Origin of the sequence: Roseburia faecis, assembly GCF_001406815.1 — a bacterium.
GTDB classification, from domain to species: Bacteria; Bacillota; Clostridia; order Lachnospirales; family Lachnospiraceae; genus Roseburia; species Roseburia faecis.
The window spans coordinates 115,344-173,014 of the sequence record NZ_CVRR01000033.1; the positions used below are offsets into that span (position 1 = coordinate 115,344).

Here is a 57,671-nt window from a genome sequence, read left to right on the forward strand (position 1 = left end):
AAATCTGATGCAGGGAAAGGAAAATCCGGTGATCTGCGAGGAACTGACCATCAGCACCAATACGCTCAAAAAACATATTTTAAACATATACCGGAAACTGGGAATACGCAATCGTGTACAACTGTTTAAAATGATCCGGGAGCATGATGAAGCCGGATAGAAGTTATAGGAATTGAGACTTGTTCAGGGCAGAGTACAATGCTATAATGAGGAATGGATTTTACGCAACAATTCAAGAATTGGAGAAATGGCATGTACCGAAAAACTGTAGAGGAATTGCAAAAGGACCAGAGAGAAAAGCTGGTCATCGATATAAGAAGTGAGCAGGATTATATAAAGGAAACTTATCCCGGCGCAAAACATATTTTCTGGGAAGAATTTATGGAGCACATTGGGGAGATCCCGAAGGAGCTGCCAGTGTATCTGTTTTGCTATACCGGGCAAAGAAGCGATGAAATTGCGGAAGATTTGTCAGAACAAGGGTATGAGATTTACAGCATTGAGGGAGGATATCGTTCCTATCTGCGCAAGAAACTGGCCGATTTTATGAAGGAAGATGACGGGACTGCAGAACGATTAGCAGACAAGGCTGCTGATGCGGAACGAAGCATTATTAAAAAATTTAAAAAGACCGTATGGAGACCTTTTACAAAAGCGATCAATGCGTATGAAATGATACAGGATGGAGATAAGATTGCAGTGTGCATATCCGGAGGAAAGGATTCCATGCTCATGGCAAAGTTATTTCAGGAGCTGGAACGGCACGGAAAGAAAAATTTTGAAGTTGTTTTTCTGGTTATGAATCCGGGATATAATGAGGTGAATTACCAGACAATTTTAAATAATGCGAAAATGCTCAATATTCCGATTACGGTGTTCCGGACAGAAATTTTTGATACGGTTGTGGATATTACGGATTCCCCGTGTTATCTTTGCGCACGGATGCGCAGAGGGTATCTGTACAGTAAAGCACGGGAATTAGGATGCAATAAGATCGCGCTTGGACACCACTTTGACGATGTCATCGAGACCATTGTGATGGGAATGTTGTACGGTGCGCAGATTCAGACGATGATGCCGAAGCTGCACAGTACAAATTTTGAGGGAATGGAACTGATCCGCCCACTGTATCTTGTGAGGGAAGCAGATATTATCCACTGGGCACAGTACAATGACCTGCATTTCATTCAGTGTGCCTGCCGTTTTACCGAAGGGTGTGCATCCTGTGGAGGAACAGAAAAAGGGTCAAAGAGAGCAGATGTGAAGCGTCTGATCCATAGTCTTGAACAGGAGAATCCTTATGTAGCTAAAAATATTTTCCGCAGTGTGGAGAATGTAAATTTAAATACCGTGATTGGATATAAAAAAGATGGGATAAGACATCATTTTCTGGATACCTATGACGATGCTGCAAACCCAAACAAAGAATAAAAAACCGGATACCGTAATTTGCGATAAACAAAAAGCGGTATCCGGTTCTATTTATGTATTCGTATATTCCGGCAGGAAAGATTATTCTGCGTCTTTTGGCAGATGAAGATGTTTCTTGATAGCCGCAAAACTTTCGGCACTGATCACATGCTCAATACGGCATGCATCTTCTGTAGCTACTTTCGGATCGACACCCAATGCGACCAGTCCTTTGGAAAGCAGCTCATGCCGCTCGTAGATCATTTCTGCGATGGCACGTCCTTCGTCTGTCAGATATATAAATCCGGCGTCTGTGACCGTGATCTGATTTTTTTCACGGAGATTTTTCATGGCGATACTGACACTTGATTTTTTAAAGCCAAGTTCGTTGGCAATGTCAACGGAACGCACCACCGGAAGTTTTTTACTTAATATTAAAATAGTCTCTAAATAATTCTCGGATGATTCCGTACTATGCATGATTGATTCCTCCCAATGTTACCTTTTGTTTCATTAAGTAGGATTATAACATAATCTGCGTAAATGGTCTAGCAAAAAAATTAACAAAAGTTGTTGACAACTAATGGGAGTTAGGATATACTAACATTGAATCAGAAAAAACGTATGGATCGTCCTCTTTGTTTGATGGAAGGAGTGGTAGTAATGGGTACCGCAATCGTATTAATCATCTTGTTAGTAGTGGTTTCTCTTGTGATTAGAAGTATCATCAAAGACAAAAAAAATGGAAAATCCATAACCTGTGGTGGTGACTGCAAGAACTGTCATGGGTGCCATTAATTAAATGTTCAACATACTTTATTGCAAAGAGACTGGCTCGTGCCGGTCTTTTTGTCGTTGCCTGGTTCCGGGAGAGGACGGGTAAAGCTGTTGAATCCCCTGGGTGTGAGTGTTATAATGATTCAGGCAAATAAATATAAAGGAAAAGGGATTATGAGAAAATTACTGATTTATCTGAACGAATACCGCAAAGAATGTATTCTGGCGCCGCTGTTTAAGCTGTTAGAAGCATCTTTTGAACTGATTGTTCCGCTTGTTGTGGCAGCGATTATCGATCATGGAATTGCGGCATCAAACAAGTCTTATATTTTTAAGATGGGAGGCGTTATGGTGCTGCTTGCACTGATTGGACTGGCATGTTCGATTACGGCACAGTACTTTGCGGCGAAAGCGGCGGTAGGGTTTTCTACCAAAGTCCGCTATGCACTGTTTTCCCATATTCAGAAACTGTCTTTTTCGGAAATGGATACCATTGGGACTTCTACGCTGATCACACGTATGACCAGCGATATCAACCAGACGCAGTCGGGCGTCAATATGGTACTCCGGCTGTTTTTAAGGTCTCCGTTTATTGTATTTGGTGCCATGATCATGGCATTTACCGTGGATGTAAAGGCAGCGCTGATTTTCGTCGTTACAATTCCACTTTTGTCGGTTGTTGTTTTTTCCGTGATGCTTGTCAGTATCCCGCTGTTTAAGAAAGTACAGCGCGGGCTTGATGAAGTTCTCGGACACACGCGGGAAAATTTAGACGGTGCCCGTGTCATCCGTGCCTTTAACAAGCAGGAAGAGGAAACGAAGGATTTTAATGAGAGCAACGCTTATCTGACAAAGATTCAGATGCTGGTAGGAAGAATTTCCACATTGATGAACCCTCTGACTTATGTGATTATTAATTTCGCAATTATTGCGGTGATCTGGGTCGGAGGCCGGCAGGTTGACATCGGACGGATCAGTCAGGGTGAGGTGATTGCACTGGTAAACTATATGTCACAGATACTGGTGGAGCTGGTAAAACTTGCAAATCTGATCATTACCATCAATAAGGCGATTGCCTGTGGAAACCGTATTCAGGAGGTACTTGAGACAGTACCGACGATTACGGATTCTGTCACAGAGACAAAGAAAAGCGCATCCGGTGAACTGGAGGTGGAATTTTCCCATGTTTCTATGAAATATGCGGGAAATGCGCAGGATTCTCTTACAGATATTAATCTGAAAGTGAAAAAAGGACAGACAATCGGAATTATCGGTGGAACCGGTTCCGGTAAAAGTTCGGTGGTCAACCTGATCCCGCGTTTTTACGATGTATCCCAGGGAAGTATAAAAGTTGCGGGAACCGATGTGCGTGAGTATCCGCTTGCGGATCTGCGGCAGCGCATTGGTGTTGTCATGCAGAAAGCCGTATTGTTTCAGGGAACGATTGCACAGAATCTGCGCTGGGGAAATCCGGATGCGACAGAGGAACAGTTGTGGCATGCGATTGAAGTGGCTCAGGCAGCGGATGTGGTAAAGGGAAAAGAAGGCGGTCTGGATTATGTGATTGAACAGGGCGGACGAAATCTCTCCGGCGGACAAAAGCAGCGTCTGACGATTGCCCGTGCCGTTGTAAAAGATCCGGAGATCCTGATTCTCGATGATAGTGCGTCGGCACTGGATTTTGCCACCGATGCGCGCCTGAGGGCCGCACTGCGTAATCTGCAGGGAAATAAAACCATATTTATTGTTTCCCAGAGAACTTCCTCCATCCAGTTTGCAGACCAGATACTGGTGATGGATGACGGACAGGCAGTGGGACTGGGAACGCATGAGGAGTTGCTTGAAAACTGTGAAATTTATCGTGAGATTTATGAATCTCAGTTTAAGAAAGAAGATCTGAGAAAGAACGGAGGTGCAGGAAATGTCTAAGCAGAAGAACATGACCGGACAGATTGCAACACTAAAAAAAGTGATGCATTATCTGAAACACTATATTCCCATACTGATTCTGTCTGTTGTGCTGGCAACGGTGACAGTGGCACTGACTCTGTATTTCCCGATTCTGACCGGACGGGCGATTGACCTGATTCTGGACAAAGGAAATGTGGATTTTCCGGGGATTCTTGCAATTGCAAAAGAAGGCGTAATTGTAATTGGCATCACGGCTGCGGCACAGTGGATTATGAATATGTGCAATAACCGTATGACATACAATATTGTCCGTGATATCCGAAGGGATGCGTTTGAGAGGATCGAGCATCTGCCGTTGTCTTATATTGACAGTCATTCCCATGGGGACATGGTCAGCCGTATCATTGCGGATGTGGACACGTTTGCGGATGGTCTGCTGATGGGATTCACACAGCTGTTTACCGGTCTGGCAACGATCATCGGTACTTTGCTGTTTATGCTCTTTGTCAATGTTAAGATTACTGTAGTGGTTGTGCTTCTGACACCGATTTCTTTGTTTGTGGCTGGCTTTATTGCAAAAAAGACGTATTCCATGTTTCAGCTGCAGACGCAGACGAGAGGAGAACAGACAGCGCTGATTGAAGAGATGGTCGGAAATCAGAAGGTCGTACAGGCATTTTGCCATGAAAAGGAAGCACTCGGACAGTTTGCGGATGTAAATGACCGTCTGCAGAAATATTCGCTGCGGGCAACCTTTTTTTCGAGTCTGGTGAACCCGAGTACACGTTTTGTTAACAGTCTGGTATATGCAGCTGTGGGAATTACGGGAGCACTTGCCGTTATTCTGACAGGCGGAGCATTTTCTGTCGGAAATCTTTCCTGTTTTTTGTCTTATGCAAATCAGTATACCAAGCCGTTTAATGAGATTTCGGGGGTTGTGACAGAATTGCAGAATGCCCTGGCATGTGCGGCGCGTTTCTTTGAACTGATTGAGGCAAAAGAAGAAGAGCCGGATGCAGCAGATGCGTATCAGTTAGAACAGGCAGACGGAACGGTAGACATTGACCATGTGTATTTTTCCTATGTGCCGGAGCAGAAGCTGATCGAGGATTTTAATCTGCATGTACAGCCGGGACAGAGGATTGCCATTGTCGGCCCAACCGGATGTGGAAAAACGACACTGATTAATCTTTTGATGCGTTTTTATGATGCTGATTCCGGGCATATCCAGGTGAGCGGACATGATGTGATGCACATGACCAGACACAGCCTGCGGAAAAATTATGGAATGGTATTACAGGAAACGTGGCTGAAAAAGGGAACCATCCGGGAGAATATCTGTATGGGAAAACCGGATGCAACCGAGGAAGAAATGATTGCAGCGGCAAAAGCAAGCCATGCACACAGCTTTATCCGCAGACTGTCGAAAGGGTATGATACTGAGATTACAGAAGATGGGGGCAATCTGTCACAGGGACAAAAGCAGCTTCTTTGTATTACCCGTGTCATGTTATGCCTTCCGCCGATGCTGATTCTTGACGAGGCTACTTCCTCTATTGATACAAGAACGGAAATCCGTATACAGAAGGCATTTCTGACGATGATGAAGGGACGTACAAGTTTCATTGTGGCGCATCGTCTTTCCACGATCCGGGAGGCAGACAGTATTCTGGTCATGAAAGACGGAAAGATTATCGAACAGGGAAATCATGATACCCTGCTGGCACAGAACGGCTTTTATGCAACGCTGTATAACAGTCAGTTTGATCAGGGTTAAAGCCCGGTTTCGGCTTTATAAGAGTATGCATTGGAGATGCGTGTGTTTTCTGCCGTCAGCGTAACCGGTTCCCGGTAATAGGCAATTACCGGAGTGCCGACCTGTAGAGTCTGAAACAGTTTTTTTGCCTTTTTCGGAGGCACATTGATACAGCCGTGAGAACCGGAAGTTTTGTAGATCTCTTTGCCAAATGTGCTGCGCCAGCTTGCATCGTGGATGCCGACATTGTAGGCAAACGGCATGAAATATCTGACATCGGACGCATAATTTTCGCCGACAAGTGTGGCATCTTTCTGTTTGTATGCAATCTTAAAGATGCCATCCGGTGAGCCGTTTCCGCGGCTGATGTTTCCCGAAACAATGCCGGTGTCTGTGACAAGTGATCCGTCCTTGTAATACCAGAGATGCTGGCTGGTATAGTCAATTTCCACATAAGTATTGCCGATATCATCCAGTCCGCTCTGCATGGCGCGCTGCTCATAGACAGGTTCCCGTTTTACAGGTTTTCCACCTTTTAAGTCTTTTAAGAGCTCTTTTTTTTCTTTGGATTTGTCAATTACCCAGCCGTAATCGCCACCGCCGATTTTTACGGTGTCCCCTTTGCTTGTCTTGAATTTCCGTACATCCCCATAGGTGTTGTAAGTACTTGCCAGATGCTGGACATAGGAAGTCAGCCGGGTATCATTGATGGAAACCGAACCGTCTTTTTTGAGGTCAAGTAAAGACAGGATACCGGCTTTATCCAGCCCTTCATCAGCTCCTTTGATTTCGTAGGTGACGGTTGCGGCCATATACCGGTCAAGCTGTGAAACCGTATCTGCAATCTGCTGGTCATCTGCCGTTACGGACGGTTTTTCGTAGCAGGCATCGGAAAGCGTGAGTGTAGTTTCCTGATCGTCTATGGCTTTTTGGATTTCCTTTATGATCTCATCGCGGATGGGGGTATTTCCTGGTGTCTCATTTACGATGGTATAATCATCATCCGTAATACGCAGATGTGCATTCTCCGGTGCTTCGATATAGGAAGGATCAAAGATAGCCAGCGCATCGGTCAGCTGGTTTAATGCAGTTTCATCGTAGTGAAAAGAACGGTTCAGATCTATTTGGTGTTTTTGAAACAGGGCAACCGGCCACAACAGGATTTTCTGCTGTTTTACAAGCGATTGTTCTTCACCGGAACGTTTGTAAGTATAGGAAAAGTCACTTCCGGAAAGTGTGTATTTGTTCCCTTTGCGATCCGTTATGTGCAGCTGGTAATTTTGCGCGGAAGCAATGTTTTTTGCTTCCAGATCATCCGCAGTCTGGTTGCCACAGGAAATCCCACCGATGGTTGTATGGGGGAAATAATGCCCGTGGTAATAAACACAAAAACCTGCATAGACGCCGATGACAGCTGCACCTGTACCGCAGAGAATGCCGCGGAGTACCCTCAAAGAGGTTGTTCGTTTTGCCATAAAACTCTCCTTTTTATGAGACGTGATCTGGTTTTAAATGAGGAACCGGCATATACACCGGTACACCGTTTTGATAGGTGAGAGAAACCTCTCCCTGGATTAATGGGTAAAGATAGTTGTAAAGCTCCTGACGGATATCGTTTCCGTGTGCATTGATCCATTCACGCGGGATGGATTTTGCCTCATTGGCAATGCCGCGGATCGGGGCATGGTCATAGGCTACCGCATATGGGGTATTCGAGGTGCGCGTCAGGGTTACCATGGAGGCGGTTACACCTTCCTCAGCGAGCAAAACAGCATGTTCTCCGAGTGCAAATGCCTCTGACTGATCGGTAGCAGATGCCAGATGGGAGGCACAGCGCTGCAATACATTGATTTCTATGGAACGGACTTTGACGCCGATGTTTTCCTTGACCAGAAATTCAAGTGCTTTTCCGGCTCCGGAGAGCTGCTGGTGTCCGAACTGGTCAGCCACTGCTTTGGAAGCTGTGATGTAGTCTCCGTTTTTGTCACGGATTCCCTCGGATACGGCAACAATCACATTGTTTAATGTTTTTAATTTGTTCCGGATATCGGTCAGAAACTGCTCTTTGTCAAATGCAACTTCCGGGAGATAAATAAAATGCGGGGCGGTGTTGTAGTCATTTCGCGCCAGGGCACTGGCAGCAGTGAGCCATCCGGCATCGCGCCCCATAATTTCTACGATAGTGACGCTTTTTACCGCGTAAATAAACGTATCGTGTGCAATTTCCAGCATTGTGGATGCAATGTATTTGGCGGCAGAACCGAATCCGGGTGTGTGGTCGATCATGCATAGATCGTTGTCAATGGTCTTTGGAACTCCGATAATCCGGATGTCGCTCTTGATTTTGGCGGCATAATCGGATAATTTAAGTACAGTATCCATGGAGTCATTGCCACCGATATAGAAAAAGGCTTTGATGTTTAACTTTGCAAACTGGTTGAAGATGAATACATAAGCAGAGTCGTCATCTTTGTAGTCCGGAAGTTTGTGCCGGCAGGAACCTAAATACATGGCCGGTGTAACTTTTAACCGGTTAAGGTTTTTTTCATCCGGGATCATCTGGGAAAGATTCAGATAACGCTCATTTAAAATACCGAGGATTCCATTGATTGCCCCGTAGCAGGTGTCGTACTTGCCGGACTTTTTTATTCCGGAGATGACTCCGGCGAGACTGGCGTTGATTGCTGCGGTTGGGCCGCCTGACTGTGCGACCATACAGTTTGACTGATTCATATGTAGCTCCTTAAAATGATATAATGTATGTGTACTTCATTGTAGAGGTTTTGGAAAGGAATCGCAAGTGAAACAAATGAAAAATCATAATTTCTATGACAATTGCATGCTGTGTCCGCGCACATGCGGGGCGCAGCGCAGTAAGGGAAAAACTGGAATCTGTGGGGTGACAGAGACATTAAAGGTAGCACGGGCGGCTCTGCATTTCTGGGAAGAACCGTGTATCAGCGGAACAAAAGGTTCGGGAGCCGTCTTTTTTTCCGGCTGTGCCCTGCACTGTGTGTTTTGTCAGAATGAGCCGATTGCACAGGGGACTGCGGGAAAAGAAATCACACCGGAACGGCTGGTGGAGATTTTTCTGGAACTGCAGGAACAGGGGGCGAACAATATCAATCTGGTTACACCGGGGCAGTATGTGCCGCATATCATCCGGGCGGTAGAACAGGCGAGACGGCAGGGACTTGCGGTTCCTATTGTATACAATACGGGAAGCTATGAGAATGTGGATACCATCAAGGCACTGGAAGGAATCGTGGATATTTATCTTCCGGATTTTAAGTATATGGACCCGTTTCTTGCGGCAAAATATTCCCATGCACCAGATTATCCGCAGACAGCAAAGGCTGCAATTGCAGAGATGGTGCGTCAGCAGCCCCGGCCGGTGTTTGCGTGGGAAGAAAAAAGAGGCGAAGACGTGCCAGAGGAAGCCTGCGAGAAAGCTGTGATGAAGAGGGGTGTGATTGTGCGCCAGCTGCTTTTGCCCGGATGTCTGAAAGATGCCAGAAACATTGTCCGGTATTTATATGAAACATACCAGAATAAAATCTATGTGAGTCTGATGAGTCAGTATACGCCGCTAGAACATGTCAGAGATTATCCGGAACTTGCGCACCGGGTGAGCCGGCGCACATATGACCGCTATGTGGACGCTGCGATTGCGCTTGGAATTACCCAGGCTTTCATTCAGGAGCCGGGGGTGGCAAAAGAAAGTTTTATTCCGGATTTTTCAAATGCAGAAGGCGTGTGAAATAATTGGAAAAATGTGTAAAATTGACTGGTTTTTTGACAGATATTGTAGTACCATAGATACATATAAGAGGAGTAATCAGGGAGGTATATGATATGGCAGAAAAGCCGGCAGGACATATTCTGATCGAATGCCCGAATACCATTTTTCATCTGTATGCCCGTGATGAGGGAGAGTTATCAAAAATTGAGACCTTTCTGCGCAATATCCGCGGAATCAAGCGGCTTGGGCTGAATGATATTTATATATGGTGCAATCGTCAGGGAATTTTATATGTTACAAAATTTCATTATCGCAAGGATTTTTCCCTGTGGTTTAATATGAAATCCTACTATCTGTATTTTTTACAGAAATTCCGTTATCAGTTTGCGCAGTATGCGGGATAAATATTTGTTGTTACTGTGTATGAGAGACCGTCAGTGGATTGCACTGCGGTCTTTTTTCTTATATAATGAGGAAACAGGAAAAGCCTGAAACGAAAAAGGAGAGTGAATATGAGATTTCCGGAATTTTTAAAAGAACATGGAACGATCGGATTTGTTGCGCCGTCATTCGGCTGTGCGACAGAACCTTATTATACAGCATTTGCACATGCAAGAGAACGGTTTGGGCAGATGGGATATCATACACAGATGGGGCCGAATTGTCTGGTGGATAAGGGAATCGGGATCAGCAACGACCCGGCATTATGTGGCAAAGAACTGAATGAAAGCTATTGCGGAACCGAAAATGACGTCATTATTTCCTGCGGTGGCGGGGAGCTGATGTGTGAAGTTGTTCCGTATATTGATTTCGCAGGGATTGCGCAGGCGAAGCCAAAGTGGTATATGGGGTTTTCCGATAATACCAATTTTACGTTCTTATCTGCAACGATTGCAGATACGGCCGCCATTTACGGACCGTGCGCAGCCGCGTTTGGAATGGAACCGTGGCATCCGGCCGTGCAGGACGCACTGGATCTGCTCTGCGGAAAGATTACCCGTGTGCATAATTATGATCTGTGGGAGAAAGAATCTGTCAAAGATGAAGAACATCCGCTGGCGCCGTATCATGTGACGGAGCCGGTGGAACTGAAAGTATTTCCACAGGGAGCCGAAAATGTTACAATGGAGGGAAGACTGATCGGCGGATGTATGGATTGTCTGGTAAACCTTCTCGGTACGCGCTTTGATCACGTAAAAGAATTTCAGGAGCGGTATAAAGAGGATGGATTTCTCTGGTTTCTGGAAGCCTGTGATCTGCATGTGATGTCCATCCGCCGTGCCATCTGGCAGATGAAAGAGGCCGGATGGTTTTCGCATGTGAAGGGATTTCTGATCGGACGGCCGGTGTGTTTCGGAGAAGAAGCATTCGGGATTGATCATTACCGGGCAGTAACCGATCTGCTGGCAGAGTATCAGGTTCCGGTGATCATGGATCTGGACATCGGACACATGGCTCCTATGATGCCGGTTGTTACCGGGGCCATGGCAAAAGCACATGTGCAGGGAAATACATTTGTTCTGGATTATGAATGGAGGTAAAAATGAAAGGTTTGAAAAAATATATGGCAGGTATTCTTGTGGCAGGCATGGTTCTTGGAAGTGCAGCAGTTCCGGCACCGGTGTATGCGACAGAGGCAGAGGATGCACAGGAAGATAACGGGGATGATGTGGAAATTACACTGGACGACAAGCCATATCTGGCGCTCGGAGCGGATCTGACTGCAGACCAGCAGCATACCGTGTTATCTTATATGGGGATCGAAGCGGCGGATTTTGATAAATATGATGTGGTTTATGTGAGCAATGCAGAAGAACATCAGTATCTGGATTCTTATGTTCCGAAAAAACAGATCGGAACGAAAGCGCTTTCTTCCGTGCTGGTTTCCCTGGCAGATTCCGGTAACGGGCTGAAGGTATCCACATACAACATTAACTACTGTACGGCGGGCATGTACAAGAACGCACTTGCCACTGCAGGGGTGGAAGATGCCAATGTGATTGTTGCGGGACCGTTTCCGCTTTCCGGGACGGCAGCACTGGTCGGAACGTTTGAGGCATATGAAAAACTGACCGGAAAGGAACTGGATGAATCGGTTGTGGATGTTGCAATGGATGAACTTGTCACAACCGGAGATCTTGAGCAGAGCATTGACGGCGATTCCAATGATGTGGAGGCGATGATTGCAGATCTGAAAGGGCAGATTGCCAGTGGAAAGATCAAAACGCCGGAGGAGATGGAACAGGCGATTGAAAAACTTGCGGATAAATATGATCTGAAATTATCGGACGATGACAAGCAGAAACTTCTTGGTCTGATGAAAAAACTGCAGGGACTGGACCTGAACTGGGATTCCATTAAAAATCAGGCATCTGCATGGGCTTCCCAGCTGCAGAATCAGCTTGCGGACAAGAATATCGGACAGAAGATAGCAGCCTTTTTTGAAAAGCTGTTTGATATGATCCGGAGTCTGTTTCAAAAATAAAAACATAAAATTTGAGTAAAGTGATTGTAAAAACCATGAGAAGTGTTTTATAATAAATCGAAGCATGTAAAAAAAGAAGAACAAGAAAAGGAAACAGATATGAATGGCATAATGATTGTCCTGACACTTCTGAGTGGTGTTGCACTATTTCTTTATGGAATGTCTCTGATGGGAGACGGACTCAAACGTGTGGCAGGAAACCAACTGGAGCTTGTATTGTATAAGCTCACAAATACACCGATTAAAGGTGTACTTCTTGGAACGATAGTTACAGCGATTATTCAGTCATCTTCCGCAACGACCGTCATGGTTGTCGGATTCGTAAATTCGGGAATGATGAAAGTCGCACAGGCGATTGGAATTATCATGGGAGCAAATATCGGTACGAGTGTTACCGGATGGATTCTTTGTCTTTCCTATATTGATGGGTCCAGCGGTATCGCACAGTTGTTGTCCACGGCAACCATTTCTGCCGTTGTTGCGATTATCGGTATTATTTTTAAGATGTTTGTCAAAAAGGCAAACTACAAAAATGTGGGAGATATCATGCTTGGTTTTGCAATCCTCATGGTAGGAATGCAGACGATGAGCGGGGCAGTTTCCCCATTGAAAGATAACCCGCATTTCGTCAATCTTCTCACAAAGTTTGAAAATCCATTTATGGGAATTATTGTGGGAATTGCGTTTACTGCAGTTTTACAGAGTGCTTCCGCATCCGTTGGTATTCTGCAGGCATTGTCCGTGACCGGAAGTATCAGTTTTGCGGCAGCACTTCCGATTACGATGGGAATTGGAGTAGGAGCGGCCTGCCCGGTACTGCTTTCTTCCATCGGTACAAATAAAAACGGAAAACGTACAGCCCTGATTTATCTGCTGAACGATCTGTTCGGTATGATTTTCTGGTCGATTGTCTTTTACAGTGTCAATGCTTTTGTACACTTTAAGTTTTTGAATATGACGATGAGCCCGATCAAGATCGCCATGATGAACTCTATTTTCCGTCTGGCAACAATCATGATTCTGCTTCCGTGCATTAATCTGATTGAGAAACTGGTATTCCGTCTGATCAAAGACGATCCGGAGGATCTGGAAGAGCAGGCAGATTTCGATCTTCTCGAAGAACGATTTCTGGCGTATCCGGCACTTGCCATCGGACAGAGCCATACGGCGGTCAACGGCATGGCAAAGAAGGCACGTAAGAATATCAACCGTGCACTTTCACTGTTGGGCGATTATTCCCAGGATAAGTACAATAAAGTACAGGAAAAAGAAAACCTGATTGACAAATACGAGGACAAGCTCGGCACATATCTTATGCAGCTGACCGGACAGGAGATGTCTACCGTCCAGATGCAGCAGGTGTCAAAATTCCTGCACACGATCAGTGATTTTGAGCGTCTGGGGGATCATGCGGTCAATATTTCTAATGTTGCAAATGAAATTTCGGAAAAGAAGATTACATTTTCCGAGTCGGCACAGAAGGAACTTTCCGTGCTGGAGGCAGCAGTCAGGGAGATTGTCGATCTGACAGTTGATGCTTTCTGCGAGGATGATCTGGAGATGGCTGCAAAAATCGAGCCTTTGCGGGAACTGATCGGAATTTTGTGCAATGATCTCAAAAACCGGCATGTAACCAGACTGCGGGAAGGAAAATGTGAATTCCGGCAGGGATTTGCGTTTAATGATCTGCTGACGAATCTGGAAAGAATCGCAGCGCACTGTTCCAATGTTGCGGTAGCAATGATTGAGACGGAGACTTCGGAATTTGATACCCATGAGTATTTAAAGAGCGTCCGTCACATGAAAGACGATGCTTATCTGGAGTGCTTTGATTCGTATGCACGCAAATACAGTATTCCACCGACAAAAAAAGAAAAGAAAAATAAGTAGTTTTTCATCCCCCGGAAATTTCCGGGGGATTTTGTGTACCATTTATCGGACACTGAATATGAGATACTGTCTTCAACCAAAAAGAACGGGAAATAAAAGAAAGGAAGAAGACAAAATATGAAGGGATATGTGGTAGAAAACGGATATATGGGATATCTGGACGGAAAGTATGTTTTATTTGCAGATGAGAGCGATTATGAAGAGGTGTATGAGGAACAGTAAACGTTACGGTTCATGCAGTGCCGGAACACCACCGGGAAACCATGAAACTTCATTGAATTTCTGGTCTGCTTGTGGCATAATATAGATGTTAAGTTTCTGTACAGGAGGTGTCTGATATGAGAAACGAGATACAGGTTGCCGGACAGCAGACCGGTATAAAATTACGCCCATATGAACATCATGCAAAATATTACGAAACGGATCAGATGGGCATCATTCATCACAGCAATTATGTGAAATGGATGGAAGAAGCGAGAATGGATCTGATGGATCAGATGGGGCTGAGCTATAAACAGATGGAAGAAATGGAAATTATCAGTCCGGTTTTATCCATTGCGGTAGAGTATCACAGTATGGTACATTTTGATGATACCGTTGTGATTCAGACGAAACTGGTGAAATATAACGGAATTAAGATGGAAGTCGAGTATGTGATGACGGACAAGGAAACCGGAGAACTGCGGACGACGGCGAGAAGCAGCCACTGCTTTTTGAACCGTTCCGGAAAACCGATTTCCCTGAAACGTTCTTATCCGGAACTTGATACGAAATTTTTTGAGATGAAGGAGGACATGCAATGATACCGGAAAGACTTGCTGCGCTCAGACAGGAGATGGAAAAAAGGGACATTGCAGTTTATATTGTGCCAACCGCTGATTTTCATGAATCGGAGTATGTTGGAGAATATTTTAAAGCAAGAAGATTTATTACCGGATTTACCGGTTCGGCCGGAACAGCAGTGATTACACGGACTAAGGCCGGACTGTGGACAGACGGAAGATATTTTGTGCAGGCGGCAAAACAGTTAGAAGGAACAACTGTGACACTGTACCGTATGGGAGAGGAACATGTTCCTACGGTTGATGAATATGTGGAACAGACGCTGAAAGAGGGCGGGACCATCGGATTTGACGGAAGGGTTGTCAATGGAAGATGGGGCGCAAAACTGCAGCAGATCGCAGAAAAGAAACACGGAAAACTTTATGTACAGGAGGATCTGATCGGACAGATCTGGAAAGATCGTCCGCCGATGTCCAAAGAACCTGTGTGGATTCTGGATGAAGCATACAGTGGAAGAAGTACAAAAGATAAGCTTGCCGCAGTCCGTGAAAAAATGAAGGAAAAAGGTGCAGAGGTGCATTTGCTGGCTTCTTTGTATGATATTGCGTGGCTTTTGAATGTACGTGGAAATGACATCAGTTATGTACCGGTTGTTCTTTCCTACCTGGCATTGACACAGGAACAGTGCATCTGGTTCCTGCAGGAAGAAGTTGTCGATGATACCCTGCGGGAATATCTGCAGAAGAATGGAATTACCACGCGTCCGTATGAGGCATTTTATGAGTATGTAAAAACACTGGAGAATCAGACGATTCTGCTTAATCGCGCTGTGGTTAATACAAAAATCTGTAATAATCTGCCGGAGTCTGCACAGATGATAGATGCAGAAGATCCGACGCTGGAGATGAAAGCTGTCAAAAATGAGACAGAGATTTCCAATACGAGAAAAGCCCATGTAAAAGATGCAGTGGCAATGTGCAGATTCATGTACTGGCTGAAGAAAAATGTGGGGAAAATTCCAATGACGGAAATTTCCGCATCGGATTATCTGGAGAGTCTCCGCAGAGAACAGGAAGGCCTGCTGGATTTGAGCTTTGATACGATCTGCGGGTATGCGGATCATGGAGCAATCGTACATTATGCAGCAACACCGGAAAGTGATGTTCCACTGAAACCGGAGGGACTTCTTCTGGTGGATTCCGGAGGACATTATCTGGAAGGTACGACAGATATTACGAGAACATTTGCACTCGGACCGGTGACAGAAGAGATGAAAGCGGATTTTACCCGTGTATGCAGATCCAATATGAATCTGGCAAATGCCCGTTTCCTGTATGGATGCAGCGGGATGAACCTTGATATTATCGCGCGTGAACCGTTCTGGGAAGCCGGACTTGACTTTAAACACGGGACCGGACACGGTGTGGGATATGTGCTCAATGTGCATGAAGGACCGAATGCATTCCGCTATAAAGGAACTGAGGATCGTCCGGGGGGAGCTGTTTTTGAAGAAGGAATGGTAACTACGGATGAACCGGGAATTTATATCGAAGGAAAATACGGAATACGTCTGGAAAACGAATTAGTATGCCAAAAAGGCGAAAAAAATGAATATGGTCAGTTTATGTATTTTGAAAATCTGACCTATGTTCCGTTTGATCTGGATGCTATCGATCCGAAACAGATGACGGAGGTTGAAAAGAAACGTCTGAATGATTACCATGCCAATGTATACAAAGTTGTTTCCCCGTATCTGCAGGGAGAGGAGCTGGCATGGCTGAAGGAGGCAACACGGGCAATATAAACCGTGGCCGGGAAGGAAATAGAAGTAATGAGTGAAAAGCTGGTGCTGATTGATGGACACAGCATATTAAACCGTGCATTTTTTGGACTGCCGGATCTGACAAATTCCGAAGGTCTGCATACCAATGCCGTGTACGGATTCTTGAATATTCTTTTTAAAATATTAGAGGAGGAACAGCCGGATTATCTGACGGTTGCATTTGATGTTCATGCACCAACTTTTCGTCATAAAATGTATGAGGCATATAAGGGAACACGAAAACCGATGGATGATGCCCTGCGGCAGCAGGTTCCGCTGATGAAAGAAATGCTTGCGGCGATGGGGGTCTGTACCATTGAGATGGAAGGATACGAAGCCGATGATCTTCTCGGTACACTTGCCGGAATGGGAGAGCGTGCCGGGATGGAAGTTTCTGTCGTATCCGGGGACCGCGATCTGCTGCAGCTTGCTACGGATCATGTCAGGATTCGTATTCCAAAGACGAAGCGTACCGGAACAGAGATTGAAGATTATCTGGCGGCAGATGTCAAAGAACGGTATCAGGTGACACCGAAGGAATTTATCGACGTAAAAGCCCTGATGGGGGATACGGCAGACAATATTCCGGGTGTGCCGGGAATTGGAGAAAAAACAGCGACTGCGCTGATCGGACAGTATGGATGCATTGAGGAAGTTCATGCACATGCGGATGTGGTAAAGCCACCGCGTGCATCCAAAAATATTGTAGAATACTGGGATCAGGCAGTGATGAGCAAAGAACTTGCAACCATCATCACAGATGTTCCGGTGGATTATGATTTTGCCAATGCAAAGATAGACGGAAAGGCTTCTCTGTATACAGAGGAAGCCTATTTGCTGTGTAAGAGACTCGAATTTAAAAATCTTTTGAACCGGTTTACCGTGGACGCACAAAAAAACCATGCGGAAGAAAGTTTTCAGATCGTAAAGGATCAGAAGACGGCAGACCGGATCTGGAAAAAAGCCGAGGGAAAAGAGGCAGGCTTTTATGTGGTGGAGCAGGGAGTACAAAACCAGCAGCTTTCCCTGTTTGATACCGCAGAGGAACAGAAATTTGCCGGGCTTGCCATTTCGTTTTCGGAAGAAGACAATTATCTTATGGTGGCTTCACAGGAACTTCCGGCAGAAAAATTAAAACAGGATCTGCTGGAACGACAGGAACTGTATGCGGCAGATTTAAAGCCGGCGCTGGCTGCTTTTGATCTGCACGATGTACCGGAAGAAATGAGAACCCGTTTTTTTGACCGTACGATTGCAGCATACCTGCTCAATCCACTCAAGGGAGCGTATCCATACGAGGATATTGCAAAAGACTATCTGGGACTGATGATTCCGTCGAGAACAGATCTGCTTGGCAAACAGATGCCGGGGGATGTCATCACGGAAAAGGAAGCGGATGTGCTCCGGTATGCCTGCTGGGAATCTTATATTACATGGAAATCAGCCGCAGTTCTTAAGGAAGGACTTAAGGAACATGGGATGGAGCAGCTGATGCGCGAAATCGAGATGCCTCTGGTGTTTGTCTTATCGGATATGGAACAGGATGGAATCTGTATCGATGCCAATGCATTAAAAGAGTATGGTCAGAAACTGTCGGTTTCCATCGGGGAACTGGAACAGAAAATTTATGAGGAAGCGGGAGAGACGTTTAACATAAATTCTCCGAAACAGCTCGGCGTGATTCTTTTCGAAAAGATGCAGCTTCCGAATGGAAAAAAGACAAAGACCGGTTTTTCGACTTCTGCAGAAGTCTTGGAAAAACTTGCCGGAGATTATCCGATTGTTGCAGATATTCTGGAATACCGGAAACTTTCCAAACTCAAATCTACCTATGCAGATGGTCTGTCAAACTTTATTGATGCAACCGGAAAAATCCATACAACGTTCCATCAGACGATCACGGCAACCGGGCGATTGAGCAGTACAGATCCGAATCTGCAGAATATCCCGATCCGGATTGAACTTGGAAAGATGATAAGAAAAGTATTTCATCCAATGCCGGGAGATTTGTTTGTCGATTCCGATTATTCACAGATTGAATTGCGGCTTTTGGCACATATGTCCGGTGATGAGCAGCTGATTGAGGCGTTCCGCGAAAATCAGGACATTCATCGAAGTACGGCATCCAAAGTATTTCATGTACCGTTTGATGAAGTGACAGACTTACAGAGAAGAAATGCCAAGGCTGTAAACTTTGGAATTGTATACGGCATCAGTGCCTATGGACTGAGTCAGGATTTAAATATAGGAACCAAAGAAGCGCAGGGATTTATCGACAGCTATTTTGAAACATATCCGAAGATCAAAGAATTTCTGGACAACACCGTAGCACAGGCAAAGGAAAAGGGATATACAAGAACTTTGTTTGGACGCATCCGTCCGATTCCGGAGCTGTCATCGGGTAATTTTATGACAAGACAGTTTGGCGAGCGTGTCGCCATGAATGCCCCGATTCAGGGAACGGCGGCGGATATTATCAAAATTGCCATGATCCGGGTACATGACCGTCTGATCCGGGAACATTTCCGTTCGCGTCTGATTTTGCAGGTACATGATGAACTGTTGATTGAGACTGCGGAGGAAGAAAAGGAAAAGGTCATTGCACTTTTGGAAGAAGAAATGCAAAAAGCAGCCGATCTGAAAGTGGAACTTGCCGTCGGTACGGCATGCGGACAGGACTGGTATGAGGCTCATTAAGAAAAATATACGAAAAGGAACAAACCCGGGAGGTGATGGAATGCGGTTTATTGGAATTACAGGAGGGGTGGGAGCAGGAAAATCTGCCATACTTGCACATCTTGCGTCAAAGCCGGGGATCAGGGTTATGCTGGCAGATGAGATTGCACATGATCTGATGCAGCCGGGGACGGAATGTTTTCAAAAGTTAAAAGAAAAATTTGCCGGGGAAGACATTTATCAGCCGGACGGATCGTTGGACCGTGCGCAGCTTGCAACTGTCATCTTTTCCGATGACCGGAAAAGAGAAGAACTGAATGCCATTGTACATCCGGCGGTCCGGGAATATGTTCTGCAACAGAAAGAGGCAGAGGAACGGGCTGGAAAACTTTTTCTGCTGGTTTTGGAAGCTGCACTTCTGATCGAGGAACATTATGATGAAATCTGTGATGAACTCTGGTATATTTATACTACAGAAGAAAACCGGAGAGCTCGTCTGAAGGCATCAAGAGGGTATTCCGATGCACATGTGGACCGGATTTTTGCCAGCCAGCTGAGTGAGGAGGAATACCGCAGACACTGCCGGGTGGTAATAGATAATAACGGGACACTGGAAGAAACACTGACACAGACAGAGGAAGCGCTGAGGAGAGAAGCATATGAATAACGTATTTGGTTTGGATATAGGAACCCGCAATGTGGTGGGAACGGTTGGACACCGGACAGAAGATGGAGCCTTTATTGTAGAGGCACAGTATGTCAGACAGCATGAGACACGGTCCATGCTGGATGGACAGATTCATGATATTGGAAAAGTGGCGCGTACGATTTCCGCTGTAAAAGCAGAGCTGGAGGCGCAGCTGGATGCACCGCTTTCGGAAGTGTGTATTGCAGCCGCCGGCCGTGTGTTAAAAACCGTCACTACGCATGTGGAGTATGAGTATGCGGAGGAGTCGGTCGTCACAGGAGAAGATATCCACACATTAAATCTTCTGGGGGTAGAGCAGGCACAGGATATTTTGCGGGAACAGAATGACACAAAATATAAGTTTTACTGTGTCGGATATTCGGTTGTGAAATATTATTTAAACGAAGAAGTATTTATCAGTATTGAAGGACATAAAGCAAATAAAATCGGTGAGGACATTATCGTAACATTTTTGCCGGAAGATGTTGTGGACGGGCTGTATTCCGCAGTCGGTCAGGCTAAAATGACGGTTGCCAATATGACACTGGAGCCAATTGCGGCGATCAATGTGGCAATCCCTGAAAATTTCCGGATGTTAAATATTGCACTGGTCGATGTCGGAGCGGGAACATCGGATATTTCCATCACAAGAGAGGGAAGTATCATAGCTTATGGTATGATTCCATATGCAGGGGATGAACTGACCGAGCTGATCGTGCAGCAGTATCTGGTTGATTTTCAGACTGCAGAGAAAATGAAACTGGCATCTTCGAGTGAGGATGAAGTGACATATGAGGATATTATGAGTATTTCCCATACAATTCCATCCAAGGAGATCTGGGAGCTGGTTGCCCCGACGGTGGAGAAGATTACTTCCGAGGTGGCTGCAAAGATCAAGGAACTGAATGGGGATAAAACCGTAAGCGCCTGCTTTGTTGTCGGTGGTGGCGGAAAGATTCACGGATTTACGGAAAAACTTGCCGGGCATCTGGATCTGCCGACGGAGCGTGTGGCATTAAGAGGCGAAGAAGTGCTTAAAGAAGTGACATTTGAGCAGGAAGATATCAAAAAAGATCCGCTGCTTGTCACACCGATTGGAATCTGCCTGAATTATTATGAACAGAAAAATAATTTTATTATGGTCCGCTTCAACGGAGAACGCCTGAAACTGTATGATAATAACAGACTTACCATTGTGGATGCGGCAATGCAGGCGGGATTTCCGAATGACCAGCTGTTTCCGAAACGCGGAATGCCGATCAATTTCACCGTGAATGGAGGCGCAAGAATCGCAAGAGGAGAGGCTGGGGAGGCCGCCATAGTGACGATGAATGGCCAACCGGCAAATATCAACACACCGCTGGAGCCAAATTCCGATATTACGATTGAGCCATCAACGGCAGGAGATAATGCGGTGTATACCATCGGACAGCTTCCGGAGTATCACGAGTCCGTGATTTCGTTTGTGATCAATGGACAGAACGTGGTATGTCCGAAATTTGTCGAGGTAAACGGAAGCCTTGAACCGGATTCCTATGAAATTCAGGAGGGAGATTCCATCGAGACACGGAATTTTTATACCGTTGCACAGATTGCAGAATTTATGGACGTGGAAATTGACCCGGACAGTGAAATTCTGGTCAATAACAGGGAAGCGGGGATGGAGACCCTGGTATACGAAAATTTCTCCATTGACTGGACACCGTTAAGCTTCGGGGTTGCGTCAGAGAGTGAGAATCGGTATAATGCAACAGAGGGGGTTACAGATTCCGCGGAAATATCGCGGGAAGAAATGACTCCGGAAACCTCCGGGGAGGCCAAGGCGGCTGAGTCGGAGAAAAAAGATACGGTCTGTGTTGTCACGGTAAATGGCGAGACGGTGGAACTTACGGGAAAAGAAGATTACATATTTGTGGATGTTTTTGACCGGATCACGTTTGATCTCAACGCCGGAAACGGACGTGCAATTGCAACGCTTGTAAATGGCATGGAAGCTGAATTTTCCCAGCCGCTTAATAATGGAGACCGGGTAGAAATTTACTGGAAAGAGAAATAGTATGTTAGAATTATGCAGTATTGCAAGTGGCAGCAGTGGAAACTGTATCTGTGTAGGCTCGGACGACCACCATGTGTTAATTGATGCGGGGATCAGCGGAAAGCGGATTGAGAATGGATTAAACGAGGTGGATTTAAAGAGTCAGGATATGGATGGGATTCTGGTTACACATGAACATCTGGATCATATCGCGGGACTTGGTGTTATGGCAAGAAGATATGGGCTGCCGATGTATGCGACGGCAGGAACCATTGAAGCCATTAAGAACACGCCGTCTGTGGGAAAGATCGACCCGGAATTATTTCATGAAATTGTTCCGCAGGAAGATTTTGTAATCGGAGACCTGACGATTACCCCGATCCATATCTCACATGATGCGGCGGATCCTGTGGCATACCGGATAAAAAAAGGAAACCGTACCTTTGCGGTAGTAACCGATCTGGGAAATTATGATGATGAGATTGTGCAGCAGCTGCAGGGACTTGATACTTTGCTGCTGGAGGCAAATCATGATATTCATATGCTCGAAACGGGCGTATACCCTTATCCGCTGAAACGCAGGATTATGGGAAACAGGGGACATCTGTCGAATGAGCGGAGCGGCCAGCTGCTCTGTGAACTTCTTCATGATAAATTCGGCACAGTGGTACTGGGCCATTTAAGCAAGGAAAATAATTACGAGGAACTGGCGTATGAAGCAGTGCGTCTGGAAGTTACGATGGGGGATAATCCGTACAAAGCGGATGATTTCCCGATGTATGTGGCAAAAAGAAATGCGGTTTCGCCTGTAATTCGTGCAGAGTAAAAAGGAGAGTTTATATTATGGAAAAAACAATGGACAAAGCAATTATTACAGTAGTAGGAAAAGATACCGTCGGTATTATTGCAAAGGTATGTACTTATCTTGCTGACAACGGCGTAAACGTGCTTGATATTTCACAGACGATTGTTTCTGGATTTTTTAATATGATGATGATTGTGGATATGGCAGATGCAAAGAAGCACTTTGCAGAGATTTCCGGAGAAATGGATGCATTGGGAGAAAAAATAGGCGTTTCAATCAAATGTCAGCGCGAAGAAATTTTTGAAAAAATGCATCGTATCTAAAACATGGAGGAAGCAAAGAATGATTAACAGCTGGGAAGTACAGGAAACCAACGAAATGATCGAGAAGGAGAATCTGGATGTGAGAACCATCACACTCGGGATCAGTCTTCTTGACTGTATTGATTCGGATCTGGATCGTCTGAATCAGAATATTTACAACAAGATTACAACCGTGGCAAAAGATCTGGTAGCGACCGGAGAAAAGATTGAAAAAAGTTATTCCATTCCAATCGTAAATAAGAGAATTTCTGTGACACCAATTGCGCTGGTGGGCGGTTCGGCTTGTAAGACACCGGAGGATTTTGCTACAATCGCCGCAACTATGGATCGTGCAGCAAAGACGGTCGGCGTCAATCTGATCGGCGGATATTCCGCACTGGTATCTAAAGGCATGACGAAAGCGGATGAACTTCTGATCCGTTCTATTCCACAGGCACTGCACAGTACTGAACGTGTATGCAGTTCCGTAAACCTGGCATCCACCAAGACGGGCATTAACATGGACGCAGTACGGCTTATGGGCGAGATTATTCTTCAGACGGCAGAAATTTCAAAGGACAACGATTCTGCCGACTGCATGAAGCTGGTGGTCTTTTGCAATGCACCGGACGATAATCCGTTTATGGCAGGAGCTTTCCATGGAGTGACCGAGGCAGATGCGATCATTAATGTCGGAGTCAGCGGACCGGGTGTTGTAAAAAATGCGCTGGAAAAAGTACGCGGAGAGAATTTTGAGGTTCTCTGTGAGACGATCAAAAAGACGGCATTTAAGGTTACCCGTGTTGGCCAGCTGGTGGCACAGGAGGCATCTAAGATGTTAAACATTCCGTTTGGTATCGTGGATCTTTCCCTGGCACCGACGCCGGCAATCGGAGACAGTGTTGCGGATATTCTCTGTGAGTGCGGTCTGGAGTATGCAGGTGCACCGGGAACTACTGCAGCACTTGCCATGCTCAATGATCAGGTAAAGAAGGGCGGCGTGATGGCTTCTTCTTATGTGGGTGGTTTAAGTGGTGCTTTTATTCCGGTCAGCGAGGATCAGGGGATGATCAACGCGGTAGAGGCAGGCGCAATTTCCCTTGAAAAATTAGAGGCAATGACCTGTGTATGTTCGGTAGGTCTGGATATGATCGCCATCCCGGGAGATACAAAGGCAACAACCATTTCCGGAATGATTGCAGACGAGATGGCAATCGGAATGGTGAACCAGAAGACAACCGCTGCACGTCTGATTCCGGCTGTGGGAAAAGGTGTGGGAGACAGAGTGGAATTTGGAGGATTGTTTGGATATGCCCCGGTTATGCCGGTAAACAAATACTCCTGTGATGACTTTATCAACCGTACAGGACGTATTCCGGCTCCGATCCATTCTTTTAAAAATTAATAGGTAAAAAACAGAAGTAGAAAATTTGGAGCAGATTTATGATAGCATATGAAAAATTACCGCTGGATAATGAAGTGAAGGCAGCTTTAGAAGGACTTGAGATTGAATATGTGTTCCAGCCGATCTTTTATAAAGATTGTGTGAGAATATATGCATATGAAGCGTTGATGAGACCAAAGAAGATGACGGTGGGGCAGCTGATTGATGAATTTGCCAGGGATGAGAAACTGCATATACTGGAAGTTGCCACTTTTTTTGGTGCAACACAGGCGTATATTGAGCGGGGATATCAGGAATATCTCTGTATCAATTCTTTCCCGTCGGAAAGTTTTACGGAGAATGAGGCAGAAGCATTTGATACTTATTTTGGAAACCAGAAAGGAAAAAGGATCATTGAGATTTTAGAGTATCCGAAAGTTTCCCTGCGCGAGTGGGTCAGAAAAAGTGAGATGGTCCAGAATAAGCACTGGAAGGTATCGCTGGATGATTTTGGCATGGGTGAAAACAATATGAATGCTGTATATCTGTATACACCGGATATCGTAAAACTGGACCGCTCCCTGATCTGTGGAATTGACAACGATGCCAGAAAACAGGAGAACGTCCGTACATATCTGGAAAGTTTCCATGAAAGAGGAATGCAGGTGCTTGCGGAAGGTGTGGAGACAAGAGAAGAGTGTGATTTTTTACGGTCTTTGGGAGTGGATCTGTTTCAGGGATACTATCTGGCTATGCCGGCATAAATACAAAAAGAGAGCGTGCGAAAGCACGTTCTTTTTTTAAAAAAATAAATTATCTGAAAAAACATAATAAAACAAACAATTATGAGAAATATAAAGGAAAAATAAAAAGAAATAAAAAAACAGGTTGACATAATGTAAAATGCGTGTTATATTTAAGACAACAAAAAAACAAGCAGCCATCACGAAGGGTGACGAGAAAGCTCTGGACGTGAAATCTAATGTAAGGAGGTACAGTCCAAAGGGAACATAAGCCATTGGCAGGGAGCAACCAAACACAGGTCATCAGGCTTCACTTGATGAAAGAATAAACATTCGGGAATGGAAACCAGTGACAGAGTACAAAAGAGAGCGGACAAAGAGGAACGGATAAAAGGTGATTTGTCCAGAACGTCATTTCGGTAAACAAAAGAAGAATGGATATAGAACAAAAGATGAAGTGAGGAGCAGTCCAATGGAGTGTGGAAATCATTAGGCGTCATCAGAAGTATCTGATGGCGTCTTTTGTTGTGCATGAATAAGAATTATCCACGGGTTTTGGAAATAACGTGACCAAAGATAATCCAGTGGGACATCTCCGATGCGTTATTACTGTCGATATAAAACGTCTGTCCGTAATAGGTGAGAGGTTCTAAGCGCCAGGGATCTGTCTGGCGAAGGCGGCGGATGTAAAGAAGACCGGTCACTTTGTTAATAAAAATACCGGTGTCGCCATCACGTATGGGATTCCGCGCGATTAATAAAATATCGTTTGCATGATAGACAGGAGACATATGATCACTTGTGACAAGAAGTGCACAATCAATCTGGTTTCCATAGCGTTTGCGGTATCCGGAAATATTGATTTTTTCGAGAGAACAGGAATCATACACCATTCCATCGTGCATGTTTCCACTTGGAATGATCATAGTGGTATAGTCCTCGCGGGAAACCGATGGAACCGTTTCCAGATTTCTGGCAAAATCGAATTCAAACTGTACAAGGGATTCAATAAAATGTAACTGTGTAGGCGAAAGATTGCGCATGCGGTCATAGGTCTGGAATAAATCAGAGGATTCGCCACATAATTCATAGAACATCTTTCCGGTAAGCTGGCTGAGCTTATATACGGTATAGACATCGACTTTTCCGGTATCCCCATTGGCAAGTCTTTTGTACGAGGAAAGGGACATATCTAGTGCTTTTGCCATATCCTGCTGTGAATAGCCGAGTTTAAAGCGCTCTCTTTCCAGATTTGTTCCAAGATTTCTGGATAATTGTTCGCGTGTCAGCATGAACCATCACCTCCAAATAAAATATCAAATCTATTATAATAATAAACGCTAAAAAGGTCAAATGACATATCGCGTTTCCGGATAAGGATCATTTCTGACCCCTGACCGACAAAAGTCGCCGGAAATATAAAAAAATTTAGCCCCGAATTGAAAAAATAGGAAAGATATAATCAATATGTAAATAAAAAGTCAAATTCAGTCAAAACAAAAAGAAAGGGGAAAGACGAAAGGTATAGGATAAATACATAAAAGGGAACTGATGCGTCCGGCATACAGTTCTTTTTTTTGTTTTTTATGTGAACGAGTGCACAAAAGCAGGAAATTATGGTAAACTGTTTCATAGGAATAATGAGCGGATGTATGCTCATGAAAAGGGGTATTATAAGTGGAAAAACAACGATTACATTATTATGAACAGCTTGCAGAACTGTATCCGACGATTGGAAAAGCATCTACGGAAATTATCAATCTGCAGTCTATTTTATATCTGCCAAAAGGCACGGAACATTTTTTGTCGGATATACATGGGGAATTTAAAGCATTTTCCCACGTATTGAGAAACGGGTCTGGAGCCGTCCGCAAAAAGATTGATGACGTATTCGGGCATACGCTAAGTACGGCAGATAAGATGTCTCTGGCAACACTGATTTATTATCCACAGAAAAAAATCGAGCTAGTGCGTCAGACCGAGGACGATATCGAGAACTGGTATAAGATCACACTGTACCGGCTGATCGAGGTGTGTAAGACAGTATCTTCCAAATACACCAGATCCAAAGTGCGCAAGGCGCTGCCGGAGGATTATGCGTATGTAATCGAGGAACTGATTACGGAAAAGCAGGAGGTTTTGAATAAAGAGGCCTATTACGAGGCAATTATCAACACCATTCTGGAACTTGGGCAGGCAGATAATTTTATTGTGGCACTGGCGGAACTGGTGCAGAGGCTGGTCATTGATCATCTGCATATTCTCGGGGATGTGTATGACCGCGGTCCGTCACCGGACCGGATTATGGATCAGCTGGAACAATATCATTCGTTTGATATCCAGTGGGGGAATCACGATATGGTATGGATGGGGGCAGCAGCCGGGCAGCTTGCCTGCATTGCATCTGTGATCCGGACAAGTATCCGGTATGGGAATCTGGATCTGATTGAGGATGGTTATGGCATCAATATGGTTCCGCTTGCAACATTTGCCATGGATGCTTACCGCGATGATCCGTGCAGACAGTTTGTACTGAAAGATTCCACGGATGAGGAACGAAGCAAGAAAGAAACGCTGATGAACCGGAAAATGCATAAGGCAATTGCCATCATAAAGTTTAAACTGGAAGGACAGCTGATCCACAAATGGCCGGAGTATGGTATGGAAAACCGCTGTCTGCTGCACCGTATTAATTACGAGAACAAAACAGTGGAAATTGATGGAAAAACCTATGACATGCTGGATACCAGTTTTCCTACCATTGATCCGGAACATCCGTATGATCTGACACCTGAGGAACAGGAAGTCATGAACCGGCTGCGCACCTCGTTTATACACTGTGAGAAACTGCAGCGCCATGTACGGCTTCTGCTAAAACGAGGCAGCATGTATAAAGTCTACAACGGAAATCTGCTTTATCATGGATGTGTGCCGCTGAATCCGGATGGGACATTTAAGAAAGTAAATGTATATGGCAGGGAATACAGCGGAAAAGCACTCTATGATGTGCTGGAATCCTATGTCCGCAAGGCATTTTTCTCTCTGGATGAAAAAGAGAGGGAAAAAGGAAGGGATATCATGTGGTATATCTGGACGGCACCGGATTCTCCTTTGTACGGACGGAGTAAGATGGCAACGTTTGAGCGGTATTTTCTTGCGGACAAGTCCATGCATCATGAGAGTAAGAATGCGTATTATCATTTGTTTGACAAAGAGGAAACGGCAGATAATATACTTAAAGAATTCGGGCTGACGGGGGATTTTGTGCATATCATCAATGGTCATGTACCGGTAGAGCGCATTGCCGGCGAAAATCCGGTCAAGTGTAACGGAAAACTGATCCTGATCGACGGTGGATTTTCAAAAACATACCGGAGAAAAACGGGAATTGCAGGATATACACTGACGTACAATTCTTATGGACTGACGCTTTCTGCCCATGAACCGTTTGACTGGTCAAACGAGGCGGTAAGAGATGAATTGGATATTGTATCGCATCAGGAAGCAGTGGAATACCGGGATAAACGTATTCTGGTGGGGGATACAGACGTTGGTAAGCGCATGATGATCCGCATTGAGGAACTGAAAAAACTGATTCAGGCATATCAGGACGGCGAAATCGCCGAACGGGATGCCAGTAGTGCTTATAAATGGTAGAGGATAAGTTATGTATCAGGTAGAAGGCTACGCATTTGAAACAAAAGAACAGGAACATACAGCAAAACATGAGGTAGAGATCATCGGCTATATCCGGAAAAATACGAGAATGGATGATCCGGATATTGTGCTGGCGTTATATAACAAACTGGTGTTAAAAGAAATTTTTGTCACGCCGGTCGGATATGATTTTTTGCACAGGCTTCAGGAATATCTGTATACCATTCCCTATATCCGGAGAGAAGATATTCTTCCGATCACGGTGTATGAACCAGAAGGAATGGTTTCAAAAGAAAAAAGAAGCAAAGAGGAAATAAAGCAGAAGAAAAAAAGACAGAAAAACAAAGAGCATGTGGTCAGTAAAAACCGCCGGAAGAAGAACCGGGATTATCAGAAACTGTTTCACATCAGTACATTTTTCGCAGTTGTTTTTGCACTTGGCATCATTGGGATGCTTGTGATTACATGGCTCAGCGAAGATAATGTGACGATTTTAAACTATGAAAATAAGGTGATTGATAAATACGAAATCTGGGAAAAACAGCTGGATGAACGGGAAAGCCAGCTTGAGGAGAGGGAATTGAGACTGACGGAACAGGAGGCAGAATAGAGATGGACAAAGTGAAGATCCTTGTGGTAGATGATGAGAGCCGGATGAGGAAGCTGGTACGGGATTTTTTGACCCGGCAGAACTATGAAGTCTTAGAAGCAGCAGATGGAGAGGAAGCACTGGATATTTTTTATAAAGACAAAGCGATCGCTTTGCTGATTCTGGATGTGATGATGCCAAAGATGAACGGCTGGGAAGTCTGCAGGGAAATCCGTCAGACATCCAAAGTCCCGATCATCATGCTCACGGCCAAAAGTGATGAGAGTGATGAACTTATGGGATTTGACCTTGGGGTTGATGAATATATAACCAAACCGTTTTCACCGAAAATTCTTGTGGCGCGTGTCGAAGCGATTCTGCGCCGGACCAATAAGATCGGCGATGCGGCCGATCTTAAGACGGCAGGAGAGATTATTCTGGATAAGACGGCGCACGAGGTGAAAATTTCGGGAAATCCGGTAGAACTCAGTTTCAAGGAGTTTGAACTGCTGGAATATTTTATGAATAATCAGGGGATTGCCCTCTCGAGGGAACGCATTTTAAACAGTGTGTGGAATTATGACTATTTTGGGGATGCACGGACGATTGATACACATGTAAAAAAACTGAGAAATAAACTCGGGGCATGTGGAAGTTATATAAAAACCGTATGGGGAATGGGTTACAAGTTTGAGGTGTCCTAAATGGAAAAGAAACAAAAGACTTCCCTGACGTGGCAGCTGATTTTGACGATGGTTGTCATTGTTGCGGGAACGGTTGCGATGTGCTGGTTTTTTAATACCACCTTTTTGGAAAAATATTATATTTTTCATAAGGAAAAAGAGTTAAAAAGCAGTTTTGACCAGGTAAGGCTGATTTGTGAAAAGCAGGGGGATTCCAGTGATGATGCGTATGTGCAGTTCGAGAAAATCTGTGCAAACGGAAATATCAATATGCTTATTGCAGATCAGGACAGAAACCTGATATGGAGTTCCTACAGCAGTGCACAGCGTTTTCAGATGCAGATGGAGGACTGGCTGTATGGAAGTGACCGCAGCCGTGTGCAGGTGCTTTCATCCGGAAAGGATTATACGCTGCTTCGGCAGACCGATGAACGGCTGCAGTCGGAGTATCTGGTTCTTCTGGGAACTTTAAAAAATGGAAACAATCTTTACATGCGTGCGGCTGTGGAAAGCATTCGGGAAAGTGCGAGCATAACAAACCAGTTTTTTGTAATGGTGAGCACGGGAGCCATCATCTTAAGTGTGATTCTGATCATCGTTCTCTCGAAAGGAATTTCCCATCCGATCCATGCCTTATCCGATATTGCAAGAAGGATGACACAGCTGGATTTTGATGCAAAGTATATACCGGTACGTCATGTGAGCCGGGAGATTGATGAACTTGGAAATTCCATGAATGAATTGTCGGAGACACTGGAAGAGACGATTTCGGAACTAAAGACAGCAAACGTCAGCCTGCAGCAGGATATCGAGAAAAAAGAACAGATCGATGAAATGAGAAAAGAATTTCTTTCGAATGTTTCACACGAGCTGAAAACACCGCTGGCACTCATACAGGGATATGCGGAAGGATTAAAAGAATGCATCAATGATGATGCGGAGAGCCGTGATTTTTACTGTGATGTGATTATGGATGAATCGGAAAAGATGAATCATATGGTAAAGCAGCTGCTGACACTCAATCAGCTGGAGTTTGGCAATGATACCGTGGAAATGACACGGTTTGATATCACGGAGCTGATTGACGGCGTGATCCAGTCTGCATCCATCATGGCGGCACAAAAACAGGTGAATATCGAATTTTACAGGGAAGGTCCGGTATATGTCTGGGGGGATGAGTTTAAGGTGGAAGAGGTGATTACGAATTTCCTGACCAATGCCATGAACCATGCGGCAGGAGAAAAAAAGATTACCATTCGTTTTCAAAAACATGACCATCTGGTACGCACGAGTGTGTTTAATACCGGTGACCCGATTCCCGAAGAGGATCTTGACAAGATCTGGGTGAAATTCTATAAAGTAGACAAAGCAAGAACACGTGAATATGGTGGAAGCGGAATCGGATTGTCCATTGTCAAGGCAATCATGGATTCTTTTCATCAGAAATGCGGTGCAGTCAATCACCCGGACGGTGTGGAGTTTTGGATGGAATTGGAGACCAATAATTAATGCAAAGAAAAGATTGTCTTATTTTTCAGAATATGATACCATAAAACATAGATTATAGGGCAAAAGTGACAAGAGGGTAAAAGAGTATGAAAAAGAAAATAAGTCTGCCTGTGATGGCAGTGTCAGCAATACTCCTGTTGGGAGGCTGTGGAACCCAGATGTATGATTTGTCAGAGGACGAAGAAAATCTGGTCGTGCAGTATTCGGCGCATATTCTTGCAAAGTATAATATTGAGCAGAAAGACGGAATGACAGCCGCTTCATCCGAAGAGACACAGGAAACACAAAAACAGGACAGCCAGATGCCGGAGAGCCAGAATACCCAGAGTGCGGACAACAACATGGCGTCAGATGCCACGGGAGAAACCCAGACACAGGAGATGGAGACGATGCCGATCGCCGAGGCAATCGGACATGCATCGGGTCTGACCGTTTCTTACAAAGGATACAGGGTTCAGAATATCTATCAGGAGGGAGACTATTTTGCAGTAACTCCTGAGGATGGAAACAAACTTGTTGTGATGAAGTTTGAAATTAAAAATAAGGGGAAGAAAAAGGTCAGGCTGGATACAGAAAAACTCGGTATTACATTTTATGCATGTTTTGACGGAAAAAACAGGATAAAGGAGACTGCTTCGCTCGGAACCAGAAGTCTTTCCTCTTATGGGGAAACCATCAGGGGCGGAAAGAAGAAAACAGCGGTTTTACTGTTTCAGATTCCGAAAGACCAGGCTGATAAAATTTCGGGTGAGACACTGTATGCAGAAATAAAAGATACAATTTATTCTCTGAAATACAAATAAATGCCCCCAAATTTTACAAAATATGATATAATAAACATAAGGGATTACCAATACAGAAAAGTGCGGGAGGACGTATATGGATACAAATATTCTGTTAGAGTCAGGGACGAACGAATTAGAAATTTTAGAGTTTACATTAGGAGATAATCATTACGGAATCAACGTGGCAAAGATCAGGGAGATTTTGTCATACCAGAAGGTTACTCCTGTACCGAATACACATCCGAGCGTAGAAGGCATTTTTATGCCGCGCGAGGTGATGATTACGGTCATCAATCTGAAAAAGTGTCTTGGCATGGAGGATGATGGACAGGAAGGTCTGTTTATTATCACGAATTTTAATAAACTTGATGTGGCATTTCATGTGGATCAGGTGGTAGGAATTCACCGTGTATCATGGAATGAGATCATCAAACCGGATTCTACGATTAATGGAGAAGACGGAAGTGTTGCAACTGGTGTGATCAAGATGGACGGAAAACTGGTTGTTATTCTTGACTTTGAGGCAATTGTATCATCCATCAGTCCGGAAACCGGTCTTAGGGTCAATGATATTGAACAGATCGGGGAGAGAAGCCGGAGCGAGGATCCAATTCTGATTGCAGAGGATTCTCCGTTGCTGAGCAGTCTGATTACGGACTGCCTGAAAAAAGCAGGATACGAAAAACTGATTGTTACATGTAATGGAAAGGAAGCATGGGACAAGATTCAGGAATTTGAAAAGGCGGGGACATTGGACGAGAACGTTCATTGTGTCATTACCGATATTGAAATGCCCCAGATGGACGGACATCGTCTTACGAAGCTGATCAAATCAGATGACAAACTGAAACATCTTCCGGTTATCATTTTCTCCTCTCTTGTAAATGAGGAAATGAGAAGAAAAGGGGAGTCGCTTGGTGCAGATGCACAGCTGACCAAACCTGAAATCGGAAGTCTTGTAGATGCCATTGATGAATTACTTGCAAAGAGAAACAAATAAATTCCGGCAAAACAGTAAGGGGTGTGATGGCTTCATCACATCCCTTTGCAGGTTTATGGAATAAACAGATGGAATGGAGAAAAACACATGGGAGACCACTCATCGGAAAATTATCTGGATCAATTATTAAATTCCATGCATGGAGAAGAAACGGAACATCCGAAGGAACAGCAGGCAGCAAAACAGGTTCTGAGAGATGATTTTGAAAAGCAATTGTTTGGAGAAGAAGAAACGAAGGAAAAGGCAAAAGCGAAAAATGAAGAAGATTTTTTGAGGGAGTTTGAGGAAGAACTGCTCAAGGAAGATATTCCGGAGTATACCGAGAGCCTGAATCAAAAAAAACAGGAAGAAAAAGCCACACAGATTGACGCTTCCCTGGATGATCTGCTCGATAATATTCCACAGGATGATTTTTCGACAGGGGATGCAGCAAAGGAAGAAGAAACCGGTTTTCAGGGGAAAAGTCCGTTGGAAACTGCAATACCACCCGATGAGGATGATTTCGAGGTGAATACACTTGATGATGCAGTCGGAACGTTTGACAGCAATCTGCCAAAAGAAGAGGATGGAGAACTGGATCTGTCAGGGCTTTCGGATTCGGATCTTATGGATATGCTTTCCGGAGATCAGGATTTATCGGATCTGGGGGATATGCTTTCTTCTGATCAAGATGGAAAACCTTTGGAAGAAACTGATTCCATCGGTGATTTTGCAAGATCGGAAATGAATCCGCAGGAAGAAGTGGCAGATAAGATTCCAGAACTTACAGAGCAGGAAGACATACCGGCACAGGCAGAAGAAACCGCTTCCAATGGGAAAAATAAAAAAAAGAAAAAGAATAAGAAAGAGAAAAAAGAGAAAGAAGGCGGCTTCTGGCAGAAACTTTCCCGGATTATTTTCGGAGAGGATGATGAGGAAGAAAAGCAGGCGGTTGACATCGGAAATACACAGGGAGCGGATGTCAGTGAACTTTCGGAGGAAAACCAGCAGATCTTAAAGGAACTTGAAGGTACAGGCGGTGATGCCGGAAGGGAACCGGAAAAGAAAAAGGAAAAACCGAAAAAAGAGAAAAAACCGAAGAAAGAAAAGAAGCCCAAACAGCCAAAACCGCCGAAACCGAAAAAGGAGAAAAAACCTAAGGAAGTGGATAACACACCGCCGCTGCCAAAGGGACCGGTGATTGCGATTGTTCTTATGGCAGTGTCATTGTTTGCATTTGTCATGATTGTGACAAATCTTTTGGGGTATCAGGCAAACTTAAGTCAGGCAAAGGAAAAATATGAGCAGGGTTCTTATGTGGAGGCATACCGTAAGCTGCAGGGGCTTTCGATCAAGGAGCGCGATGAAAAGCTTTATCATCAGCTGGCAACTCTTGCTGCTGTCTCGGAAAAGTATCAGGCATATCTCGTATTTGATAATTACGGTTCAAAAATTGATGCACTTGATGCACTGGTATGTGCATATGGGCGTTATGACCTGAACCAGAAAAATGCCAAAGAGTATGGCTGTGAAGATCAGCTTGAGAAGATCGGAGGAAAGATTATCAAAGCACTGCTGAAAGATTATGATATGACAGGGGATGAGGCACTGGATATCTACCAGACCAGAAAGCGGGATGATTATACGGTAAAATTGCATCAGAAGCTGAAAGAACTTGGGCTGGGATAAAAAAATAGCAGAAAGTAAGGCAGGAGACTGTTAATTTAGGAGTAAGACCTATATGATTGCAATAATAGACTACAACGCTGGAAATTTAAAAAGCGTGGAAAAAGCATTGCATTTTCTCGGAGAAGACTGTGTGATCACACGTAATTTTCACGAGATTGAGACCGCAGACAAAGTGATTCTTCCGGGAGTCGGTGCATTTGGCGATGCGATGGAACAATTGAAAAAATACGAGCTGGACAAGGTGATTCATCAGGTGACAGCGGAAAATAAGCCATTTCTTGGCATCTGTCTGGGACTGCAGCTTCTCTTTGAGGGAAGCGATGAGAGTCAGGGTGTAGAGGGACTCCATGTGCTGGACGGACAGATTCTGCGGATTCCGGATCAGTCGGGACTTAAGATTCCGCACATCGGGTGGAATTCTCTGCATTTACAGAATGACGGAAGACTTTTTGCTGGGCTGGAGGAAAATCCGTATGTATATTTTGTACATTCCTATTATCTGAAAGCAGCGGATGAACAGATAGTGAAAGCAACCACACAGTACAGTACGACAATTCATGCATCGGTAGAATCCGGAAATACATTTGCATGTCAGTTTCATCCGGAAAAGAGCGGTACGGTTGGACTTTCGATTTTGAAAAATTTTGCAAAGCTGCAGGGAGGAAATGCATAGTGTTTACGAAGAGAATTATTCCTTGTCTGGATGTGAATGACGGACGTGTGGTAAAAGGCATTAACTTTGTGAATTTAAGAGATGCCGGAGATCCGGTAGAGGTCGCAGCAGCTTACGACAAGGCGGGCGCAGATGAAGTAGTCTTTCTGGATATTACCGCATCTTCCGATCACCGTGCAACGGTGGTAGACATGGTGCGTAAGGTTGCAGAGAAGGTGTTTATCCCGTTTACGGTAGGCGGTGGTATCCGTACGGTGGAGGATTTTAAGGTACTGCTTCGGGAAGGTGCCGACAAGATTTCCATTAATTCTTCCGCAATCAATACACCGGAGCTGATTGGAAATGCAGCGGACAAGTTTGGCAGCCAGTGTGTGGTAGTCGCCATTGATGCCAGACGAAGAGAGGATGGAAGCGGCTGGAATGTTTACAAAAACGGCGGTCGTATTGATACCGGGCTTGACGCTGTAGAATGGGCAATGAAAGCTAACAGACTTGGTGCGGGAGAAATTCTTCTGACCAGCATGGACTGCGATGGAACAAAGGCAGGGTATGATATTGAACTGACCAGACAGATTGCAGACAATGTTTCCATTCCAGTGATTGCATCCGGTGGTGCGGGCACAAAAGAACATTTTTATGAGGCCCTGACAGAGGGACATGCAGATGCAGCACTGGCAGCGTCCCTGTTTCATTATAAGGAGCTGGAGATCAGGGATCTGAAAAACTATCTGGCAGACCGCGGTGTCTCCGTGCGTAGATAGGAGTGAATGAAATTATGGCAATGATAACAAACGACTGGCTTCCGGCAGTCCGTGAGGAATTCGCCAAACCATATTACCGGCAGCTGTATCAGTTTGTGAAAGAAGAGTATAGCCGCACGGTTGTGTATCCGCCGGCAGAGGATATTTTTAATGCACTGCATTTTACACCGCTTAGTGAGGTAAAAGTACTGATTCTGGGACAGGACCCGTATCACAATGAACATCAGGCACATGGTCTTTCGTTTTCTGTCCTTCCGGATCAGAAAGAAATTCCGCCATCTCTGCAGAATATTTATAAAGAACTGCAGGATGATCTGGGGTGTAAAATTCCAAACAACGGCTATCTGAAAAAATGGGCAGATCAGGGTGTACTGCTTTTGAATACCGTGCTTACGGTGCGGGCGCATCAGGCAAATTCCCATCAGGGAAGAGGATGGGAGCAGTTTACGGATGCGATCATTCAGGCAGTGAATGCGCAGGATCGTCCGATTGTGTATATGTTGTGGGGACGTCCGGCGCAGAGCAAAATACCGATGCTTACAAATCCAAAGCACCTGATCTTAAAGGCACCGCATCCAAGTCCGCTTTCCGCGTATCGCGGGTTCTTTGGATGCAGACATTTCAGTCAGGCAAATCAGTTTCTAAAAGAACATGGAATCGAGCCGATTGACTGGCAGATAGAAGACATTTAAGAAATTTCTTGATAAAAAGAGGAGTGCCCCATTGTCCAATGGACAATGGGGCGAATTATGAAAAAATAACAAGTTAGTAACTTTGCTTTCTTTTATGTTCTTATAATAGCATCTGATTGTGAATAAAATATGAACAAAACGAAAAGAAATTGTTATCTTTTCGTAATTATAACCAAAATACGGAAAAATACCACAAAAGTATTGTAAAAACAGTGAAAAAGCGATAGGATAAAAGAAAGAATTGTGTGAAAGAGGTGATACTATGAGAGGAATTTCGATGTATGATTCATCGTCAGTAAGTACTTTATTTTCCAGTCTGGGTTCTTCGAAAAGCACAGGAAGTGGCCTGTTTGGAATCAATTTAAGTGAGTATGCAAGTATTCGCAGTGGTTCTTATGGCAAATTAATGCGCTCTTATTTTTCAATGGATTCCACGAAGGGCACCTCGAAGTCGGATGACAGCACCAAAAATACGATCGAGGATCTGGCCACGACCACATCAACGTCAAAAGACAGTACCAAGACGCTGGCTGCGATAGAGTCCGATGCCAAGGAACTGACAGACTCTGCCAAGGCATTGTATACCCGCAGTAACAACAAGGTGTTTACAAAGGATTCCGGGGGCAGCTACGATACGGACAAGATCTACAAAGCAGTAAAGAGTTTTGCGGATGATTACAACTCCATGCTGGATACAGCCGGCAAGTCATCGACGAACCGCATTTCCCGGTCGGTAAGTTCTATGAAAAATGAGACTTCTTACAATGAGAAACCCTTAAAGGAAATAGGAATTACGGTCGATGAAAAGACCGGCAAGCTGTCGGTGGATGAGACAACGTTTAAGAGTGCGGACACAGAGAAAATAAAGAACCTGTTCAATGGAACCGGTTCCTACGCATACAGTGTGGCAACAAAGGCAGCCATGACAGAGTCCTATGCAAAGTCAGAAGCCGCAAAATCCAATACATATACGAAGAATGGCACGTATAATTACAATTATAACAGCGGAAATATTTTTACAGATATGTTTTAAATAGTTGAAAATGAGTTTTCGAAATGCAGGAAACCCTCTTTGCTGGACAGACCAGCAGAGAGGGTTTCCTGTTTTTACCAAACAGACAGAGGGTAACAGATTAATCATCTGCCTCCTCATCTGCAGTTGTATTGTATACCTGACGTTTTCTTGCCATAACATCACTTTCGAGATATTCGTCATAAGTAGAAACCTTGTCTACCATGCTTCCATCCGGAAGAAACTCGATGATGCGGTTCGCAGTTGTCTGTACGACCTGATGGTCACGGCAGGCAAACAGGATGACACCAGGGAATTTGATCATACCATTATTCAATGCGGTGATGGATTCCATATCCAGGTGGTCTGTCGGCTCATCAAAGATTAAAACGTTGCTTCCCATGATCATCATGCGGGAGAGAAGGACACGGACTTTTTCTCCACCGGAGAGGACACGCATCTTTTTTACACCATCTTCACCGGCAAAAAGCATACGGCCGAGGAAACCGCGGACATAAGTTGCGTCTTTGATCTCGGAGTATTGGGTCAGCCAGTCGACGATCAGCTCATCGGAATCAAAGATGGCGGTATTATCCTTCGGGAAATAAGACTGGCTTGTTGTAACTCCCCATTTGTAAGATCCTTCATCCGGTTCCATTTCCCCGGCGAGAATTTTAAACAATGTTGTCTTTGCAAGCTCATTTCCACCGACAAAGGCGATTTTGTCATCGTGTCCGACAATAAAGGAAATGTTGTCAAGAACTTTTACACCGTCAATGGTTTTACTGATTCCGTCTACGGTCAGAACTTCATTTCCAATTTCACGGTTTGGACGGAAATCAATGTACGGATATTTACGGCTGGAAGGACGGATGTCATCTAGCTGGATTTTTTCCAGGGCACGCTTACGGGAAGTTGCCTGCTTGGATTTGGAAGCATTTGCAGAGAAACGGGAGATAAACTCCTGCAGCTCTTTGATTTTTTCTTCCTTTTTCTTGTTGGCTTCTTTCATCTGACGGACAAGAAGCTGGCTGGATTCATACCAGAAATCGTAGTTTCCGGCATACAGCTGAATTTTGCCGTAATCCATATCTGCAATGTTGGTGCAGACTTTGTTTAAGAAATAACGGTCATGGGAAACCACGATAACCGTGTTTTCAAAGTTGATCAGAAATTCTTCTAACCATGCGATGGCATCAAGATCCAGGTGGTTGGTCGGCTCATCGAGAAGAAGAATGTCCGGGTTGCCAAACAGTGCCTGCGCAAGAAGTACTTTGACTTTTGCGGCACCCGGCAGGTCTGCCATCTGTGTGTAGTGATCCTCGGTCGGAATTCCAAGACCGTTTAACAGGGTGGCAGCATCGGATTCGGCATTCCAGCCGTCCATGTCTGCAAATTCTGCTTCAAGTTCACTGGCGCGGATACCATCCTCATCGGAAAAATCTTCTTTCATGTAGATGGCATCTTTTTCTTTCATGATGTCATACAGACGTTTATTTCCCATGATAACCGTGTCGAGTACGGTATACTCATCATACTTGAAGTGGTCCTGCTGCAGGAAAGACAGACGCTGTCCCGGTGTGATGACAATGTCACCGCTGGTTGGCTCTAACTGCCCGGATAAAATTTTTAAAAAGGTAGATTTGCCGGCACCGTTTGCACCGATCAAACCGTAACAGTTCCCCTCGGTAAACTTTACGTTTACATCTTCGAAAAGGGCTTTTTTGCCTAATCTTAAAGTAATGTTATTTGCACTAATCATACGAAAACCTCATTGCTTTACTTAATATGTCTATGATAAAATCACAAATTCTATTATAAACATGACATGGGATATATTTCAAGAAGAAAAACGCTTTCTTGTTGGAAATGTATAGAAATAATGATATAATGGAGAAAGAATTGAACGAAATTGGGGCAAAGCTATGGATTATAGGGAATTTATACAGTTGGATCTGCCTGTCGCAGTTGCAATTGTCAGTTGTGGGGCAGACTGGAGAGTGGAAGAGGCAAACGCAGAGTTTACGGATGTACTTGGATACACGGAAAAGGAACTGCGGGAAACCAGACCACAAAAAATGGTATATGACGAAGATTATGCAAATCTGGTCAGTGTATTGGAAAATGTTGTCCGGACACATGACAACGGAAAAATGCAGCTTCGTATCGTACGCCCCGATGGGAAAACCCGGTGGGTGGAGATGCGGTGCAGTGTTCTGGCACATTACGATGTAAAACCATATGTGGTTTTATTTTTATGGGATATTGATGAGGAAAAAAGACGGGAAGAACATCAGAAACTGTTGAACCAGAAATATGAGCTGATGGAACAGCTGTCTTTGGAATATCCGTTTGATCTGGATGTGGAAAACTGGACGATGCTGCGCTCGTACCGGCTGATGGAACTGAGGGGACAATACGATTATTCCGAACAATATTTTCCGGTGGATGAAGAAGTTCTGACACTCTGTCCACCGGATCAGGAGCTTTTTCTGAAGGCTATGAAAGAAGCTGCCACAGAGGAAAAAACCGGAAGTATGGATACAAGGTTTAATATCCATACGGAAAATGAGACACCGAAATATCTCTGGTTTAGAACTTATTACAAGAGCATTGCAGACCATAATGGACGGATCACCCGGATTATCGGAAGAAGTTTTAATATTGATGAAGATAAGAATCTTCAGGAAGAAGTGCGGAGAGATCCGCTGACGAAACTGCTCAACAAGCTGGAAATCCAAAGGGAGACCGATGCATTTCTGGAAGGAGCAGAAGACGGAACCCATGTATTGTTTCTGATTGATATTGATAATTTTAAAGGTGTCAATGATAATTTCGGGCATACATTCGGTGATACCGTAATCGTAGATGTTGCAAATATTATCAAATCTTTTTTCCGCAACAATGATCTGACCGGAAGGGTCGGTGGGGATGAATTCCTTGTGCTGATGAAGAACACAACACTCGAGAAGGCAAAGGAACGTGCCGGAAATCTTGGAGAAGCACTCTGCAAAGTTTATACGGGGGGCTCCATTCACTACAGGATCTCGGCAAGTATTGGTCTGGCCGCCTGTAACGGTGGGGATGGAAATACATACAGTTCCCTGTTTGAAAAAGCGGATCATGCCATGTATCGTACCAAGCAGGGGGGCAAAAATGGATATGAGATTGCCGGTGCAAAAGATGTGGGAATGATCAGAAACGGAATCAAAAACATTGAGCGGCGGGAAAACATGGGCGCAGAAGACCGTGAATTCCTTGCATTTTCCATCAGTCTTATGGCGCACGCCAAAAATATAGACGGGTCGCTGAATATGCTTTTAAACAGGATTACGGAAAGATACCAGCTGGATCTTGTTATGGTATTTGAGGATAACACCGAAAATGACGGAATGGTCATGACCAATTATTTTGGAAATAATTTCTCTTTTTATGGGAAAAGTGCGTTTCCAAAGAAAAGTCCTTCACTAAAGGAACTACAGCCAGGGGAGTATATGATAGTTAAAAATTCGCGGAGCAATTTTGCAACGGGGATGGGAAAGTATCTTAAGTCAACGGATACATACAACGAAAAAGCTCCGTTTTCTGCTGTGGTTGGAAAATTTGAATATGTTGGGGGCTGTACAGGGGAAGTAATTTATGTGTCACTGGACGAAGAACGGCAGTGGCAGCCGGGAGAGTTGGAAATTTTTCAGGAACTGACCCGTATGATGGCTATTTTTGTGTCCCTGCGCTATCGGGTCGCGGAAAGCCGGGAACAGATCAGTTCCATCCAGAAAAAAGATCCGCTGACAGGGCTGTACAATCAGGAGGCATTCCGTGAAGCGGTGGTTGAAATTCTGGCACATTCCAAGCCGGATGAAGTATATGCCATTGAGTATATGGATATCAATAATTTTGGATATATCAATGAAAATTATGGCTATAAAGTAGGGGACAGTGTCCTTAAAATGTTTGCACAGGATATCTTTATGCAGGAGTATTTCCGTGCAGGCTGCCGTTTGTATTCGGATTTTTTTCTGCTTCTGATTGCAGATGAAAGTCAGGAAAAAATGATCGATCGTCTGCACAACAGAAATAAAAGATTTTCCAATATGCAGAATCACAGGTATCCAAACAGTGGAATGGGGATATCGGCAGGGGTATATATTCTGGAAGACAATAAAATGGACATCGAGTTTGCGATCGAAAATGCCAATCTTGCATGGAAAAATGCAAAAAATACCGGGAAGAGGGATATTACCCTGTATAATCCTTCCCTGCGTATCCAGCGTACCGAGGAGCAAAAAATAGTCGGGGAATTTTATGAGGCATTATACCGGGATGATTTCCAGATGTATCTGCAGCCAAAGTTTATTTTACGTGACCGGAGTGTTTATGGGGCAGAAGCACTGGCACGATGGAAACGTCCGGATGGAAAGATTCTTCCGCCGGGAATGTTTATTGATTCTCTCGAAAAAATAGGATATATCACAGAGCTTGATTTTTATATTTATGAGGAAGTGTTAAAAACTCTCGAAAAATGGGACAAGCAGCACCGGAGAAAAATTGTGATTTCAACCAATTTTTCCGGGCGTCATTTTGAGTCGGACGGAGAGGAATTTTTAAACCGTATCCAGCATGTGCTTTCCAAATACAGTGTCCGTCCGGAGTATATAGAAATTGAGGTGACAGAGGGCGTACTTGTAAAAAATGTAGCAGTCCTTGAAAAGTGTATGAACCGGCTGCACGAGATTGGATTCCGTGTGGCAATTGATGATTTCGGAACAGGATATTCTTCACTTTCCGTACTTGCAGATATGCCTGCAGACGTCATAAAAATTGACAAAAGTTTTATTAATAAAGGCATGACGGAACAAAAGAAAAATCTTCTTTACGAAATCGGCCGTATGGTAAAGATTTTACATAAAGATATTATTATAGAGGGGGTGGAAACGGAGGAACAGGAGCAGTTCCTCAAAGAAGGTGGATTCACCTGCGGACAGGGATATTTATGCAATTGTCCGGTTCCGATTGGCGACTTTGAAAAGATGTATTTGTAAAAAAACAAGAAATGCTGTCGCTATCGCTTGATTTTTGGGTGCATTCATCCTATATTATTTAGTTAGAAGACATTCTGATTCAATGTTTTTTATGTTTGAACTTTAATTAAAAATAGGAGGACTAATTCATGAAACGTTCAATGAAAACCATGGATGGAAACCATGCAGCAGCACACGCTTCTTATGCGTTTACTGATGTTGCAGCAATCTATCCTATTACTCCTTCATCTGTTATGGCTGAGGCTACAGATGAGTGGGCAACCGCTGGTCGTAAGAACATTTTCGGACAGACCGTTCAGGTTACAGAAATGCAGTCTGAGGCTGGTGCAGCCGGTACTGTACACGGATCTCTTGCAGCTGGTGCATTAACAACTACTTACACAGCATCCCAGGGTCTGTTACTTATGATCCCGAACCTGTACAAAGTAGCTGGTGAGAGACTTCCGGGCGTATTCAACGTATCCGCTCGTTGTGTTGCTACACATGCACTGAACATCTTCGGTGATCACTCTGATGTATATGCTTGCCGTCAGACAGGTGTTGCAATGCTTTGTGAGTCATCCGTACAGGAAGTTATGGACTTAACTCCGGTTGCTCATTGCGCAGCAATCAAGGGAAGAATTCCATTCATCAACTTCTTCGATGGATTCCGTACATCTCACGAAATTCAGAAGATCGAGACATGGGATTATGAAGATCTGAAAGATATGGTAGATATGGATGCAGTTGATGCTTTCCGTAAGAATGCATTAAATCCAAATCATCCGGTAGAAATGGGATCTGCACAGAACCCTGACATCTTCTTCCAGTCAAGAGAAGCTTGCAACTCTACATACGACGAGCTGCCTGCAATCGTACAGGAATATATGGACAAGGTAAATGCCAAGATCGGCACAGACTACAAGCTGTTCAACTACTACGGAGCTGCTGATGCTGACCGTGTCATCATTGCTATGGGTTCTGTATGTGAGACCATCGATGAGACCATCGATTACTTAATGGCAAAGGGCGAGAAGGTCGGTGTTGTTAAGGTTCGTCTTTACAGACCATTCGTAAAGGAAGCTTTAATCGAGGCTATTCCGGATACTGTTAAGAGAATTGCAGTATTAGACAGAACAAAAGAGCCAGGTTCTCTTGGTGAGCCATTATACTTAGATGTAGTTGCTGCATTAAAGGGATCTAAGTTCGATCAGGTTACAATTACAAGCGGACGTTACGGATTAGGATCTAAGGATACTACTCCTGGACAGATCATCGCTGTATACAACAACACAGAGAAGCCAAGATTTACAATCGGTATTACTGATGATGTTACAAATCTTTCTCTTGAAGTTAAGGAGAATCCTGTTACTACACCAGAAGGAACAACAAACTGTAAGTTCTGGGGTCTTGGTGCAGATGGTACAGTAGGTGCCAACAAGAACTCCATCAAGATCATTGGTGACAACACAGATATGTACGCTCAGGCATACTTTGATTATGACTCCAAGAAGTCCGGTGGTGTTACAATTTCCCACTTACGTTTTGGACATTCTCCAATCCGTTCCACATACCTGATCTCTCAGGCAAACTTCGTAGCATGTCACTGTACAGCATACATCTACAAGTACAACATGGTTCAGGATCTGGTACCGGGCGGTACATTCCTGTTCAATACACAGTGGACAGTTGATGAACTGGATGAGAAGTTACCGGGTCAGGTAAAGAGATACATCGCAGAGAACAACATCAACTTCTACATCATCGACGGTGTAAAGATCGGTAAAGAGATCGGTCTTGGAAACCGTATCAACACTGTACTTCAGTCAGCATTCTTCTCTCTGACAAAGCTGATTCCGGAAGAGGAAGTTATCAAGCTTATGAAGGACGCAGCTACAAGATCTTATGCTAAGAAGGGTGACGATGTCGTTAAGATGAACCACGACGCAATCGATGCCGGTGCTACAGCATACGTTAAGGTAGATGTTCCAGAGAGCTGGAAGAACTGCACAGATGATGATTACTCTGTAGAAGTTAAGGGAGACAACAAGGAAGTTGTTGACTTCGTTAAGGATATTCAGCAGAAAGTCAACGGACAGCAGGGTAACACAATTCCTGTATCTGTTGTTAAGAAATACGAGACAGGCTGGACTCCATCCGGTACAGCAGCATACGAGAAGCGTGGTGTTGCAACAGACGTTCCTGTATGGGATGCTACCAAGTGTATCGAGTGTAACCAGTGTTCTTATGTATGTCCTCATGCAGCAATCCGTCCAGTCGCTATGACAGAGGCTGAGGCAGCTAAGGCTCCGGAAGGAATGCAGATGAAGGATCTCAACCAGATGCCAGGTTACAAGTTCGCAATCGTTGTTTCCGCATTCGACTGTACAGGATGTGGTTCTTGTGTAAACGTATGTCCTGATAAGGTACAGGCTATCACAATGACCGGATTCGAGGCACATGAGGATGAGCAGAAGTACTTCGATTACGCAGTATCTCTTGAGGATAAGGAAGATGTTATCGAGAAATTCAAACTTAACTCTGTTAAGGGATCTCAGTTCCGTCAGCCATTACTTGAGTTCTCCGGAGCTTGTGGTGGATGTGGTGAGACACCTTACGCTAAGTTAATTACCCAGTTATTCGGTGACAGAATGTACATTGCAAATGCAACTGGATGTTCTTCTATCTGGGCAAACTCTTCACCTTCTACACCTTATACAACAAACAAGAAGGGTCATGGTCCTGCATGGTCTAACTCACTGTTCGAAGATGCAGCAGAGTTTGGTTATGGTATGTTACTTGCTCAGAGAGCAATCCGTGACAGATTAAAGAACGAGCTGGATGAGATCGCAGCTAACACAGATAAGGCTGATGTTAAGGATGCCATCAAGGAGTGGAATGATACATTCGCTTCCGGTATCGAGAACGGACCAGCTACAGAGAAGTTAGTAGCAGCATTAGAGGCTTGCGGATGCGATGCTTCCAAGAATATATTAAAAGAGAAAGATTTCCTCGCTAAGAAGTCTCAGTGGATCTTCGGTGGTGATGGATGGGCATACGACATCGGATTCGGTGGTGTAGACCATGTATTAGCATCCGGTAAGGATATCAACGTAATGGTATTCGATACTGAGGTTTACTCAAATACAGGTGGACAGTCTTCTAAGTCTACTCCTACAGGTGCGATCGCACAGTTCGCTGCCGGTGGTAAAGAGACAAAGAAGAAGGATCTTGCCGGTATCGCAATGAGCTATGGTTATGTATATGTAGCACACATCTCTATGGGTGCTGATATGAATCAGTGTGTTAAGGCTCTTGCAGAGGCAGAGGCTTATCCGGGACCATCACTGATCATTGCTTACGCTCCATGTATCAACCATGGTATCAAGAAGGGTATGAGCAAGGCTCAGACCGAGGAGAAGTTAGCTGTTGAGTCCGGATACTGGTTCAACTTCCGTTACAACCCAACACTTGCTGCAGAAGGCAAAGATGCATTCTCATTAGACAGCAAGGAGCCTACAGGCGATTATCAGGCATTCTTAAAGGGTGAGAACCGTTATGCATCTCTTGCGAAGTTCAACCCGGAGAGAGCTGCTGAGTTATTTGCAAAGGCTGAGAAGAACTCTAAGGATGAGTATGACCACTTAAAGAAGTTAGTAACTCTTTACGCTGGTAAATAATTGATCCGGAAACAGAGGAATACAGATAAACCGCAGGGACGAATGTCCCTGCGGTTTTTAATTTCAGGCATAAAAAAATCTATGCCGTACATACTATCTCCAGAAACCATTTCTGCAAAAATGCATATGGTAAAAGGGGAGGAAGAGGCATGTTGGAAAATAGTTATCCGATCCGCACGGATCTGGCACTCGAATCACAGGAGCGGCTGCAGGAAGACCAGGCAGATATGCGCGGCATCCGTGTTCTGGAAGAACGGCGGGAAAATGGAGTGATTGTCAGTACCGTGATGATCGAGACCGAGAATGCATCCGTTGCGATGGGAAGGCCAAAGGGGACGTACATTACGATCGAGGCGCCGGAGATGATCGAGGAAGATGCCGGATACCACAGGGATATTTCTTTGGAGCTGGCAAAGATCATGCGGAATCTTCTGCCGGGAAAAGAGATTGAAAAAAATTTAAAAAAGGGGCTGGAAGTCGCGGCACTGGTTGTCGGACTGGGCAACCGGGAAGTGACGCCCGATGCGCTGGGACCGAGAGTGGTGGATAATTTATTTATCACCCGCCATATCCTGAATGAATTCGGAAAGTACGCATTCCAGAGAGAAGATGTGGGAAAAGTCAGCGGAATCGTGCCGGGGGTTATGGCGCAGACCGGTATGGAATGTGTGGAGATCTTAAAGGGTGTGGTAAAAGAGACGAAACCGGATTTTCTGATCACGGTCGATGCGTTGGCGGCAAGAAGCATCCGGCGGCTGGGACGGACGATCCAGCTGACGGATACGGGAATCACGCCGGGAAGCGGAATCGGCAATCACCGCAATGCCATCAACCGCAAAAGTGTGGGCGTTCCCGTGATTTCTCTCGGTGTACCGACGGTCGTGGATGCGGCAACGATTGTCTCGGATGCCATGACGGAATTTATTTCCGCATTATCGCTTTCGGATCTGCAGAAGCTGGATGAGAGGGAGCGGCAGGAACTGGCAAGGGAACTGCTCTCGCCACAGCTGAATGGTCTTTTTGTCACACCGAAAAACATTGATGACTCGATCAAAAATTTAAGTTTTCTGATTTCGGAGGGACTCAATATTGCGCTTCTGGGAGATAAAGAGGAATAGGGACAAAAGAAAAGGCATATAATTCTCTCAAGGTGGTGATAGGGTGAGGAGACGATTGCTTCTTTTTCTGGTGACGATAGATTTTGTGCTGGTCTGCGCTTTTGCGTATTGCTGGGGTGGCGGACTGGTGCAGTTTCTGGGGCAGAATCTGTCCCTGAAATTTTATAACGGAGTGCTTAATCTTTATGTGCCGGGGGTACTGGGGGCGCAGGAGGAAGGAATTCCGAATATATACCGGGATGTGACGGCTTCCATGTATCCAGCAATTGCACAAAACGAGCAGCGGCTGTGGTATGAATCACAGGAGGAAAACCTGGCGTATTATGAGAATCAGGCAGCAGAGGAAAACGAACAGGCAAAGCAGATCATTGCGGAAAATGAAAAGGCGGTAACGGAACAGCCAGTGCAGCAGGAAAGTCAGAATGTGGACGAGACTCCGACACAAAAAGAGTCCAAAAAGCCGGAGAAAAAAACAGAAACTTCCGGGAAAAAAGTTTCTGTCAACCGCAAAAAACTGCAGGATTTTGATTATCTGAGACAGACCTTTTATCAGGTTGATAATACAACGACCATCGGGAAAAATCAGCTGGACGTGGATAAGCTGATGAAACCGGATCTAAGGATTGACCAGTCGGTGGACGGCCCGCAGATTTTAATTTATCATACCCATTCCCAGGAACGGTATGCCGATTCAAAAGATGAAAAAACGGGTGTTGTCGGAGTGGGAGATTATCTGACGGAATTGTTGGAAGAGGAAGGATTTCAAGTCATGCATCATAAAGGAGAATACGATGTGGGCGACCGGGATCATGCATATTCCAAGGCAGCCCCGTCGATTCAGAAAATCATAAATGATAATCCATCGATTCAGGTAGTGATCGATTTACATAGAGACGGCGTGGGAGAAAACACGCGTCTGGTGACAACGCAAAACGGAAAAAAGATGGCAAAGATCATGTTTTTTAACGGACTGAGCAGAACAACGGCTTCCGGGGATATTCCGTATTTAAAAAATCCGTATATTTCCGATAATCTGGCGTTTTCGTTTCAGATGCAGCTTGCCGCTGCGGAATATTATCCGGATTTTACAAGGCGAATTTATCTAAAAGGGTACCGCTTTAATATGCATTTCTGCCCGAAGAGTATGCTGGTGGAAGTGGGCGCACAGACGAATACGTTTGAGGAAGCAAAAAATGCGATGGAACCACTTGCAGATCTGTTTGCAAAAGTGTTGAAATAACGGCTGTAAATGTTACAATGTACTTATATGAGGAGGGCATTTTTATGGTTGATTATACAGAAGGCTCAGGCAGACAGTATCACACAGGCGTGGGACCGCAGGACATAGGTAAGTATGTGATCCTGCCGGGAGATCCCAAACGATGTGCAAAGATTGCGGAATTTTTAACGGATGCAAAGCAGGTGGCAGATAACCGGGAATTTACGACTTACACCGGAACGTTAGATGGCGTCAGGGTGAGTGTGACTTCCACCGGAATCGGCGGACCGTCGGCTGCGATTGCCATCGAGGAGCTTTCCAAATGCGGTGCACACACGTTTTTGCGTGTAGGCACCTGCGGCGGAATGCAGGAAAATATACTTGGCGGAGATCTGGTGATTGCAGACGGAGCGATCCGGATGGAGGGGACAAGCCGCGAGTATGCACCGGTCGAATATCCGGCTGTCCCGGATTTTACAGTGACTACTGCACTGGTACAGGCAGCAAAAAAACGCGGGATACGTCATCATGTCGGCGTTGTACAGAGCAAGGATTCCTTTTTCGGACAGCATGAGCCGCAGATTATGCCGGTAAGTTATGAGCTCACGCAGAAATGGCAGGCATGGCTTAGGATGGGATGTCTGGCATCGGAGATGGAATCGGCGGCGCTTTTTATTGCCGGAAGTTTTTTGCATGTGCGTGTGGGCGCCTGCTTTCTTGTCCTTGCCAATCAGGAGCGGGAAAAAAGGGGGCTGCCGAACGTGCAGGTGCATGATACAACGCAGGCAATCGCTACAACTGTGGATGCCATCCGGTTGCTGATACAGGAGGATAAAGATGCAGACAGATTATAAAGAACTGATCCGGAGTGCGTTTCAGGCGAGAAAGCGGGCGTATACACCGTATTCCCGTTTTCAGGTGGGTGCGGCTCTTCTGGCCAAAAACGGAACTGTGTATCAGGGATGCAATATAGAAAATGCTTCCTATCCTGCAACAAACTGTGCCGAACGTACGGCATTTTACAAGGCGGTCAGTGAGGGTGTGCGGGAATTTCAGGCGATTGCAATCGTTGGTGGAAGTGTTTTGTACCCAAAAACGGCAGAGGAAAACCAATGTACGGATCTTTGCAGTCCGTGTGGAATCTGCAGACAGGTGATGCGGGAATTCTGTCCGGGAGATTTTGAGATTGTACTTGCAAGGTCCCAGGAGGACTATGAAGTACACACGCTGGAGGAACTGCTGCCTCTTAGTTTTGGACCGGAAAATCTTAAGAAACAGGGAGGGGAGTAAATCATGGACAGACGATTGAAACGTGTTTTTGTAATAGTACTCGATTCGATGGGAATGGGAGCGATGGCAGATGCCGCACGCTTCGGAGATGAAGGTGCCGATACATTGGGGCATATTTCACAGACCGTGGAACATTTTTATATTCCAAATCTGGCATCTTTAGGGCTGGCAAACCTGAAATCCTTAAAACAGGTACAGCCGCAGGAACATCCACTTGGATATTATGCGGCACTGAATGAAAAAAGCAACGGAAAAGACACCATGACCGGACACTGGGAGATGATGGGGATTGAAACAAAAAAGCCTTTCATCACCTTTACGGAACATGGATTTCCGCCGGAGCTGATCGCAGAACTGGAAAAAAGATGCGGCAGAAAAATTATAGGAAACCGGGCGGAAAGCGGAACAAAGATTTTAGAGGAACTCGGCGAGCAGGAAATCAGGGAAGGAAAGCTGATCGTGTACACATCGGCAGATTCGGTTCTGCAGATCTGCGGGAACGAGGAGACGATGGGATTAGAGACCCTGTATCATTACTGTGAGATTGCCAGGGAACTGACGATGCGTGATGAGTGGAGGGTGGGACGCGTGATCGCCCGCCCGTATGTGGGAAAGAAAAAAGGCGAGTTTGTCAGAACCAGTAACCGCAGGGATTATGCGTTGAAACCGACCGGGCCAACAGCATTAAATGCGCTTCAGGAAGCCGGATATGACGTGCTGGCAGTCGGAAAGATCCATGATATTTTTGACGGATACGGAATTACAAAAAGTCTGCATTCGACCAGCAGTGTCCATGGGATGGACCAGACCATTGCGCTGGCCCAATCCGATTTCTGCGGTTTGTGCTTTACCAATCTGGTCGATTTTGATGCCCTGTGGGGACACCGGAGAAATCCGATCGGATACGGAGAGGAAATCGAGAGGTTTGACAAAAAGCTCGGAGAACTTATGCCACTGCTTAAAAAAGAGGATCTGCTGATGATCACGGCGGACCATGGAAACGATCCAACGTATAAGGGAACGGATCACACAAGAGAGCAGGTGCCGCTGCTTTTGTATTCGCCATCCGATCAGAGAAGCGGGTCGCTCCCGACACAGGATACATTTGCGGTGATCGGGGCGACCATTGCGGATAATTTTGGAGTGCAGATGCCGGCAAATACGATCGGCACATCACTTCTTCCGTTGTTATAGTTTGCAGAAGAGAGGGAAAAGCCGATGATGAATCGATTTATTGCACACAATATGCCAAAAATAGAGCTGCACTGTCATCTGGACGGTTCGATGAGCCTGCCCCTGATCCAGAAACTGATGCAGCAGGAGGGGAAAGAGCCGCTGGGGCTGGAAGAACTGCGGGAAAAACTGGTGGCACCGATGGACTGCAGTTCACTGGCAGAGTATCTGGAGAAGTTTGAACTGCCGCTTGGCTGCCTGCAGACGAAGGAGGGACTTTCGGCAGCAGCACAGGATCTGGCACTTTCTGCAGCAAAAGAACAGGTCAAATATCTGGAAGTGCGTTTTGCACCTGCATTTTCCATGGAGCAGGGGCTTTCGGTCCGGGAAATCTTAGAGAGCGTCCGGGATGGCCTGAAAAAAGCAGAAGAAAAAGCGGACATCCTGACCGGAATGATTGTCTGCACCATGCGCAATCTGGAAACCGAAAAAAATATTGCCATGTTAAAAGAAGCGCGGGAATTTCTCGGAAACGGTGTCGTTGCCTGTGATCTGGCAGGGGATGAAAAGGCGTACCCGACAGCAGCGTTTGCGGATGTATTTGCCACTGCAAAAAAATATGGCATGCCATATACCATCCATGCAGGAGAATGTGGAAGCAGGGAAGAAATCCGTACGGCCATTGAACTGGGAGCATCGCGGATCGGTCACGGGATTGCTATGAGTGGGGACGAAGAGCTAAAGAAGATAGTTGCAGAGAAAAAGATTGGAGTGGAACTGTGTCCGACGAGTAATTTGCAGACAAAGGCGGTCACGGATTTTACAAACTATCCGTTTAGGGAATTTTACGATGCCGGAATTTTGCTTTCCATCAATACGGACAACCGTACCGTCAGCGATACCTGCTGTACGGATGAATATATGCGTCTGGCAGAAACAGGGATGTTTCAAGAGCCGATGTGTGAGAAAATTTATATGGCTTCGCTGCATTCGGCATTTGCGGACGATGATACCAAACAGGTATTATGGAAAAAGTGGATGTCAATGTTTGATTTATAGGACTGTTTTCGGTATAATGTAACATTGCGTAGGTTCTATCAGCATCTGATGGACCGTACTTATCAAACGATAAATTATAGTAGAAAGAAAAAGAGGAATAAGATGTCAATCGATCAGAGCAAAATTCGTAATTTTTGTATTATTGCCCATATTGATCACGGTAAGTCTACACTTGCGGATCGAATCATAGAAAAAACAGGAACGCTGACCAGCCGTGAGATGCAGGCACAGGTTCTCGATAATATGGATCTGGAGCGTGAGAGGGGAATCACGATCAAATCCCAGGCAGTGCGCATCATTTATCAGGCAAAGGATGGAGAGGAATATATTTTTAACCTGATTGATACGCCGGGACACGTGGATTTTAATTATGAAGTATCCCGGAGTCTTGCAGCGTGTGATGGTGCCATCCTGGTTGTGGATGCCGCACAGGGGGTGGAAGCCCAGACACTTGCCAATGTCTATCTGGCACTGGATCATGATCTGGATGTGCTTCCGGTCATCAATAAGATTGATCTGCCGAGTGCACGCCCGGAAGAGGTCGCACAGGAAATCGAGGATGTGATCGGTATCGAGGCGATGGATGCTCCGCGTATTTCTGCAAAGACCGGACTGAATATTGAGGAAGTGCTTGAACAGATCGTGACAAAGATTCCGGCACCTGCCGGAGATCCGAAGGCACCGCTTAAGGCGTTGATCTTCGATGCGCTGTATGATTCCTATAAGGGGGTAATTGTTTTCTGCCGGATCAAGGAAGGTACCGTCAAAGTGGGAACCAAAATCAAAATGATGGCCACAGGAGCCGAGGATCTGGTGACAGAAGTGGGATATTTCGGTGCCGGGCAGTTTATTCCGTGTGACGAGCTTTCCGCAGGTATGGTTGGATATATCGCGGCGAGCATTAAAAATGTGCGCGATACACGTGTCGGAGACACTGTGACAGAGCTCGACCGCCCGTGTGCAGAACCGCTTCCGGGATATAAAAAGGTCAATCCGATGGTGTACTGCGGATTATATCCGGCAGACTCTGCCAAGTATCCGGATCTGCGGGATGCGCTTGAAAAACTGCAGGTCAATGATGCATCGTTACAGTATGAACCGGAGACGTCCCTTGCCCTGGGATTTGGATTCCGCTGCGGATTCCTTGGATTACTGCATCTTGAGATTATTCAGGAGCGTTTAGAGCGTGAGTTTAATCTGGATCTTGTGACTACGGCACCCGGTGTTATTTATAAGGTGCACAAGACCAACGGAGAAGTGTTTGACCTGACCAATCCGTCCAATCTGCCGGACCCTTCGGAGATTGAATATATGGAGGAACCGTTTGTATCGGCAGAGATCATGGTAACCAGCGAGTATGTCGGGGCAATTATGAAGCTTTGTCAGGAACGCCGCGGTATTTATATCAGCATGGATTATATTGAAGCAACCCGTGCCGTGATCAAATATGATATGCCACTGAATGAGATTATTTACGATTTCTTTGATGCATTAAAGTCGCGGTCCCGCGGATATGCCTCTTTTGATTATGAAATGAAAGGATATGTCCGTTCCGACCTTGTCAAACTGGATATTCTTATTAATAAGGAGATGGTGGACGCCTTATCCTTTATTGTATTCAAAGACAGTGCATACGACAGAGGCCGTAAAATGTGTGAGCGTCTGAAAGAAGAGATTCCGAGACATCTGTTTGAAATCCCGATTCAGGCAGCCGTAAACGGAAAAGTCATCGCTCGTGAAACGGTTAAGGCCATGCGCAAGGATGTCCTGGCAAAATGTTACGGCGGTGATATTTCCCGTAAGAAAAAGCTTCTGGAGAAACAGAAGGAAGGAAAGAAGAGAATGCGTCAGGTCGGTAGCGTAGAAGTGCCGCAGGAGGCATTCATGAGTGTATTGAAACTGGATGAAGACTGATTCTATGAATGAAAAGAAACTGGAATTATATATTCATATCCCTTTTTGCGTGAAAAAGTGTGATTACTGTGATTTCCTGTCCTTTCCGGCAGACAGCAATACACAGATCAGATATGTGCATGCCCTGCTGCAGGAAATCCGTTATTACGGAAATCTGCTTGGGGATTATCATGTCCCGACAATTTATATAGGAGGGGGCACGCCGAGCTGGCTGGAGGAAAATCTGATTTACACCGTGCTGCAGCAGGTTGCTTCGAGTTTTCATGTGGAGGCGGATGCGGAGATCAGCATCGAGTGCAATCCGGGAACGGTGACGGCAAAGAAACTGAATGTCTATCAGAGTGCGGGGATCAACCGCCTCTCGATCGGACTGCAGTCAACAAACAATGAGGAGCTGAAAGCACTTGGAAGAATTCACACGTATGATCAGTTTTTAAAAACGTATGAGCTGGCGAGAAATGCAGGGTTTGAAAATATCAATATTGATCTGATGAGCGGTCTGCCTTACCAGACGCTGGACAAATTTTTAGAATCCCTGCAGACGGTGATCCGCCTGAAACCGGAACATATTTCGGCATATTCCCTGATCATAGAAAAGGGGACACCGTTTTATGAACGGTATAAGTTTGACGCAGTGAAGCAGGAAGCGGGGATTCATACAGAGATTCTTCCGGACGAGGATGAGGTATACCGCATTTATAAGGCCACGCAGGATGTATTGAAACAGGCAGGATACCGGCAGTATGAAATCTCTAATTTTGCCCAGCCGGGGTATGCCTGCAGACATAACATCGGCTACTGGACCAGAGAAAATTATCTGGGGCTGGGGCTGGGGGCATCTTCCCTGGTGGAAAATGTCCGGTATACCAACACCCGGCAGCTGTATGCGTATGGAGAATTTTGTGACCACCTGCAGGAGAAGTCTCCGGCAGAGTTTTTAAAAGACGGGGAGCATGCCGTACCAGAGGATCTCTGGATTGGCAGCTGTGTACAGGAACAGGCACAGATTCTGACAAGAAAAGAGCAGATGGAGGAATTTATGTTTTTGGGGCTGCGGATGAATGAGGGAGTAACCAGAGCAGCGTTTGAGCAAAGCTTTGGGGTACCGATTGAGGCCGTGTATCTGGAAACACTTCGCAAGCTGAAAGAACAGGGACTTTTGCAGATGGTTGCTGGCAGGATTGCACTGACCGACAAGGGGATGGATCTGGCCAACTACGTGATGGCGAAGTTTCTTTTATAAAATATAATTATAAAATAAAAATAAAATAGCATCAGGGTGTTGACAAAAAAACACCTTGGTGCTATTTTAATAACAGAACGATATTAGCACTCTAAGTAAATGAGTGCTAACAAACCAAAAACAACCGGTGAAGGTTCAGGAACAGGAGACGGGAAAATGGCAGACGAGAATATGGAATTGGATGAAAGAAAAGTAAAAATTCTGGATGCAGTTATCCGTAATTATCTTGCAACCGGTGAACCTGTGGGATCACGAACCATTTCAAAATATACGGATCTGAATTTAAGTTCTGCAACCATCCGCAATGAGATGGCAGATCTTGAAGAACTTGGTTATATCGTGCAGCCACATACATCAGCAGGAAGAATTCCTTCAGACAAAGGCTATCGGTTTTATGTGGATCATCTGATGCAGGAAAAAGACCGGGAAGTCAAAGAAATGAAGGACTTCGTAATAGAAAAAACCCAGAAGATGGATGAGGTATTAAAAAAGGTTGCAAAGATGCTTGCAAACAACACCAATTATGCGACAATTGTTTCCGCACCGACTTACAGTGGAAACAAAGTAAAGTTTATGCAGCTGTCCAATGTAGATGAGAAACATATACTGGCAGTTATCGTAATGAACAGCAACATGGTAAAGAATCAGATGATCGACGTGGAAGAACCGCTCGACAACGAAACTTTACTGAAACTGAACATTCTGCTGAATACAGCATTGAATGGGCTGTCGCTGCAGGAAATCAATCTGGGAACGATTTCCAAACTGAAAGAGCAGGCAGGCGTGCACAGTGAGATTGTTTCCCATGTGCTGGATGCACTGGGACAGACACTGAGTGAAAACGAGGATCTGCAGATCTACACAAGCGGTGCAACCAATATTTTGAAATATCCGGAACTTTCTGATTCAGAGAGTGCGGCAGGTCTTCTTTCCACATTTGAGGAAAAAGATGAGCTGGTAAATCTGGTAACGGAATCCCTTTCTGAGGGGGAGAGCAAAGGAAATGAAATACAGGTTTATATCGGAAATGAAGCTCCGGTACAGACAATGAAAGATTGCAGTGTCGTTACCGCAACTTATGATCTGGGGGAGGGCGTCAAAGGAACGATCGGAATTGTTGGTCCGAAACGGATGGATTACGAGAATGTTGTTGACAACCTCAAAAACTTAAAGTCCCAGTTAGACGGTATTTTTGATAAAGAAAAAGGGCAATCCTAGAAAGGTGGTAAACATGGCAGAGAACAAAAAAGTCATGGAAGAAGAGGCAGTAGATACAAAAGAAACCAAGGCCGAACAGACATGTGAAGAAACAAAGGACACAAAGGAGACGGCGGCAGAGGAAGCAAAAGAAACTGCAGCCGAAGAAAAGGATACAAAGAAAGAAGAGAAATCCGAAAAAAAGGGTGCCTTTGGAAAGAAAAAGAAAGATAAAAAAGACGAACAGATCGAAGATTTAAACGACCGTCTGAAACGTCAGATGGCAGAGTTTGATAATTTCCGTAAACGTACGGAAAAAGAAAAAGCGCAGATGTTTGACATGGGAGCAAGAACAATCATTGAAAAGATTCTCCCGGTTATCGACAATTTCGAGCGTGGGCTTGCAGCTGTACCAGAGGAACAAAAGGATGATGCTTTTGTTACCGGTATGGATAAAGTATATAAGCAGATGCTGACAGAATTAGATGCCATCGGGGTGAAACCGATTGAGGCACTGGG

At 45.0% G+C, this 57,671-nt stretch carries 47 protein-coding genes (2 of these 47 cut by a window edge); 42 read left to right on the forward strand and 5 right to left on the reverse strand.

Annotated elements, in window-relative coordinates:
• A protein-coding gene (locus M72_RS10675) for a response regulator transcription factor (protein ID WP_055068214.1) crosses the window boundary here: on the forward strand, positions 1-160 show its final stretch. It extends 599 nt beyond the left edge of the window; only the last 160 of its 759 coding nucleotides appear in the window; the start codon falls outside the window, past its left edge; it ends in the stop codon at positions 158-160.
• A gap of 92 nt (positions 161-252) precedes the next feature.
• Positions 253-1,431: a PP-loop family protein gene (locus tag M72_RS10680; protein WP_055068215.1), complete on the forward strand. Its 1,179-nt coding sequence runs from the start codon at positions 253-255 to the stop codon at positions 1,429-1,431.
• An 81-nt stretch (positions 1,432-1,512) separates the two neighbouring features.
• On the opposite strand, the gene M72_RS10685 is transcribed toward M72_RS10680, so the two are convergent.
• Positions 1,513-1,890 (reverse strand): metal-dependent transcriptional regulator, encoded by a 378-nt coding sequence (locus M72_RS10685; protein WP_022046498.1) that lies wholly within the window; start codon positions 1,888-1,890, stop codon positions 1,513-1,515.
• 183 nt (positions 1,891-2,073) lie between these two features.
• Between M72_RS10685 and M72_RS10690 the strand changes: the two genes are divergently transcribed.
• From M72_RS10690 to M72_RS10700, 3 genes are all read left to right on the forward strand, one after another.
• Positions 2,074-2,208, forward strand: coding sequence for a FeoB-associated Cys-rich membrane protein (locus tag M72_RS10690; RefSeq protein WP_055068216.1), 135 nt, complete (start codon positions 2,074-2,076; stop codon positions 2,206-2,208).
• Positions 2,209-2,361: 153 nt separating this feature from the next.
• Positions 2,362-4,116, forward strand: coding sequence for an ABC transporter ATP-binding protein (locus M72_RS10695; RefSeq protein ID WP_055068273.1), 1,755 nt, complete (start codon positions 2,362-2,364; stop codon positions 4,114-4,116).
• A complete protein-coding gene (locus M72_RS10700) occupies positions 4,109-5,875 on the forward strand; it encodes an ABC transporter ATP-binding protein (RefSeq protein ID WP_022046496.1) in 1,767 nt (588 codons plus the stop codon). The genes M72_RS10695 and M72_RS10700 overlap by 8 nt, the downstream gene beginning before the upstream one ends.
• Here M72_RS10700 and M72_RS10705 read toward each other — a convergent pair.
• Positions 5,872-7,329, reverse strand: a complete 1,458-nt coding sequence (locus tag M72_RS10705; RefSeq protein ID WP_055068217.1) for a L,D-transpeptidase family protein — start codon at positions 7,327-7,329, stop codon at positions 5,872-5,874. The genes M72_RS10700 and M72_RS10705 overlap by 4 nt on opposite strands.
• A 13-nt stretch (positions 7,330-7,342) precedes the next feature.
• Positions 7,343-8,587, reverse strand: a complete 1,245-nt coding sequence (locus tag M72_RS10710; protein ID WP_055068218.1) for a 6-phosphofructokinase — start codon at positions 8,585-8,587, stop codon at positions 7,343-7,345.
• 76 nt (positions 8,588-8,663) lie between these two features.
• On the opposite strand from M72_RS10710, the gene M72_RS10715 reads away from it, so the two are divergent.
• The 14 genes from M72_RS10715 to M72_RS10780 all read left to right on the forward strand — a co-directional run bounded on the left by M72_RS10715 (position 8,664) and on the right by M72_RS10780 (position 25,230).
• Entirely contained in the window at positions 8,664-9,614 is a 951-nt protein-coding gene (locus M72_RS10715) for a radical SAM protein (protein ID WP_055068219.1), read from the forward strand.
• A 95-nt stretch (positions 9,615-9,709) separates the two neighbouring features.
• Positions 9,710-10,000 (forward strand): hypothetical protein, encoded by a 291-nt coding sequence (locus tag M72_RS10720; protein WP_022046492.1) that lies wholly within the window; start codon positions 9,710-9,712, stop codon positions 9,998-10,000.
• A gap of 108 nt (positions 10,001-10,108) precedes the next feature.
• Complete coding sequence (locus M72_RS10725) at positions 10,109-11,137, forward strand: S66 family peptidase (protein ID WP_055068220.1); 1,029 nt, start codon at positions 10,109-10,111, stop codon at positions 11,135-11,137.
• Positions 11,138-11,139: 2 nt separating this feature from the next.
• Positions 11,140-12,081 carry a DUF1002 domain-containing protein gene (locus tag M72_RS10730; protein ID WP_055068221.1) on the forward strand — a complete coding sequence of 314 codons (942 nt, stop codon included), beginning with the start codon at positions 11,140-11,142 and terminating at the stop codon, positions 12,079-12,081.
• A 99-nt stretch (positions 12,082-12,180) separates the two neighbouring features.
• A complete protein-coding gene (locus tag M72_RS10735) occupies positions 12,181-13,971 on the forward strand; it encodes a Na/Pi cotransporter family protein (RefSeq protein ID WP_022046489.1) in 1,791 nt (596 codons plus the stop codon).
• Positions 13,972-14,309: 338 nt separating this feature from the next.
• A complete protein-coding gene (locus M72_RS10740) occupies positions 14,310-14,774 on the forward strand; it encodes an acyl-CoA thioesterase (protein ID WP_022046487.1) in 465 nt (154 codons plus the stop codon).
• Positions 14,771-16,558 carry an aminopeptidase P family protein gene (locus M72_RS10745; RefSeq protein ID WP_055068223.1) on the forward strand — a complete coding sequence of 596 codons (1,788 nt, stop codon included), beginning with the start codon at positions 14,771-14,773 and terminating at the stop codon, positions 16,556-16,558. The genes M72_RS10740 and M72_RS10745 overlap by 4 nt, the downstream gene beginning before the upstream one ends.
• Positions 16,559-16,585: 27 nt before the next feature.
• Positions 16,586-19,273 carry a DNA polymerase I gene (polA, locus tag M72_RS10750; protein WP_055068224.1) on the forward strand — a complete coding sequence of 896 codons (2,688 nt, stop codon included), beginning with the start codon at positions 16,586-16,588 and terminating at the stop codon, positions 19,271-19,273.
• Positions 19,274-19,313: 40 nt separating this feature from the next.
• Positions 19,314-19,919: a dephospho-CoA kinase gene (gene coaE / locus M72_RS10755; RefSeq protein ID WP_082413885.1), complete on the forward strand. Its 606-nt coding sequence runs from the start codon at positions 19,314-19,316 to the stop codon at positions 19,917-19,919.
• Positions 19,912-21,996, forward strand: coding sequence for a cell division protein FtsA (locus M72_RS10760; protein ID WP_055068226.1), 2,085 nt, complete (start codon positions 19,912-19,914; stop codon positions 21,994-21,996). The genes coaE and M72_RS10760 overlap by 8 nt, the downstream gene beginning before the upstream one ends.
• Position 21,997: 1 nt before the next feature.
• Positions 21,998-22,801, forward strand: coding sequence for an MBL fold metallo-hydrolase (locus tag M72_RS10765; protein WP_055068227.1), 804 nt, complete (start codon positions 21,998-22,000; stop codon positions 22,799-22,801).
• 17 nt (positions 22,802-22,818) lie between these two features.
• Entirely contained in the window at positions 22,819-23,103 is a 285-nt protein-coding gene (locus M72_RS10770) for an ACT domain-containing protein (RefSeq protein WP_022046481.1), read from the forward strand.
• Between the two features lie 19 nt (positions 23,104-23,122).
• Positions 23,123-24,487 (forward strand): PFL family protein, encoded by a 1,365-nt coding sequence (locus M72_RS10775; protein WP_022046480.1) that lies wholly within the window; start codon positions 23,123-23,125, stop codon positions 24,485-24,487.
• Between the two features lie 38 nt (positions 24,488-24,525).
• A complete protein-coding gene (locus tag M72_RS10780; protein WP_022046479.1) occupies positions 24,526-25,230 on the forward strand; it encodes an EAL domain-containing protein in 705 nt (234 codons plus the stop codon).
• 521 nt (positions 25,231-25,751) lie between these two features.
• Here M72_RS10780 and M72_RS10785 read toward each other — a convergent pair.
• Positions 25,752-26,501, reverse strand: coding sequence for a helix-turn-helix domain-containing protein (locus M72_RS10785; protein WP_022046478.1), 750 nt, complete (start codon positions 26,499-26,501; stop codon positions 25,752-25,754).
• Between the two features lie 385 nt (positions 26,502-26,886).
• On the opposite strand from M72_RS10785, the gene M72_RS10790 reads away from it, so the two are divergent.
• From M72_RS10790 to fliD, 11 genes are all read left to right on the forward strand, one after another.
• A complete protein-coding gene (locus M72_RS10790; protein WP_022046477.1) occupies positions 26,887-28,866 on the forward strand; it encodes a fructose-bisphosphatase class III in 1,980 nt (659 codons plus the stop codon).
• A 10-nt stretch (positions 28,867-28,876) separates the two neighbouring features.
• Entirely contained in the window at positions 28,877-29,476 is a 600-nt protein-coding gene (locus M72_RS10795; protein WP_055068228.1) for a hypothetical protein, read from the forward strand.
• Positions 29,477-29,478: 2 nt separating this feature from the next.
• Complete coding sequence (locus M72_RS10800) at positions 29,479-30,159, forward strand: response regulator transcription factor (RefSeq protein ID WP_022046475.1); 681 nt, start codon at positions 29,479-29,481, stop codon at positions 30,157-30,159.
• Entirely contained in the window at positions 30,160-31,647 is a 1,488-nt protein-coding gene (locus M72_RS10805) for a sensor histidine kinase (protein ID WP_055068229.1), read from the forward strand. It abuts the gene before it with no gap.
• Positions 31,648-31,733: 86 nt separating this feature from the next.
• Positions 31,734-32,450 (forward strand): DUF4352 domain-containing protein, encoded by a 717-nt coding sequence (locus tag M72_RS10810; RefSeq protein WP_055068230.1) that lies wholly within the window; start codon positions 31,734-31,736, stop codon positions 32,448-32,450.
• Positions 32,451-32,526: 76 nt separating this feature from the next.
• The gene (locus tag M72_RS10815; protein WP_055068231.1) at positions 32,527-33,432 is read left to right on the forward strand and encodes a chemotaxis protein; all 906 of its coding nucleotides are present in this window, start codon (positions 32,527-32,529) and stop codon (positions 33,430-33,432) included.
• Positions 33,433-33,519: 87 nt separating this feature from the next.
• A complete protein-coding gene (locus M72_RS10820) occupies positions 33,520-35,100 on the forward strand; it encodes a hypothetical protein (protein WP_055068232.1) in 1,581 nt (526 codons plus the stop codon).
• Between the two features lie 52 nt (positions 35,101-35,152).
• Positions 35,153-35,773 carry an imidazole glycerol phosphate synthase subunit HisH gene (hisH, locus tag M72_RS10825; protein WP_022046470.1) on the forward strand — a complete coding sequence of 207 codons (621 nt, stop codon included), beginning with the start codon at positions 35,153-35,155 and terminating at the stop codon, positions 35,771-35,773.
• Positions 35,773-36,534 carry an imidazole glycerol phosphate synthase subunit HisF gene (gene hisF, locus M72_RS10830; protein WP_055068233.1) on the forward strand — a complete coding sequence of 254 codons (762 nt, stop codon included), beginning with the start codon at positions 35,773-35,775 and terminating at the stop codon, positions 36,532-36,534. Before hisH ends, hisF begins: the two co-directional genes overlap by 1 nt.
• Positions 36,535-36,548: 14 nt before the next feature.
• On the forward strand, positions 36,549-37,226 hold the full coding sequence (locus M72_RS10835) for a uracil-DNA glycosylase (RefSeq protein ID WP_022046468.1): 678 nt from the start codon (positions 36,549-36,551) through the stop codon (positions 37,224-37,226).
• A 262-nt stretch (positions 37,227-37,488) separates the two neighbouring features.
• On the forward strand, positions 37,489-38,259 hold the full coding sequence (gene fliD / locus M72_RS10840) for a flagellar filament capping protein FliD (protein WP_055068234.1): 771 nt from the start codon (positions 37,489-37,491) through the stop codon (positions 38,257-38,259).
• Positions 38,260-38,359: 100 nt separating this feature from the next.
• On the opposite strand, the gene M72_RS10845 is transcribed toward fliD, so the two are convergent.
• Positions 38,360-40,000 (reverse strand): ABC-F family ATP-binding cassette domain-containing protein, encoded by a 1,641-nt coding sequence (locus tag M72_RS10845; protein ID WP_055068235.1) that lies wholly within the window; start codon positions 39,998-40,000, stop codon positions 38,360-38,362.
• A 163-nt stretch (positions 40,001-40,163) separates the two neighbouring features.
• On the opposite strand from M72_RS10845, the gene M72_RS10850 reads away from it, so the two are divergent.
• From M72_RS10850 to grpE, 12 genes are all read left to right on the forward strand, one after another.
• Positions 40,164-43,280 (forward strand): diguanylate cyclase domain-containing protein, encoded by a 3,117-nt coding sequence (locus M72_RS10850; RefSeq protein ID WP_022046464.1) that lies wholly within the window; start codon positions 40,164-40,166, stop codon positions 43,278-43,280.
• A 128-nt stretch (positions 43,281-43,408) separates the two neighbouring features.
• Positions 43,409-46,939, forward strand: coding sequence for a pyruvate:ferredoxin (flavodoxin) oxidoreductase (gene nifJ, locus M72_RS10855; protein WP_022046463.1), 3,531 nt, complete (start codon positions 43,409-43,411; stop codon positions 46,937-46,939).
• A 149-nt stretch (positions 46,940-47,088) separates the two neighbouring features.
• Positions 47,089-48,057: a GPR endopeptidase gene (gpr, locus tag M72_RS10860; RefSeq protein WP_022046462.1), complete on the forward strand. Its 969-nt coding sequence runs from the start codon at positions 47,089-47,091 to the stop codon at positions 48,055-48,057.
• 43 nt (positions 48,058-48,100) lie between these two features.
• The gene (gene spoIIP / locus M72_RS10865; protein ID WP_226947253.1) at positions 48,101-49,297 is read left to right on the forward strand and encodes a stage II sporulation protein P; all 1,197 of its coding nucleotides are present in this window, start codon (positions 48,101-48,103) and stop codon (positions 49,295-49,297) included.
• Positions 49,298-49,341: 44 nt separating this feature from the next.
• Positions 49,342-50,130 carry a uridine phosphorylase gene (udp, locus tag M72_RS10870; RefSeq protein ID WP_022046460.1) on the forward strand — a complete coding sequence of 263 codons (789 nt, stop codon included), beginning with the start codon at positions 49,342-49,344 and terminating at the stop codon, positions 50,128-50,130.
• Complete coding sequence (locus M72_RS10875; protein ID WP_022046459.1) at positions 50,114-50,566, forward strand: cytidine deaminase; 453 nt, start codon at positions 50,114-50,116, stop codon at positions 50,564-50,566. The genes udp and M72_RS10875 overlap by 17 nt, the downstream gene beginning before the upstream one ends.
• 3 nt (positions 50,567-50,569) lie before the next feature.
• Positions 50,570-51,760: a phosphopentomutase gene (locus M72_RS10880; protein WP_055068236.1), complete on the forward strand. Its 1,191-nt coding sequence runs from the start codon at positions 50,570-50,572 to the stop codon at positions 51,758-51,760.
• Positions 51,761-51,784: 24 nt separating this feature from the next.
• On the forward strand, positions 51,785-52,798 hold the full coding sequence (add, locus tag M72_RS10885; protein ID WP_055068237.1) for an adenosine deaminase: 1,014 nt from the start codon (positions 51,785-51,787) through the stop codon (positions 52,796-52,798).
• A gap of 102 nt (positions 52,799-52,900) precedes the next feature.
• On the forward strand, positions 52,901-54,712 hold the full coding sequence (gene lepA / locus M72_RS10890; protein WP_022046456.1) for a translation elongation factor 4: 1,812 nt from the start codon (positions 52,901-52,903) through the stop codon (positions 54,710-54,712).
• 4 nt (positions 54,713-54,716) lie between these two features.
• On the forward strand, positions 54,717-55,955 hold the full coding sequence (gene hemW, locus M72_RS10895; protein ID WP_055068274.1) for a radical SAM family heme chaperone HemW: 1,239 nt from the start codon (positions 54,717-54,719) through the stop codon (positions 55,953-55,955).
• A gap of 156 nt (positions 55,956-56,111) precedes the next feature.
• Positions 56,112-57,173 (forward strand): heat-inducible transcriptional repressor HrcA, encoded by a 1,062-nt coding sequence (hrcA, locus tag M72_RS10900; RefSeq protein ID WP_022046454.1) that lies wholly within the window; start codon positions 56,112-56,114, stop codon positions 57,171-57,173.
• Between the two features lie 13 nt (positions 57,174-57,186).
• Positions 57,187-57,671, forward strand: partial view of a nucleotide exchange factor GrpE gene (gene grpE / locus M72_RS10905; RefSeq protein WP_055068238.1) — the 5' portion only. It continues 151 nt past the right edge of the window; 485 of the gene's 636 nt are visible here — the first part of the coding sequence; it begins with the start codon at positions 57,187-57,189; its stop codon lies beyond the right edge, outside the window.

What these genes read in the sequence shown, in the direction of transcription:
- M72_RS10760 (WP_055068226.1), top strand. Translation starts at nt 19,912, where the DNA reads ATGAATAACGTATTTGGTTTGGATATAGGAACCCGCAATGTGGTGGGA.
- M72_RS10695 (WP_055068273.1), top strand. Translation starts at nt 2,362, where the DNA reads ATGAGAAAATTACTGATTTATCTGAACGAATACCGCAAAGAATGTATT.
- M72_RS10850 (WP_022046464.1), top strand. Translation starts at nt 40,164, where the DNA reads ATGGATTATAGGGAATTTATACAGTTGGATCTGCCTGTCGCAGTTGCA.
- lepA (WP_022046456.1), top strand. Translation starts at nt 52,901, where the DNA reads ATGTCAATCGATCAGAGCAAAATTCGTAATTTTTGTATTATTGCCCAT.
- M72_RS10775 (WP_022046480.1), top strand. Translation starts at nt 23,123, where the DNA reads ATGATTAACAGCTGGGAAGTACAGGAAACCAACGAAATGATCGAGAAG.
- fliD (WP_055068234.1), top strand. Translation starts at nt 37,489, where the DNA reads ATGAGAGGAATTTCGATGTATGATTCATCGTCAGTAAGTACTTTATTT.
- nifJ (WP_022046463.1), top strand. Translation starts at nt 43,409, where the DNA reads ATGAAACGTTCAATGAAAACCATGGATGGAAACCATGCAGCAGCACAC.
- M72_RS10685 (WP_022046498.1), bottom strand. Translation starts at nt 1,890, where the DNA reads ATGCATAGTACGGAATCATCCGAGAATTATTTAGAGACTATTTTAATA.
- hisH (WP_022046470.1), top strand. Translation starts at nt 35,153, where the DNA reads ATGATTGCAATAATAGACTACAACGCTGGAAATTTAAAAAGCGTGGAA.
- M72_RS10835 (WP_022046468.1), top strand. Translation starts at nt 36,549, where the DNA reads ATGGCAATGATAACAAACGACTGGCTTCCGGCAGTCCGTGAGGAATTC.
- add (WP_055068237.1), top strand. Translation starts at nt 51,785, where the DNA reads ATGATGAATCGATTTATTGCACACAATATGCCAAAAATAGAGCTGCAC.
- coaE (WP_082413885.1), top strand. Translation starts at nt 19,314, where the DNA reads ATGCGGTTTATTGGAATTACAGGAGGGGTGGGAGCAGGAAAATCTGCC.
- M72_RS10795 (WP_055068228.1), top strand. Translation starts at nt 28,877, where the DNA reads ATGTATCAGGTAGAAGGCTACGCATTTGAAACAAAAGAACAGGAACAT.
- M72_RS10815 (WP_055068231.1), top strand. Translation starts at nt 32,527, where the DNA reads ATGGATACAAATATTCTGTTAGAGTCAGGGACGAACGAATTAGAAATT.
- polA (WP_055068224.1), top strand. Translation starts at nt 16,586, where the DNA reads ATGAGTGAAAAGCTGGTGCTGATTGATGGACACAGCATATTAAACCGT.
- M72_RS10690 (WP_055068216.1), top strand. Translation starts at nt 2,074, where the DNA reads ATGGGTACCGCAATCGTATTAATCATCTTGTTAGTAGTGGTTTCTCTT.
- M72_RS10820 (WP_055068232.1), top strand. Translation starts at nt 33,520, where the DNA reads ATGGGAGACCACTCATCGGAAAATTATCTGGATCAATTATTAAATTCC.
- M72_RS10740 (WP_022046487.1), top strand. Translation starts at nt 14,310, where the DNA reads ATGAGAAACGAGATACAGGTTGCCGGACAGCAGACCGGTATAAAATTA.
- M72_RS10845 (WP_055068235.1), bottom strand. Translation starts at nt 40,000, where the DNA reads ATGATTAGTGCAAATAACATTACTTTAAGATTAGGCAAAAAAGCCCTT.
- M72_RS10745 (WP_055068223.1), top strand. Translation starts at nt 14,771, where the DNA reads ATGATACCGGAAAGACTTGCTGCGCTCAGACAGGAGATGGAAAAAAGG.
- M72_RS10875 (WP_022046459.1), top strand. Translation starts at nt 50,114, where the DNA reads ATGCAGACAGATTATAAAGAACTGATCCGGAGTGCGTTTCAGGCGAGA.
- M72_RS10770 (WP_022046481.1), top strand. Translation starts at nt 22,819, where the DNA reads ATGGAAAAAACAATGGACAAAGCAATTATTACAGTAGTAGGAAAAGAT.
- udp (WP_022046460.1), top strand. Translation starts at nt 49,342, where the DNA reads ATGGTTGATTATACAGAAGGCTCAGGCAGACAGTATCACACAGGCGTG.
- M72_RS10680 (WP_055068215.1), top strand. Translation starts at nt 253, where the DNA reads ATGTACCGAAAAACTGTAGAGGAATTGCAAAAGGACCAGAGAGAAAAG.
- M72_RS10725 (WP_055068220.1), top strand. Translation starts at nt 10,109, where the DNA reads ATGAGATTTCCGGAATTTTTAAAAGAACATGGAACGATCGGATTTGTT.
- M72_RS10880 (WP_055068236.1), top strand. Translation starts at nt 50,570, where the DNA reads ATGGACAGACGATTGAAACGTGTTTTTGTAATAGTACTCGATTCGATG.
- M72_RS10710 (WP_055068218.1), bottom strand. Translation starts at nt 8,587, where the DNA reads ATGAATCAGTCAAACTGTATGGTCGCACAGTCAGGCGGCCCAACCGCA.
- M72_RS10765 (WP_055068227.1), top strand. Translation starts at nt 21,998, where the DNA reads ATGTTAGAATTATGCAGTATTGCAAGTGGCAGCAGTGGAAACTGTATC.
- hemW (WP_055068274.1), top strand. Translation starts at nt 54,717, where the DNA reads ATGAATGAAAAGAAACTGGAATTATATATTCATATCCCTTTTTGCGTG.
- M72_RS10715 (WP_055068219.1), top strand. Translation starts at nt 8,664, where the DNA reads ATGAAAAATCATAATTTCTATGACAATTGCATGCTGTGTCCGCGCACA.
- M72_RS10700 (WP_022046496.1), top strand. Translation starts at nt 4,109, where the DNA reads ATGTCTAAGCAGAAGAACATGACCGGACAGATTGCAACACTAAAAAAA.
- M72_RS10705 (WP_055068217.1), bottom strand. Translation starts at nt 7,329, where the DNA reads ATGGCAAAACGAACAACCTCTTTGAGGGTACTCCGCGGCATTCTCTGC.
- M72_RS10810 (WP_055068230.1), top strand. Translation starts at nt 31,734, where the DNA reads ATGAAAAAGAAAATAAGTCTGCCTGTGATGGCAGTGTCAGCAATACTC.
- hrcA (WP_022046454.1), top strand. Translation starts at nt 56,112, where the DNA reads ATGGCAGACGAGAATATGGAATTGGATGAAAGAAAAGTAAAAATTCTG.
- gpr (WP_022046462.1), top strand. Translation starts at nt 47,089, where the DNA reads ATGTTGGAAAATAGTTATCCGATCCGCACGGATCTGGCACTCGAATCA.
- M72_RS10780 (WP_022046479.1), top strand. Translation starts at nt 24,526, where the DNA reads ATGATAGCATATGAAAAATTACCGCTGGATAATGAAGTGAAGGCAGCT.
- M72_RS10805 (WP_055068229.1), top strand. Translation starts at nt 30,160, where the DNA reads ATGGAAAAGAAACAAAAGACTTCCCTGACGTGGCAGCTGATTTTGACG.
- M72_RS10735 (WP_022046489.1), top strand. Translation starts at nt 12,181, where the DNA reads ATGAATGGCATAATGATTGTCCTGACACTTCTGAGTGGTGTTGCACTA.
- M72_RS10720 (WP_022046492.1), top strand. Translation starts at nt 9,710, where the DNA reads ATGGCAGAAAAGCCGGCAGGACATATTCTGATCGAATGCCCGAATACC.
- M72_RS10800 (WP_022046475.1), top strand. Translation starts at nt 29,479, where the DNA reads ATGGACAAAGTGAAGATCCTTGTGGTAGATGATGAGAGCCGGATGAGG.
- M72_RS10785 (WP_022046478.1), bottom strand. Translation starts at nt 26,501, where the DNA reads ATGCTGACACGCGAACAATTATCCAGAAATCTTGGAACAAATCTGGAA.
- M72_RS10730 (WP_055068221.1), top strand. Translation starts at nt 11,140, where the DNA reads ATGAAAGGTTTGAAAAAATATATGGCAGGTATTCTTGTGGCAGGCATG.